We start from the raw sequence: 55,435 nt of genomic DNA, 5'->3' as shown, positions 1-55,435 counted from the left end.
TCGCCAATCCCGATGCGCCGCGCTCGGCCGTCGGCCTGATCGTCGCTAGCCTCGCCGCGCGCAAGGCCGCCGGGCTCGGCCCCTTCACCGCCCTCTGCTGCGACAACCTACCGTCCAACGGCCATGTCCTCGCCGGTCTCGTCCGCGACTTCGTCGCGCTGCGCGACGATCAGCTCGCGGCCTGGATCGAAGCCAACGGCGCCTTCCCCTCGACCATGGTCGACCGGATCGTGCCCGCCACGACCGAAGCCGATATCGCCGAGGTCGCCGGCCTGCTCGGCCTCGACGATGCCGCCCCGGTGATCGGCGAGCCTTTCCGGCAATGGGCGGTCGAGGATGTCTTCGCCGCCGGCCGCCCGCGCTGGGACGCGGTCGGCGCGCAGATGGTCTCGGAGGTCGCGCCCTTCGAGTTCATGAAGCTGCGCATGCTCAACGGCGCCCACTCCTCCTTGGCCTATCTCGGCTATCTCGCCGGGCACGAGACGGTCGCGGCGGCGAGCGGCGATCCCGTCTTCGCCCGCTTCCTGCAAGGCCTCTGGAGCGAGATCATCCCAACCGTGCCGGCCCCGCAGGGCGTCGACCTCAAGACCTATGCCGGCGACCTGCTCGCCCGCTTCCAAAACCCGGCGATCAAGCATCGGACCTGGCAGATCGCCATGGACGGCTCGCAGAAGCTGCCGCAGCGCCTGCTCGGCACAATCCGTGAGCGATTGAAGGCCGGCGCGCCGATCGATCATCTCGCCCTCGGCGTCGCCGCCTGGATGGCCTATGTCACCGGCACCGACGAGACGGGCGCCGCAATCGACGTGCGCGATCCTTTGGCGGCCGAATTCGCGACCCGCGCCAAGACTGCCGGCCGCAATGCCGGGGCGCTGAGCGAGGCTCTGTTCGGCATCGGCGCGATCTTCGGCGACGACCTGCCGCGCGAGCGGCGCTTCACGCAGGCGGTGGCCGGGCATCTCGACAGCTTGTTCCAGAAGGGTGCGAAGGCGACGGCCGCGGCGTTGGGTTGAAATACTCAACGCTGCCTCGCCAAGCGCGGGGAACCCTCTCCTGGAAGGAGAGGGCAGGGTGAGGTGTAGACGGTTGGACCAGTTCCGCGAGCGCTGACCGCGGCTGCGTTGCGGCCAACGTTTCCGCTTCGAACACCTCACCCCTACCCCTCTCCTTCCAGGAGAGGGGATCCCGCGGCAAGACGACAGTGGCGAAGAACTCTTGATCCCTGCCCCGCCCTGGCGCCAGATACAGGCGATGTTCGCCCTCATCGCGAAAGCCCTGACGACCAGCGCCCTCGCCGCGCTGCTGCTCCTGCCCTCAGGTGGAGCGAAGGCCCAGGCGCAGCCGGCCGCGACCTATGTCGTGCCAAACTACTGGGACCCGAATGTCAGGATCGAGCGGCCGGATCCCGGCCCGCCGCGGGTGATCCGCTTCCTGACCGACGATGACTTCCCGCCGATGCATTTCGCCACGCCCGAAGGCGGCGTCACCGGCTTTTCGGTCGAGCTCGCCCGCGCAGTCTGCGAAAAGCTGGTGCTGAGCTGCACCATCCAGGCGCGCCGCTTCGACACCTTGCTTGATTCGCTCGCCGAGGGGCGCGGCGATGTCCTCGCCGCCGCCATTCCCGTCACGAGCGAATTGCGCTCACGCTTCACCGCCAGCCAAATCTACCATCGCTCGCCGGCTCGGCTGCTGACGACGCGCGGCAATGCCCGCACCGATCTCGAGCTGGTCGGCTTGCGCGGCACGCGTGTCGCCGTGGTCGCAGGCACCGCGCATGAGGCTTTCCTCGAACGCCTCGCGCCGTTCATCCAGCGCCGCACAGCGCCAGACCTCCAGGCGGCCCTTGCCCTGCTGCGCAGCGGCGATGCCGAATATGTCTTCGGGGACGGGGTCGCACTTTCGCTGACCATCGCCGGGCGCGGCGGCAGTGAATTCGCCTTCGCCGGCGGCCCTTATCTCGAAGCGCGCTATTTCGGCGAAGGCGTCGGCTTCCTGCTGCGCAAGGACGATCTCGCCTTGAAGCGGGCGATCGATTACGCGCTGCAGGGCCTGTGGGACGATGGCACCTATGCCAGGCTGTTCATCCGGTTCTTCCCGGTCAGCCCGTTCTGAGCCTCATCCCTGGCAGGCTGGCTCGGCTTCGCCAGCCGCCCTTCCTCGGCCTTGTAGAAGAACTGCGAGGCGACGAGCCAGCCCTTGAGTGGCCGCAAGGGCGGAATGCAGGTCAGCAGCACCAGCGGCAACGTCGTGACCAGATGCACCCAGGTCGGCGGGCTGTAGGTGAGCTCCAGCCAGAGCGGGAAGGCGACCGCCGGCACGCAGACGAACATCATCACGAAGAAGGCCGGGCCGTCCGCCGGATCGGCGAAGGAATAATCCAGCCCGCAAGCCTCGCAGCGCGGCTTCAGCGTCAGGAAGCCGTCGAAGAGCTGGCCCTCTCCGCAACGCGGGCAGCGGCCGCGCAGGCCGGTCTTGAGCGGAGACAGCGCCGGCCAATGTTGATGTGCCATGTCGTCCTCCAATCGGCGGATGCAACATGATTGACTGCATTCACCTGAGATTGAAAGCTACATAGCGCCGATATTGATTGCAGTCAATATTTGGCGACATGCAACACTGTCGCAGGCCATGCGCTTGGCCAGCGACCCCAGCGGCCAGCGCGCGCCGACTCGCCTCGGAACCCCCATCGTCATCCTGGTCAAGCCGCGAAGCGGCCCGGGACGAGCTTCGCTCGCCCAGGATGACGAGGGCGGCTCCGTCCGAAGTCACCACACTCTACAGCGCCCGAGCACTCACCTCCGGCGCCTGTTCCAGCGCATGCGCCATGAAGGCGAGTGCATCGCCGAGCGCCTTGCGGCTGATCGGCCCGCCCAGGCAGATGCGGGCGGCCTCCGGCGCCGGTCCCTTGGCGGCGAAGGCATCGCTGGCGACGATACCGATCCCGGTCGCCTGCATCTGCGCGACGAAGGCAGCGCGGGTCCAGGGCTGGGGCAGTTCCAGCCAGAGATTGAAGCTCAGCGGATCGGTGCGGTGGAGGCCCGCAGGCAGGATCTCGGCAGCGAGACGCTGCCGCGCCGCCGTCTCTGCCCTGATGAAGGCAAGCAGCGCGTCGGCGCTGCCATCCTCGATCCAGGCCGTCGCCAGCGCCGCGGTCAAGGGCGAAGCCATGATGCTGCTGGCGCGCAGGGCCGCAGCGAAAGGCCAGCCGGAACGGAGATCCGGCACCAGCACAAAAGCGAGCCGCAGGCCGGCGCCAAGGCATTTCGACAGGCCGGCAATATGCCATGTCAGCTCAGGCGCGAGCACAGCGAACGGAACGGGCGCTGTCATCGGCACGAAGCCATAGGCATCGTCCTCGATGATCGCGACGCCATGCCGGCGGGCGATTCCCGCGATCTCCTCGCGCCGCCGCTCCGGCATGGTGATCGTCGTCGGGTTCTGCAGGACGGGATTGAGATAGAGGGCTTTCGGCTTCAGCCTTGCGCAGGCCTCGGCGAAATCCTCGGGGTCGAGCCCATCGCCATCCATCGCCAGTCCAGTCAGCGACAGGCCGAGCTGCGCACAGATCGAGCGGATACCGGGATAGGTCAGCGCCTCGCACAGCACGCTATCGCCCGGCTTCGCAAGACTGCTCAGGATCGCCAGCAGAGCCGCATTCGCGCCCGGCACCACGAAGAGCTGCTCGGGTGCCGGCGAAAGCCCACGCCGGCTGAGCCAGAGCCCGGCCGCCGCCTTGTCGGCCGGGGCGCCGCCGAGCGGCTGGTAACGTAGCAGGCTGACCAGCCGCTCACCGACCTCGGCCATGCCTTGGCCCAATCGGACGACCAATGCCGGATCATCAGGCTCCGGCGGCAAAGTCATGGAAAGGTCGACAAGCTCCGGCGCGGGCACTCGCGGGATGGAGCCTCTGTCCGGCACCTTGACCGGCACAGCCTTGACGAAGGTCCCTTGCCCGACCCGCGACTCGACCAGGCCGCGGCGCTGCGCCTCGACATAGCCGCGCGCCACGGTGGTGAAATCGACCGCAAGCGCCTCGGCCAACTTGCGTTGCGGCGGCAGTCGCTCCCCAGCCGCCAGCAAGCCCGCCGCGACATCCGCGGCGATGCGGTCCGCGATGGCGAGATAGCGCGGCCTGTCGCTTTGGGTCAGGTCCGGGAGCCAATCCATCGATGCGATCCGTCAAAGCGCAACACTGAATGGATTGACTGTATATTGTTGCAAAGTCGTTCTGTCACCTGCCCCGGACATCATGGGCGTGACCGGCAGCCCCATTCTCGCCAGCCTCCCTTGCCAGAAGGGAACCACTGAGGCCGACCGAGCAGGGAACCCGCACGATGTTCAACTCCAAGGCCCAAAGCCTTGCGCTGGCGATGGCGCTCCTGCTTGCAGCCGGCGCGCAGAGGGCGAGCGCCGAAACCCGCCCTGCTACCGGAAATCTTCTGCCGAAACCGCTGCTGTCGATGACGCCGCTCGACCCTGCGGCGGCACGGGAACGCGGCCTTGAGCGTCGCGAGTTCAACTTCGGCGACAAGGCGCTGAGCTTCACCAGCTACCTTCCTGCCGCCGCCAAGATCGAGACCGCGACGATCGACACCTCGGAGCCGCTGACCGGGATCGGTCGCATCAGGATCGTCGGCAAGATCGCCTTCCCGGATACGCCGCAGGTCGAAGCGACGATCACCGCTTTCCAGCTCGCCTCCGTCGCCAATCCCGCCCGTATCTGCGCGCATCAGGCGGAGCAGATCGGCTATTCGGTCGCGGCGAGCGCGACGACGAGCGATCTGGCGCAGGCGCAGGTCCTGGCCTTCGCCACACGTGACGGAAGGCGCATGCAGGGCGCTTTCGGCCAATGCTACGCGCGGGGCGATCGCCTCCTCTCGGTCTATGTCCTGATCGACCTGCGCGACGCCAAGGACAACGACGCAGCCAGAACGATTCTCAACCGCGCCCGCGACCTCGCGAGCCCGATCGTCGCCAATCTCGCCTTCGCGGACGAGCAGCCGAGCGGTTTCCGCGACGGGCTGGGCGAAGCCAAGTTGCGTGACCTTGGCCGCGATCTCGTCCTCGCCTTTCCGAAGAGCTGGCAGGTTGCGATCAACGATTTCACCGGCCACCTGCCAGCCGAGCTTCACCTGACGCGCACCAGCGGCGACAAGAGCCGCGGAGCGCTTTGGCTGGCGGCTCAGGAGCGGGCCGAGCAGCCGGACCTCGACAAGCTCGGTCCAGCGTTGATCGCCGACTATTTCGCTCAGCAGAGCAAGGATGCGCAGGCTCCGGTGCTTCTGGTCGCGGCCGAAGACCCGCTCTTCGGCAATGCCGGGATCGCGGCCCGAAGCTTCCGCTTCTCGCTCAAGGACAAGGCCGGCAAGGATGCCGGCGACATCCTCGCCATCCTGCTCTGGCACAAGAACAGGCTCTATGCCGTCAGCCTGTGGTTACCCTGGCCCGCATCCGCCGACGCCAACATCTTCTACTCGCGCCTGCCCGGCCTGACCGCTTACGACATGATGGCGACGCGGCTGCGCGCGCACCTGCTGGAGTAGGCGTCAGACGCCACCATGCCGGAAGATCGCGACCTCGGCATCCTCCGCCTCCGCCTCGGCCAGGACCTCGCGCAGCCGCGTCAACAACGATACCAGATCCTCCGGGTCGCCATCCTTGAAGGCGTCGGGCTGGCGCGTCTCCAGCGCCGCGACGGCCGCCTTGATGTCGCCGATCGCATCGAGTTCGGTCAGCGCCGCCTGTCTCTTCGCCCCGTCGAAGAAATACTGGCCGGTGACATCGTCCCATTTCCGGATCGGCACCGGCAGCGCAACCTCCTGCCCATAGGCCAGCGCGGTCATCGCCCGCGCGAGGCCGACGAGCCTCAACGCTTCCAATGGCGCGATGAAATCCTCGGTGAAGCCGGCCAGCGTCAGCGTTGTGCCCTTCGCCGGAGGCCTGCCGAAGGTCGCGAACAGCATCTCGGTCGCGAGTGCGACATGCCAGTGATAGCGCTCGATCTCCCTGCTCGCGAGGATGCGGTCGAGCCCGTCGGCGACGCGATCGCGCCCCTGGTTTCCGCCGAACTGCGCGATCTGCCTGGCGGTGCGCGTCAGCACCTCCTGCTTCAGCGCGGCATCCTGCGAGCCGAAGGCCCCGGAGATCGCGAGCGTCCCGGCGACGAGATAAGATGTCAGCGTGATCTCGGTCATGGCGGCTCCTATCCCTTGCAGGATCTGAAATTTGCCGCCGATTCGGCGCTTTATGTGACGATCTCGCCCCTGAAGGCCCAGCGCGTCATCCGGCGCTCGACCAGCGCGCAGGCGGCGTACATCAGGATGCCCATGATCGCGATGGCGAAGAGGCCGGCGAAGGTCGTGGCTGAGTCGTTTCGTGCGCCGGCCGAGAGCATCAGGAAGCCGATGCCGCGATTGCCGCCGACCGTCTCGGAGATCACCGAGCCGATGAAGGCGAGCGTCACCGCGACTTTCAGGCTGGCGAAGAGATAGGGCATGGCGCGAGGGACGCCGACCTTGGTCAGGATCTCCCATTGGCTGGCGCCGAGCGAGCGCATCACGTCGCGCATTTCGGGCTCGATCGTGGCGAGGCCGGTCGCGACGTTCACCACGATCGGGAAGAAGGAGATGACGAAGGCGGTGATGATCGCCGGCAGCGCCCCGACGCCGAGCCAGATCATCAGGATCGGCACGATCGCGACCTTGGGCACGGCGTTGAAAGCGATCAGCAGCGGGTAGAGCCCGGAATAGACGAAGGGCGAGGCGCCGACGGCAAGGCCGAGCAGCACGCCGAAACCGATCGCCAGCACGAAGCCGATCGCCGTCGTCCACAAGGTCTCCAGGCAGTATCTCAGCAGGATGTCCCAGCGCTGGACCATCACCTCGAAGATACGCGTCGGCCGCGGCGCCAGGATTTCCGGCACATCAAAAATGATGCAGGCGAGCTCCCAGAGCAGCAGCAGCCCGGCCATGGCGAGCCAGGGCATGGCGACGAGCAGGACCTGTCTCTGGCGGTCAGTCATGATCTTGGTCCTGCCGGGGTCGCATCACGCATGCTCCATATGGATGCGCTCGCGCAGGTCGTGGACGATGTCGACGAATTCGGCGGTGAAGGTCGTCTCCAGCGTGCGCGGCCGCGGCAGATCGATCTTGCTGATCTTGACGATCTTCCCGGGCCGCCGGCTCATCACATAGACGGTGTCGGCGAGGTAGACCGCTTCGCGCAGGTCATGCGTCACCAGCACGGCGGTGAAGCGCTTCTCCAGCCAGAGCGCCTGCATCACGCCCCAGAGCTCCTCGCGCGTGAAGGCGTCGAGCGCGCCGAAGGGCTCGTCGAGCATCAGGATCTCGGGCTCGTGCACCAGCGCCCGGCACAGGCTCGAGCGCTGCTGCATGCCGCCGGAAAGCTGCCACGGGAACTTGTCGCCGAAACCACCCAGGCCGACCGAGGCGAGCAGCGTCTCGACCCGCTCGATGTACTCGGCTTTATTGGCCCGGAACCGACGCTTGTGCGGCTCGACCACTTCGAGCGGCAGCAGGATGTTGTCGCGCGTCGTGCGCCAGGGCATCAGCGTCGGCGCCTGGAAGGCCATGCCGACGCCGCGGATCGGGCCCTTGACCGGCTGGCCATGGACCCGGACCTCGCCACCGCTCGGCGGCAGCAGCCCGGTGACCAGCTTCATCAGCGTGGACTTGCCGCAGCCGGACGGGCCAACCACGGCGATGAACTCGCCCTTGGCGATGTCGAGCGTCGCATCCTCCAGCGCCAGCATGCGCGAGGGGCCGCTGCCATAAGCGAGGCTGACCTTGCGCAATTCGACGAGGGGGGTTCCGGCCCGCACCCGCGAGCCCTCATCCTGAGGAGCAGCCGCAGGCTGCGTCTCGAAGGATGGTCCAGATGTCACGGGAGCCTCCTGAAGCATCCTTCGAGACGCCGCCCCTGACGGGACGGCTCCTCAGGATGAGGGCTGGAGTGGATTGTCACGTCGGCTACGGCGCGACCATGCGCTCCGCCTTGGGCGGCAGGAACTTGTTCGAGAACACCTTGTCGGGCGCCGGCGCGGCCGGCAGGCCGAAGGCGTCCGCGACGTCGGTGACCGAGCGGGCGAAGCGGGCCGGATCGACATCGCCCATGCCGTTCTCCTTCACGAACGGCGTCAGCACGTTCATCTTCAGCGACAAATCGAGGCGCTCGGCCTCCAGCTTCTCGTCGATCAGCGGATCGCGCTTCTTCACCGCGGCGAGACCGACGGCCGGATTGGCGGCGACTTCCTTCCAGGCCTTGGCGGTGGCGCGCAGGAAGCCCTTCACCACCTCCGGCTTCTCGGCGAAGGCCGGCGAGACGATGATGCCGTTGCCGTACACGTCCATCTTGTAGTCGGAGTAGTTGAAGGAGACGATGTCCTCCTGCTTCACGCCGCGTGCCTTCAGGTCGAGCACCGACGAGAAATAGTGGCCGCTGATGAAGTCGACCGTGCCCTGCACCATCGACTGCTCGCGCAATTGTGGCGTCAGGTTGACGTGATTGACGCTCTTGGCGTCGATGCCGACCTTCTTGGCGAAAGCGGGAAAGAGCCGGAACGACGCATCGAACACCGGCGCGCCAAGCTTCTTGCCGGCGAGGTCGGCCGGCTTGCTGATCCCTGTCTTCTTCAGCGTGTGCACGCCGAAGGGCGGGAAGTCATAGGCCATGAAGACGCAGAGGATCTCCTTGCCGGCATTCTTGGCGTTGTACTCGATCAGCGAGTTCACATCGGAGAAGCCGATGTCATAGGCGCCGGTGGCGACACGCTGGACCGCGCCCGCCGAGCCCTGGCCGGGGTCCATGGTCACGTCGAGCCCTTCGGCCTTGTAATAGCCCTTCTCCAGCGCCACCAGGAAGGGTGAGGTCGGTCCCTGGAACACCCAGTCGAGCGTGAACTTGACTGCGGTCTGCGCCTGAGCCGGCGACATCGCGCCCAGCGCCAGTGCCGCTGCGCCCGCCAAGGCGATACGGCGGGTGAATGCCCACGCCAAACCTTCGCCGGCCGGCTGCGAGCCGGACTGCCCCCACTTCACCTCACGAACCATCGAAGCCGACCCCTGCTTATGTTGTACGACGACGCTAGCGGGGCCCGGTTCGGAGTCAATCGAGTGGCCGGGGTTGTCTGCCGCTTTTTTGGGCGCGCTCATTCGTGCCGCAGGCAGGGCGACACCTTCCTGCTCAAGGCGGGCTCGCGCTGATGATCTTCAGCTTGAAGACATGCGGCCGGTTCGGCCTGGTCATGAAGCCGTAGTCGACCAGATCGAGCTTGTCCTGCGGCTTGAACCACGGGCGGAACTGCGGCGGCCGCGGCCGGCCGATCCAGGCATCGTTGCCGAGGAAGAGCACGTCGCGCGACAGAGTCTCCTCGAGCAGCAGCGCCGGGTTCTCCTTGTCCCAGTGGCAAACGCCGTTCTTGGGCCCGATCGGCCCACCCCGCCAGTTCCAGGTGTAGGCCGGAGCCTTGTTGGGCTCGATCGTTTCGTGGACCTCCAATGTGCCGGCATGCTTGCCGTTCACGCTATGGAACACGCTCAGGCGATCGGTTTTGACGATGACCTCCGACATGGCAAACCCTCGCGAGCTGCCCCGTCCCGGTTCCGAGCATAGACCGATCCCCGGCGAGCGGCAGCAGCCGAGAGCGAAACATGAGCCCGACGCGCGGTCGCCAGACCGTCGGCCTCATTGACGCAGCCCCCGCATATCTGCGAAACCGCGCCCTTCCCTGTCCTATCCTGCGAGACCTGAAGCCAAAATGCCCGCTTTCGAACCCGCGCTGATCGAAGCCGCCCGCGTCTCGGCCGCCTGGCCGTTCGAGGAAGCCAAGAAGCTCGTGGCGCGGCTGCAGAAATCGGGCAAGCAGGAGGCTGTGTTCGAGACCGGCTATGGCCCGTCGGGCCTGCCGCATATCGGCACTTTCGGCGAGGTCGCGCGCACCTCGATGGTGCGTCACGCCTTTCAGGTACTGACCGATGGCGCCATCCCGACCCGGCTGATCGCCTTCTCGGACGACATGGACGGGCTGCGCAAGGTGCCCGACAACGTCCCGAACAAGGAGCTGCTGGCGCAGCATCTCGGCAAGCCGCTGACCGAGGTGCCGGACCCGTTCGGCACGCATGACTCGTTCGGCCGGCACAACAATGCCCGGCTCTGCGCCTTCCTCGATCAGTTCGGCTTCGACTACGAGTTCAAGTCCTCGACCGACGCCTATCGCGCCGGCGAGTTCGACGCGACCCTGCTCAAGATGCTGGCCCGCTTCGACAAGGTCATGTCGATCATGCTGGCGACCCTGCGCGAGGAGCGCGCCGCGACCTATTCGCCCTTCCTGCCGATCCATCCGAAGACCCGGATCGTCATGCAGGTGCCGATCGAGGCGCGCGATGTCGAAGCCGGCACCATCACCTGGACCGATCCGCAGAGCGGCGAGCGCTTCACCACGCCGGTCACCGGCGGCCATGCCAAGCTGCAATGGAAGCCCGACTGGGCGATGCGCTGGGTCGCGCTCGGCGTCGACTACGAGATGGCCGGCAAGGACCTGATCGACTCGGTCAAGGTCTCCTCGCAGATCGCCCGCGCCATCGACGGCACCCCGCCGGAAGGCTTCAACTACGAGCTCTTCCTCGACGAGCAGGGCCAGAAGATCTCGAAGTCGAAGGGCAACGGCCTGACCATCGAGGACTGGCTGAGCTACGGCCCGCCGGAGAGCCTGGCGCTGTTCATGTATGCGCGTCCGCGCGAGGCCAAGAAGCTGCATTTCGACGTGATCCCACGCGCGGTCGACGACTACCTGCAGTTCCTCGGCGGCTATGACCGGCAGGACTGGAAGAACCGGCTCGGCAACCCGGTCTGGCACATCCATGCCGGCACGCCGCCGCAGCCGGAGGTCGTCGCCACCGGCGCGGGCGACAACGCGGTACGCACGCAGATCTCGTTCTCGCTTTTGATGAACCTCGTCGCCGTCGCGAACTCCGAGGACAAGGCGGTGCTCTGGGGCTTCCTGCAGCGCTATGCGCCCGGCATCTCGCCGCAGACGCATCCGCGGCTCGACGCGCTGGTCGGCTATGCGCTCGCCTACTTCAGAGACTTCGTGAAGCCGGCAAAGCATTATCGCCCGGCCGACGAGACCGAGCGTGCCGCCTTCACTGCGCTCGACGCCGCACTCGACGCGCTGCCCGCCAATGCGAGCGCCGAAGAGGTTCAGGATGCAGCCCTCGACGTCGCTCGCGCCATCCCGCGCTACCAGAACCTCACTGCCAAGAACGCGACTCCCGAGCGGCCCGGCGTCTCCGGCGACTGGTGGAAGGCGATCTACCAGGTGATGTTCGGCGAGGATCAGGGCCCGCGCTTCGGTTCCTTTGCCGCGATCTACGGGCTCGACAACACCCGCAAGCTGATTGCCAAGGCGCTCGACGGCGGGCTGATCCGCGAGCACGAGGCGTTCCTGGCGGCGCGCCAGCCGCTCAGCGCATGAGTGCAGCGGCGGCTGAGGCGGTCGAGAAGGCCATCGCCAGCCGCCGCGCCGTGCGCGCCTTCCTGCCCGACCCCGTCGATCCGGCATTGGTGCGCCGCCTGATCGAGCTGGCCGCGCAGGCGCCGAGCGGCACCAATATGCAGCCCTGGCGGCTGCGCGTGCTCGGCCCCCGGACCCGCGCCAAACTGGAAACGGCGCTGGTCGCGGCACTCGACGATCCTTCCCCCCGCCAGGAGGAGTATCGCTACTACCCCGCGACCTTCCGCGAGCCCTATCTCTCGCGCCGCCGCAAGGTCGGCTGGGATCTCTACGGCCTGCTCGGCGTCGCCAAGGGCGACCACGTCGGCATGCGGCGCCAGACCGCGGCGAATCTGCGCTTCTTCGGCGCGCCGGTCGCGCTGATGCTGACGGTCGACCGCGATCTCGAGATCGGCTCCTGGCTCGATCTCGGAGGCTTCGTCCAGACCCTGTTGATCGCGGCGCAGGGCCACGGGCTCGAGTCCTGCCCGCAGGCGATCTTCGCCAGCTTCCACGGGATCGTGCGGCGCGAGCTCGCCATCCCAGAGAGCGAGATCGTGGTGTGCGGCATCGCGCTCGGCAAGGCCGATCCGGAAGCGCCGGCAAACCGGCTCGTGCCGGAGCGCGAGCCGGTCGAGGGCTTCACCAGCTGGCTGGATTAGCCCGAGCCCGCTGGCTTCAGTACATGAAGTCCGAGGCCGTGAGATCGACCTCGCCGACGAGCTCTATCTCGAAATCAGCCAGGCTATCGCCGTTCACATCGCCGGTGACGAAGGTGCTGCCGTTCGAGGCTTCATAGCGCAGCTCACCAGCCTCGCCACTGAACGCATCCGTGCCGATGAAGACGAAATCTTCCTGCTCGGCCGTATTGGCGTCTGCATCCATGGCGAGCTGGATATCGTCCGCGCCTTGCGTGAAGTTGTAGATGACGTCGCGTGCGGCCGCCCCGGGAGCGCTGTCGCTGACACCCCAATAGACGAAGACGTCGCGGCCCAGATCGCCGTGGAGGAAGTCCTTGCCGCCGTCGCCTTGCAGCTCGTCCGTGTAGAAGAAGTTGCCGGAGTTGTCGCCGCCGCTATGGATCGTGTCGGAGCCGGCGCCTCCCATCAGGAAATCGGCGCCATTGCCGCCATTGAGCGTATCGTTGCCGTCGCCGCCGGACATGATGTCCCGCTCGTCGCTACCATGGAGCCTGTCATTCCCGGCCTCGCCATAGGCGATGCCGCCGCCGATCACCACGTCGTTGCCGTTGCCGGCATAGATCAGGTCGTACTGGCCGCCGCCCTCGATCAGGTCATTGCCGTCTCCGCCATAGAGCTGGTCGACGCCTTCGCCTCCATAGAGACGGTCACTCCCGCCGCCACCATGAATGACGTCGAAACCGTCGCCGCCGGACAGCATGTCGGCGAGCGGGCTGCCGGTGATGTGGTCGTCGCCGCCGCGACCATAGGCGGTCCAACCCTTTGTGCTGTTCTCGGCCACCCAGGAATCGTTGCCCTCGGTGCCATCCCAACGGTTCTGCAGAACGTTCAGGCTCATGCCTCAAGTCTCCTTGACAGCTGGCCCACCCGTTTTGATCGTCAATGATCTCCCCGCCGGCAGAGTTGATGCGGGTTGCGACATCATGATGGCAAAAGGGCTCGGTCGGGGAACTCCCGACCGCACCCCATCAATTCTGCCGGTGCGCTCTCTGACGCGGGATCTGGCAGCGATGTTCAGCCAGCCACGGCCGTGTACTCGGTCTCGACCGAGGAATCCTGGAGATGGTGATCGTAGCCGTAGATGTGGATCGAGATCGCATCGCCGACACCGCGGTTCTGCATGCGGTGGATGTTCGGCCCCGTCGGCAGCATGCAGGCGACATAGCCGGCCTGGCGGTCGTGTTCCTCGGTCGCCACGGCGCGGCTCGCATCGATGGCGCGATACCAGGTTTCCGTCAGGGCGCCCGTGACCATGCCGAAGCAGCATGAGCAGTGATGGTCGTGGATGCAGGTCGTGGACCCCTCGGCCCAGACCATCGCCCAGACGCTGACGGCGTCGTTGCCGGCAAGCAGGTTACGGGCATAGCTGCCGGGCTTGCGCAGCAGCGGCAGGCGCTGGATCAGATCGGGGACAGCTACGAGCTCGTTCAGAACCGCGCGCGCTGCAGCAAGGTAATCGCGCGAGCAGGTTCCCTCATGGGTCCGAAGGGCATTCAGCACCGCGCCGCGCCGCTCTTCGCCGAGAAAGCCCTGCATGTCCCTCATCTCCCGTCACATCGAATGACCGGAGAATGATAGGGCGGATCCGGTGGGAATAGTTTGCGATCCGTCGCTTGAAACAGGGAAAGATTGGAAACTGATACCAATTTTATTCCAAACATGAGAAATTGATTTCAGAACCCGTATAGCGGGCGATATTCCTTTCCGGGGGAATCCACAGCCGTGGTCAAGCTCGACGCCTTCGATCTGCGTATCCTCGCGCTGCTGCAGGAGGATGCCAGCAAACCACTGGCCGAGATCGCTGATGCGGTCGGGCTGTCGCCGACGCCGTGCTGGCGGCGCATCCAGAAGCTCGAGGCGGAAGGTCATATCAGGCGGCGGGTCGCGCTGCTCGACCGCACCAGGCTCAAGGCCGGCGTCACCGTCTTCATCGCGGTGAAGACGGCGCGCCATACGATGGAGTGGCTGGAGCGCTTCCACGCGGCGGTGCACGACCTGCCCGAGATCGTCGACTTCTACCGGATGAGCGGCGACATCGACTATCTGCTCAAGGCCTATGTCTCGGATATCGCCGCCTATGACGCCCTCTACAAGAAGCTGATCTCGCGCATCGAGCTCAGCGACGTCACCTCCATGTTCGCCATGGAGGAGCTCAAATCGACCACCGCGATTCCCCTCGGCTTCGCAGCCGAGGAGCAATAAGTCTCAAGCGCGGAGCGAGCCGAAACCCTTGCCCTCAGTCGCAAGCTTGCGCAGCAGTGGCGCCGGTTCGAGCGAGGCATCGCCGCTCTCCGCCGCCTGTTGCTCCAGCCGCTCGACGATGGCGCCCAGCCCGACGCTGTCGGCCCAGTGCATCGGACCACCGCGCCAGGCCGGCCAGTTGTAGCCGTTGAGCCAGACCGTATCGATGTCGCCGGCGCGGGTCGCGATGCCCTCGTCGAGGATACGCGCGCCCTCGTTGACCATCGGATCGAGCAGCCGCGCCAGGATCTCCTCGGCTGTGAAGCTGCGCCGCGTCACGCCCTTGCTGGCCGAGACTTCGGCGATCAGCGCCTCGACCTCGGGATCACGCTCGCCGGCGCGGGCGCCTTCCGGATAGCGATAATAGCCGCGCCCGGTCTTCTGCCCGAACCAGCCGCGCTCGCAGATCGCATCCGCCACCGCAGCGCTCTTGCCGCGCGCCTTGCGGCTGCGCCAGCTGATGTCGTTGCCGGCGAGGTCCGACATGGCGAACGGCCCCATCTTGAAGCCGAAGCCGGTCAGCGCCGCATCGACCTCGTGTGGCAGGGCGCCAGCGACGAGCAGGCGCTCGGCGGCGCGAGTACGCGCCTCCAGCATGCGGTTGCCGACGAAGCCGAAGCAGTTGCCGACCACGACCGGCACCTTGCCGAGCTTGCGCCCGAGCGCAATCGCAGTCGCAACCGCATCGTTGGCGACGCTGGCCGGGCGGACGATCTCCAGCAGCTTCATCACATTCGCCGGGCTGAAGAAGTGCATGCCGAGCACATCGGCCGGCCTGCTCGTCACCGCCGCGATCTCGGCGAGGTCGAGATAGGAGGTGTTGCTGGCGAGAATCGCGCCCGGCTTGGCGATCGTGTCGAGCGCGCCGAAGATCTCACGCTTGACGCCCATCTCCTCGAACGCGGCCTCGATCACGATGTCGGCCTCGGCGGCAGCGGCAAGCCCGACCGCCGGTGTGATCAGCGCCATGCGCTGCTCACGCAACGCCTCGGTCATCGAGCCGCGCTTGACCGAGAAGCCATAGGTGTCGCGCACCCGGGCATGGCCCTTGTCTATCTGCTCCTGCGTGGTCTCGATCAGCGTCACCGGGATGCCGGCATTGGCGAAGCACATGGCGATGCCGCCGCCCATGGTGCCGGCGCCGATCACGGCAGCCCGCGCGATCGGGCGCGGCTTCACGCTGTCGTCGATGCCCGGAACCTTCGCCGCCTCGCGCTCGGCGAAGAACACATGGCGCAGCGCCTTGGAGCGCTCGTCGCCAAGGAGCTTCACGAACAGCGCCCGCTCGGTGGCAAGCCCTTCCGCCAGCGACAGCGTCAGCGCTGCGCGCACCGCCTCGACCAGCGCCGCGACGTTCGGCATCTCGCCCGACTTTGCCAGCGCCTCCTTCGCCAGCGCCTCGAAGGTCTCGCGCTCGGCCGGCGTCAGCTTGTCGCTGCGCGCGCTGGTCTTCACCGGCGCGCCCTCGCCCGCCAGCTCCTGCGCCAGCCCGATCGCTGCACCGACGGCATCAGCCTCGACGAGCTTGTCGACCAGACCGAGCGCCAGCGCCTTCTGCGCCGGAATCGGCTCGCCCGAGAGCATCATCGGGAAGGCGGCGGCCGCCCCGATCAGCCGCGGCAGGCGCTGTGTGCCGCCGGCTCCCGGAATCAGGCCGAGCTTGATCTCCGGCAGGCCGAGCCTGGCGGCTGGGCTCGCGACGCGGCCATGGCAGGCGAGCGCGACCTCGAGCCCGCCACCCAATGCAACGCCTTCGATCGCCGCGACCACCGGTTTCGGCGCATTCTCGATCGCCGCCAGCAGGTCGGGCAGGATCGGCGGCAACGGCGGCTTGCCGAATTCGCTGATATCGGCGCCAGCGATGAAGGCACGACCCTTGGCAGCGATGACCAGCGCCGTCACGTCCGGATCGGCCATCGCCTGCGCGAGCGCGGCGCCGAGATCGGCCCGCAGCGCGGCCGAAAGGGCATTCACCGGCGGGTTGTCGAGCGTCGCGACGGCGATCCCGCCCTGGCGGGTCAATGTGACGGTAGGCATGCGATCTCCACCCTGTCCTGCCGGCGACGCAGCCGCGCCGCTGAATTATTTGAAGCTTAAAATAATGACGGAGCTCCCGCAACGCCTGAGCCTAAGGGCTTCCTTGACCGGCACAAGCGGCTCCCTCATCGTCTGCCGCACGCTTCCGGCGGAAGGGATAATGAGAAGGCTTGCATGACCGAGACCGTTCTGAGCGAGACCCCGGCCGAGGGCGTCAGGCAGATCACCATGAACCGGCCCGATCGGCGCAATGCGCTCGACCGCGCCACCTATCAGGGGCTGATCGACGCGCTCGCCGCGGCCGATGCGGACGAGACGGTGCGGGCGGTCGTGCTGACCGGAGCCGGCGGTTGCTTCACCAGCGGCAACGACATCAAGGATTTCGCCGCCGGCGGTATGGACGGCCCGCGCGTCGCCATCGACTTCCTGACCGCGATCTCGACAGCGAAGAAGCCGATCGTCGCAGCGGTCGAGGGCTTCGCCGTCGGCATCGGCACCACCATGCTGCTGCACTGCGATCTCGCCTTCGCCGGCAGCGGTGCCAGCTTCCGCATGCCCTTCGTCACGCTCGGCCTCTGTCCGGAAGGCGGCTCGAGCTATCTCCTGCCGCTGATCGCCGGCAGCAAGCGCGCCGCCGAGCTGCTGATGCTGGGCGAGGCCTTCGGCCCCGAGCTGGCGCAGGAAGCCGGTCTGATCAACGCCGTCACCGACGAAGGTAGCGCGCTCGCTGCCGCGCTCGACAAGGCCAAGGCGCTCGCGGCGCTGCCGCCGCAATCGGTCGCGCTGACCAAGGCACTACTCAAGCGCGGCAATGCCGTCGCCGTCGCCGAGACGATCGCGACAGAGGCGCGCCATTTCGGCGAGCGGCTGCAATCGGCCGAAGCGCAAGCCGCCTTCATGGCGTTCCTGACCAAGCGCTGACGGCGCCGGCGCGCGTCCGTCGCGCCTCTGTCGCGGGAATCGCGGAACATCCTGCTCTTCGCCACGTTGACGCGCGTCAGCGATTATAGGGAGCAGGATGTGAAGTTGAAGGTCGTCGCCACCCTCGTCTACCGCTTCGACCATGACACGCCGGTGATCGTCGCGATCGAACCGGCGCGATCCTCGGACCAGACCATCATCTCCGACCGCCTATTGGTCGATCAGGGCGCCGAGCTGATCCGCGATCTCGACGCGGAGACCGGCATGCGCCGCTTCCGCGCCGTGCTGTCGGGCCAGGTTTCGATCCAGTACCAGGGCACGATCGACAACGGCACGCGGCGATTGCTGCATGCCGATGCGCAGCAGCACGCCTGGGCCGAACTGCCGGCCGAGGTCCTGCCCTATCTGCTGCCGAGCCGATTCTGCCCCTCGGACAATCTGATGCGTTTCGCCCAGCGCGAGTTCAGCGACATCGAAGCCGGCGGAGCCAAGGTCCTCGCTGTCGTCGACTGGCTGCAGGAACACGTCGACTATGTGCACGGCGTCAGCAATGCGCAGACCACGGCCGAGCAGACCTTCATCGACCGCGCTGGCGTCTGCCGCGACTTCAGCCATCTCGGCATCGCGCTCTGCCGCGCGCTGAACCTGCCGGCGCGTGCCGTCAGCGTCTATGCCGCCGATCTCGATCCGCCGGATTTCCATGCCGTCTTCGAGGTCTTCCTCGACGGGCGCTGGTGGCTGGTCGACCCGACCCGGCTGGCGCCGATCGAGGGCATGGTCCGCATCGCCGCCGGACGCGACGCGGCCGACATCGCCTTCCTGACCAGCGGCAGCCTGTGCCACTGCCTGAAGCAATGGGTCGAGGTCAGCCGCATCGAGGACAGCGAGCCGGCGCGGGCCGCCTGATCCTAGCCTCAGCCACAACGATCAATCATCGTCGTCATCGTCACGACGACGCCTGCGCCGCCGCCAGCGATAATAGTCGTCATCGCGCCAACGCCGCCGATAGCCATCGTCGTCATAGCGGCGGCGATACCAGCGACGGCGGCGGCGATCATCATCGTCATCATCATCGTCGGCCCGCGCTGCTGTCGCGGTCAGCGCTGAGCCGGCGATCACCATGGGCAAGGCGAACAGCGCCAGCCGCAACAGCGTTCGTCGCCCTTTGTCGGTCTCGCTCATCCTCATCTCCTCCATCTCGGCCATGCCCCATCGCAGCGGGACAACTGGGCGGATTTGGGAAGAACGAATGGTGGGCGGCCTTATTCCGGAGCGAGCTCATTTTTCGCAGTGCGGTTCAGGCCGGGCGTAGTGCGGCCAATCTCCGGGCCCTGAGCAGGCTACCCACTAGTGCAGCCAGGAACAGCACTGCCTGCGCCACGACGATGCAAGGTCCGGTCGCGACGTCGAGATGGAAGCTCAGGATCGTGCCGAGGACGCTTGACGTCACCGCCGCCGCGACCGCGACCAGCAGCATCAGGTCGAAGCGGCGCGTCGTCAGATAGCCGATTGCACCGGGCGCGATCAGCATGGCGACGACGAGGATGATGCCGACCGCCTTCAGCGCGGCGACGATGGTCAGCGCCAGCATGGCGAGCAAGCCGAAATGCAGCGCCCTGACCGGCAGGCCGATCGCCCGTGCATGCGCGGGGTCGAAGGCGTGCAACAGGAAGTCGCGCCGTTTGACCAGCATGAAGCCGGCGACCGGCAGGGCGATCAGCGCCGTCTCGGCGATGTCGGACCAGGTCACGCCGAGCATGTTGCCGAACAGGATGTGCAGGAGGTGCTGATCGCTGTCGACCTTGACGAAGAGCACGAGGCCGAGCGCGAACATGCCGGAGAAGACGATACCCATCACCGTGTCCTCCTTCACCCGGCTGTTCTCCTTGAGATAGCCGATGCCGAAGGCGCAGGTCAGGCCGGCGACGAAGGCGCCGATGGCGAGCGGCAGGCTGGCGATATGGGCGAGCACGATGCCGGGCAGCACCGCATGCGAGACCGCGTCGCCCATCAGCGACCAGCCCTTGAGCACGAGGAAACAGGACAGAACCGCGCAGACGAGCCCGACCATCACCGCGACGGCAAGGCCGCGCAGCATGAACTCATGCGCGAAGGGCGCGAGCAGCCAAGTCTGGATCAGGCTCATGCCGGGCCTCCGACGCTGGCCGCCCGGCGCGCGCCGAGGCGGCCGTGCTTGGGCGCGAACAGGAAGGCGGCCAGGAACAGCAGCGTCTGGAACACGACGATGAGACCGCCGGTCGAGCCGTCGAGGAAGTAACTGGCATAGGCGCCGACCGCCGACGTCACGACGCCCATCGTCACCGCGATCGCGATCAGCCGGCCGAAGCGGTCGGTCAACAGATAGGCGGTCGCGCCGGGCGTCACCACCATGGCGATGACGAGGCAGGCGCCGACCGTCTGCAGCGCCGCGACGGTGCAGGCCGAGAGCAGCACGAAGAACAGGATCTTGAGCCGCGTCGGCGACAGGCCGACGGCGCGCGCCTGGTTCTCGTCGAAGAAGACCAGCATCAGATCCTTCCAGCGCAGCAGCAGGATGGCGAGCGAGATGAAGGCGATGATCGCGACCTGGATCACGTCCTCGTCGGAGATGCCGAGGATATTGCCGAGCACGATCGACTGGACATTGACCGAGGTCGGGTTGATCGAGACGATCATCAGTCCGACAGCGAAGAAGCTGGTAAAGACGATGCCGATCACGGCATCCTCGCGCAGTTGCGTGCGCACCCGGACCAGCGCCATGGCGAGCGCCGCCAGCAGGCCGGAGAAGAAAGCGCCGGCGGCATAGGGAACCTTCAGGAGATAGGCGAGCGCGACGCCGGGCACGATCGCATGCGCCAGCGCATCGCCCATCAGCGACCAGCCCTTGAGCATCAGATAGCAGGACAGGACGGCGCAGACGCCGCCGACCAGCGCCGAGACCCAGATCGCCTTGACCATGTACTGGTAGCCGAAGGGTTCGAGCAGGAGCTCCATCACGGCTGCCCGTCCTTCCTGCCGGCGGCAGGCTTCTCGTGATCGCGATCGCCATAGAAGACGAGCGGGCGCTCGTCATCGGTGATCACGGTCACACGCCGCTCGTCGGCATCGGCGTGCAGGCTCGCGCCTTCCAGGCGGAAATGCCGAAGCGCGCCGCCGAAGGCCCGCTGCAGATTGTCCTGGGTGAAGGTGGTCTCGGTCGGCCCTGCGGCGAGGACGGTCTTGTTGACGATCACGACCTGGTCGCAGAAATCCGGGATCGAGCCGAGATTATGGGTCGAGACCAGCATCAGGCGCCCTTCCGCCCGCAGCTCACGCATCAGCTGGACGATCTGGTCTTCGGTCTTGACGTCGACGCCGGTGAAGGGCTCGTCGAGCAGGATCACCTGCCCGCCTTGCGCCAGCGCGCGTGCCAGGAAGACGCGCTTGCGCTGGCCGCCGGAGAGCTCGCCGATCTGGCGGCGGCGGAATTCCAGCATGTTGACGCGATCGAGCGCCTGCTCGGCCGCCTCGCGATCGGCCTTCCGCGGCAGGCGCATGAAGCCCATATGGCCGTAGCGCCCCATCATCACGACGTCGTCCACCAGCACGGGAAAGGTCCAGTCGACCTCCTCGGCCTGCGGCACATAGGCGACGAGCCCACGCTTCAGCGCCTGGCGCACCTCCATTCCGGCGATGCTGACCAGCCCCTGTGCCGGCTTCAGGAAGCCCATCAGGGTCTTGAAGATCGTCGACTTGCCGGAGCCGTTGACGCCGACCAGCGCGCAGATCGTGCCCGGTCCGAGCGCGAAGGAAGCGTCGTTCACGGCGGTGACACCGTTGGCGTAGCGGACAGTGACGCCGCTGACCACGATCGACGGCGTCGGCCCCTGCCCCGGGCGGATTTCAGCGGCCTCCCGGTTCACTGGCCGAACCCCTTGGCAATCGTGTCGACGGTGACTTCGAGCAGCTTGAGATAAGTCGGCACCACTCCGCGCGCATCCGACAGCGAGTCGACATAGAGCACGCCGCCATACTTGGCGCCGGTCTCACGCGCCACCTGTCTGGCGGCCTTGTCCGAGATCGTGCTCTCGCTGAACACGGCCGGAATCTTGTTCTTGCGGACGAGATCGATCAGCCGGCGCACCTGCTGCGGCGTGCCCTGCTCGTCGGCATTGATCGGCCAGAGATAGGCTTCGCGCCAGCCATAGTCGCGGGTCAGATAGCTGAAGGCGCCCTCGCTGGAGACGAGCCAGCGCTTCTCGGCCGGCACCTTGTCGAGCCGGGCGCGCAAGGGCGCGTCCATCGCCTTGATCTGGGCGGAGTAATCCGCGGCGTTTTTCGCGTAGGTCGCGGCATTGGCCGGATCGGCCTCGGCCAGCGCTTTGCGGATGTTCTCGACATAGATCAGCGCGCTCGCGGTCGACATCCAGGCATGCGGGTTGGGCTTGCCCTCATAGGGCCCTTCCTTGATGCCCATCGGCTCGATGCCGTCGGTCACCACCGCACTGCGGACGTTCTTCACATTGTCGAAGAACTTCTCGAACCAGCGCTCCAGGTTCATCCCGTTCCAGAGCACGAGATCGGCCGACTGCGCCTTCACCACATCGAGCGGGGTCGGCTGGTAGTCATGGATCTCGGCGCCCGGCTTGGTGATCGACTCGACGATAGCAGCCGTACCGGCGACGTTCTGGGCGATGTCCTGGATCACCGTGAAGGTCGTTACGACGCGCAAGGGCTTGCCCGGCGCGGTCTGTGCGAAGGCGCTCGCGATGGAACCGGGAAGACCGGCCACCAGCGTCATGGCAGCGGCAAGGGCAAGGGCATAGCGGCGCGACGGCATGATCTCTCCAATGGCGGAACGGGGAATATCTCACGCTATTGCAACCCAATTGCATTTGTCAACGCAATTGCAAACGAATTGCGATAAGGCTTTTTTGCAAATGCCTCTCAGGGTTGCTACCTCTCGCGCATGAAAGGAATCGACCAGCGCGTGACGGAGTTCGAGCACCAGCTCCGCAAGGCGGGCCTGCGCATGACCCAGCAGCGCCGGCTGATCCTGAGGGTCCTGGCCGAGGCCGACGACCATCCCGATGCCAAGGGCATATTCACGCGCGCCTTCGTGCACGACCCGACGCTCTCGCTCTCGACCGTCTATCGCACCATGAAGCTCTTGGAGACGCAGGGCGCGATCGAGCGCCACGCCTTCGAGGACGGCGTCTCGCGCTACGAGCATGCCGACCAGCAGCACCATGATCACCTGATCGATGTCGAGACCGGCCAGGTCGTCGAGTTCTCCTCACCCGAGATCGAGGCACTCCAGGCCAAGATCGCAGCCGAGCTTGGCTATGAGATCGTCCGGCACAAGCTCGAACTCTACGGCAGGAAGCTCGGCCGGAAGACGCGCCGCAAGCCGGCGGAGAGCTGACACATCGTCCTTTTGGCGGCATCGGGTTTACCGAATCTCAAGAGCCGCCCTTCGATAGCTCACGCAACGGCAACTCGTCCTTCTGCGAAGCAGCCCTCTTGAGCGATCGATCCTCAAAGCCTGTCGCCGCCCTTACGCGACGCGGCGCCAGCCTCGATACAAAGCTCGTCCTGGGCTGCATGATCTTGCTCGCGCTGTCGCTTGCGCTGGCGCTCGGCCTGATCAGCATTCTGGGCGGCGACCATCTCCGCGCCAACCGCAACCTCGAGGCCCTCACGCTTTACCGCAAGGTTCTGACCGCGGCGAACCGGCTCTCCGCCGAACGTGGCCCGATGAACAGCGTGCTCGGCGAGGAGCCTGCGCCCGACACGCCGGCACGGCGCAAGCTCGCCGAGTTCCGCGCGCTGAGCGATCGCGCTTTGGCCGAGATCGACCCGGATGCCGATAATGGGCTCGCACCGCATCTTGTCACGCGCGGCAGGCTGGATGCCGTCCATGCGCGTCTCGCCGAGGCGCGCCGCGCGGCCGATCGGATGAGCGCCCTGCCCCTGGCCGATCGTAGCGGCGCCGATATCCAAGGCGTCATCGCCGGCATGTTTGACGTCGTCGAGACGACGCGGCCAGTGGTGAGCGCAGCCATGGCCGAACTGGTCGAGCACGACAGCAGCCTAGCCGGACACGCCTTGACCGGACAGATGCTCGGCGATCTGCGTGAATATGCCGGGCGGATGGGCTCCTTCCTCGCCCCGTCGATCGCTGCACACGAGCCGCTTTCCGCCACTGCCGACGGCGAGCTCGCCCTCACCCGCGGCCGCATCTTGCAGATCTGGCAGTCGCTCGAGCACCAGCTCGCCGTCCATGGCGACGCGCCCGAGCTGGTCGCCGCCGTGCACGAAGCGAACAGGCTCTATTTTGGCACCGGCCTCGGACTGATCACGCGATTGGCGGCAGAGGGCCGCTCGAACCGCTATTCGGTCACGACCGAAGAAATGACCTTGCAGTATGTGCCGTCGATGGCGCCGCTGGAGCAGTTGCGCGAGCGCTTCCTCGACGACATGCTGAAGCACGCTCAAGCGGCCCGCATGACCAGCGCCTGGTGGCTGCAGGCCGTCGCCGCCTTCACCGTGCTGATCGTCCTGATCAATCTGTCCCTGCTTCTGGCGGCGCGCCGCCGGATATTCAGGCCGCTGCTCCAGGCCCGCGACCATATCGTCGCGCTCGCGGAGGAACGCGGCCTCGATCGGCCGGCACGGACCGGCAGGCATGGCGGCGAGGTCCATGAGGTGTTCGCTGCGCTCGAGATCCTGCGCCTCAAGCTGCGCGAACGCCTGCGCCTGACCGAGCGCTTGAAGGTGCAGGCCGATACCGATGCGCTCACAGGCCTGCTGAACCGCCGCACCTTCGACCGTCTCGGCCAGGGCGATCCCGATTTCGACTATCTGCCCAACGAGACCGGGCTGATCCTGATGGATATCGACCGGTTCAAGCCGATCAACGACACCTATGGCCATGTCGCCGGCGATGCCGTCCTGCGCGCTGTCGCGACGCTGGTGACAGAGATGGTCCGCAAGAACGATCTCGTCATGCGCTATGGCGGCGAGGAATTCGCCATCGTCCTACCGAACACCGGCATCCGCACGCTCGCACGGATCGCGGATACGCTGCGCGCTGCGATCGCCGAGCAGGCGATCACGCTCGCTGACGGTGCGGAGCTGCGCGTCACCGCGAGCTTCGGCGTCGCCACCGGACGCCGCGGCGGGGCGGATTGGGAAGCCCTGATCGAGGCCGCGGACCAGGCGCTTTACGCAGCCAAAGCCGAAGGTCGGAATCGGATCAGCATCGCCGGCGAGCCATCCCTCGCCGGTGCTATCGTGACCGCGCCGACCCGAGTGGCCTGAAGGCCAGCGGGCCTCAGCCCGCCTTGCGCTTGTTCTGCCGGTTGGCGATCAGATCGTCGACGACGGCCGGATCGGCCAGCGTCGAGGTGTCGCCGAGCGCGCCGAACTCGTCCTCGGCGATCTTGCGCAGGATGCGGCGCATGATCTTGCCGGAGCGGGTCTTGGGCAGGCCGGGCGCGAACTGGATCAGGTCCGGCGAGGCGATCGGGCCGATCTCGTTGCGGACATAGGCGACCAGCTCCTTCTTGAGATCGGCCGAAGCCTTCTCGCCCGCCATCAGCGTGACATAGGCGTAGATGCCCTGCCCCTTGATGTCGTGCGGATAACCGACCACAGCCGCCTCCGAGACCTTGGGATGGGCGACGAGCGCCGATTCGACCTCGGCCGTGCCCATCCGGTGGCCGGAGACGTTGATCACGTCGTCGACGCGGCCGGTGATCCAGTAATAGCCGTCGGCATCGCGCCGGCAGCCGTCGCCGGTGAAGTACTTGTTCGGATAGGTCGCGAAATAGGTTTCCTCGAAGCGCTTATGGTCGCCATAGACCGTGCGCATCTGGCCGGGCCAGCTCTCGGCGATGACGAGATTGCCCTCGGCGGCGCCCTGGAGCACCTTGCCTTCGGCATCGACCAGCTCGGGTCTCACCCCGAAGAAGGGCCGCGTCGCCGAGCCGGGCTTGAGCTTGGTCGCCCCCGGCAGTGGCGAGATCAGGATGCCGCCGGTCTCGGTCTGCCACCAGGTATCGACGATCGGGCAGCGGCGCTCGCCGACGACGCGGTGATACCACTCCCAGGCTTCCGGATTGATCGGCTCGCCGACCGAGCCGAGCAGGCGCAGCGACTTGCGCTTGGTCTTCTTCACCGGCTCCTCGCCGGCGCCCATCAGCGAGCGGATCGCGGTCGGGGCGGTGTAGAAGATGTTGACCTTGTGCTTGTCGACCACATCCCAGAAGCGCGAGATCGTCGGATAGGTCGGGATGCCCTCGAACATCAGCGTCGTCGCGCCATTGGCGAGCGGCCCATAGAGGATGTAGCTGTGGCCGGTGACCCAGCCGACGTCGGCGGTGCACCAGTAGACGTCGCCGTCATGGTAGTCGAAGACGTATTGATGCGTCATCGCGGCGTAGACGAGGTAGCCGCCGCTGGTATGCAGCACGCCCTTGGGCTTGCCGGTCGACCCTGAGGTGTAGAGCAGGAACAGCGGGTCCTCGGCCTTGACCTCGACCGGCGGGCAATGGCCCGAGACCTTCGCCGCCTCGTCATGATACCAGACGTCGCGGCCGTCCTTCATGGTGACGTTGCCGCCGGTGCGCCTGACCACGATCACCGTGCCGATGCCGCCCTTCACCTTGTCGTCGGCGGCGTCGACATTCTTCTTGAGCGGCACGGCGCGACCGCCGCGCAGGCCCTCATCGGCGGTGATCACGATCTTTGAATCGGAGTCCTCGATGCGGCTCGCCAGCGAATCCGGCGAGAAGCCGCCGAACACCACCGAATGCATCGCCCCGATCCGGGCGCAGGCGAGCATGGCGTAGGCCGCCTCGGGAATCATCGGCAGATAGATCGTGACCCGGTCGCCCTTCTTGACGCCCTTGGCCTTCAGCACGTTCGCGAACTTGCAGACCTCGGTATAGAGCTGGCCGTAGCTGATCTTCTTCGATTCGCTGGGGTCATCGCCCTCCCAGATGATCGCCGTCTGCTTGGCCCGCGTCGGCAGATGCCTGTCGATGCAGTTGAAGGCGACATTGGTGGTGCCGTCCTCAAACCATTTGATCGAGACCTTGCCGGGCTTGTAGCTGACGTTGCGGACCTTGCTGTAGGGCTTGAACCAGTCGATCCGCTTGCCGTGCTCCGCCCAGAACTTGTCCGGGTCTTTGATCGAGGCCGCATACATCTTCTTGTACTTGGCGTCGTTCAGCCAGGCCTTCTTGGCCCAGGAAGCTGGCACGTCGTAGATCATCTCGGTCATAACAGGCGTCTCCCCAGACTTGGGCCGTCGTCGGGGCCGGTTTTGTCGGCCCGCAGCGACACGCCACGACAATCCGACCGGCCTTATTCGAGTTCGTCGCATCATAGGCAGCAAGCCCGCGCCGACAAGCGCCGTGGGCTCGCACTTTCGTTGCTTCGACTTTCGGCGAGGCTAGCGGTCGAATCCGACCGACAACTCAATCCCCGCTGAGCGAACTCGTGTTAAAAAAGCCTTGCGGCAAGAGGGGAGGCAGGCGTGGCGAACAGGACGCTATGTGTCTTTTCGGACGGAACGGGCCAGCGCGGCGTGCGGGTCGACGACGGTGCCACCAACATCTTCAAGATGTACGAGTGGGCGAGATCGGCTCCGAGCCAGCTCTGCTTCTATGATGCCGGCGTCGGAACCGAACCTGGAAAGATCGTGAGCTGGTCGCGTTGGGCGCAAAACCTGGTCGGCAAGGCGACCGGGTCGGGCATCACCCAGAATATCCACGACTGTTACGAGTTCCTGCTCCTCAATTGGGACGGGCCGGCTGGGACCGAGGTCGCCGATAATCGCGTTGCCGTTTTCGGCTTCAGCCGCGGCGCCTACACCGCGCGCAGCCTGGCCTCCGTCGTCCTGCTCTGCGGCATTCCGGCACGGCTGCAGAATGGGGCCGACATCACCGCCGAGGGCGCCGACGCCAAGAAAGAACGGGACAGGATCCTCGCGGAGGCGATCGGCATCTACCAGACACAATACGGGCCGCGTGGCGCGGAAGAACGGCGCGCCAAGGCCGCCATCTTTCGCAAGACCTATGCCTGCCGCGACGCTCCGGTCCATCTCGTCGCAGTCTTCGACACGGTGGCGGCGCTCGGACTGCCGGGCATCATGAATCTGGTGAATCCGTTCCGGCACCGCTTCCACGACGCCAAGCTGAGCAGCCGCGTGCCCTTCGGCTTCCAGGCCCTCGCCATCGACGAGAATCGGAAGGTCTTCGCGCCGGTGCCATGGGACGAGACCGAGGCTCATCCCAGCCAGCGCATCGATCAGGTCTGGTTCCCGGGTGTCCACTCCGACATCGGCGGCGGCTATCCGGATCGCGGCCTCTCCGACATGGCGCTCGCCTGGATGATCGCGCAGTGCTCGCAACCGGGTGTCGGCATCCGTTTCCAGCCCGGCGGCTACAGCTTCGCAGGCTCGCTCACGGCTCGGCAGCACGACGAGCGCACCGGCTTCGGCATGTTCTGGCGCGAGGGCGACAGGTCGGACTTCATCCTGAAGCACGACCCGAACCGCGACAGGCTCTGCGACCAGATCGAGGACCGCTTCAACGACGCGACGATGAACTACCGCCCGAAGGCGTTGGGCAGGCCTTCGGTCCACCCGCGTGTGAAGGATTTTTACGCCCCTAAGCGGCTATAGCCCGCCCATCTTGCAGACGAGAGCCCATTCCTCGTCCGTCACCGGTTGGACCGAAAGGCGGAAGGAGGTGACGAGCGACATCTTGGCGAGCTTCGGCTCGGCCTTGACCGCGGCGAGCGAGACCGGCTTCGGCAACGGTTTCATCGCCTTGAAGTCGACCAACACCCAGGGCGGGCCGGCCTCGACCCAGGGATAATGCTCCTTGATCACCTCGGCGATGCCGACGACCTCGAGCCCCTCGTTCGAATGATAGAAGAAGACCTGGTCGCCTTTCGTCATCGCCATCAGGTTGAGCTTGGCGGTGTGGTTCTTCACCCCGTCCCAATGCGTGCCCTTGGCCCCGGCCTTGACCAGGTCGTCCCAGGAATAGACCGAGGGTTCCGATTTGATCAGCCAGTGCGCCATCAGCCTTCGTCCTCTTCCTTCAAGGGCACCGGCGTCCGCGACGCCGCCTCGCCGTTTTCGTTCCAGAACCTGACCATCTCGCGCGTCAGCGCGGCGTAATCCTGGGGAGAAAGCTCGATGCGGGTCTCGCCCTCGCCGAACGGCAGGATCAGCACGAAGCGATGCGTGTCCTCGGCCCGGCGGCGGCGCAATTCGATCACCCGCCCGGCGATGCGCCCCGCCAGCGGCACCGGCAGGCTCTCGGCGATCAGCTCCGAACCGGTCGTCTTGCGGACCTCGGCGATGCCGCGCGCCACCCGCTTCGTCAGATCGGACCAGTCGTTGGCCATGCGCCCTCTCCGTTCAGTTTTCTGCCCGCACCGGCCGCGCCAGCAACTCGGCGACGGCCTCGCGCACACCGACCGACCCGGCGATGACGCTCGCCACAGCCTCGGCAATCGGCATGTCGATCTCCTGCGACCGCGCCATCTGCACCAGCACCACCGCCGTGAAAGCCCCCTCGGCGAGCTTGCCGCCCGAGGCTTCGGCCGGCGGCTTGCCTTGCCCCAATGCCTGACCATAGGCGAAGTTGCGCGACTGCGCCGTGGCGCAGGAGAGCACGACGTCGCCCAGTCCCGAAAGCCCCATCAGAGTCTCGGCCTGGGCGCCGTGCGCCTCGCCGAAGCGACGCAATTCGGCAAACCCGCGCGCCACCAGCGCGGCGCGGGCGCTCTCGCCGAGGCCGAGGCCGACGGCGATACCCGCGGCGATGGCGAGCACGTTCTTCGCGGCGCCGCCGATCTCGACCCCGCGCGGATCATTGCTGTGATAGATGCGCAGCGCCGACGAATTCAGCGCCTCGGCCAGCGCCTTGGCCAAAGCGGCATCGTGACAAGCCAGCGTTAGCGCCGTCGGCAGGCCGCGCGCGATGTCGGCGGCGAAGCTCGGGCCGGACAGCACGGCAGGCACCGCCTGCGGCAATGCCTCCGCGACGATCTGCGTGGTGAAGCGACCACTGCCCTGCTCGATGCCCTTGGCCGCCGAGATCACTGGCAGCCCATGTGGCAATGCCTGAGCCAGCAGCGTCGAGGCCGAGCGCAGGGCCTGCGTCGGCACGGCCAGGATCAGCGCCTCGGCCTTGCCCAGCGCCGCGATATCCGAAACCGCTTCGATCGCCTCGGGCAGCCTCGCGCCTGGCAGCCGCGGCGCCTCGCGTCTCTCGCGCAGGCTCGCCACCGTCTCTTCATCGCGGGCCCAGAGCAGCACGCGCCGCCCGGCCCGCGCGGCAGCGAGCGCCAAGGCCGTACCGAAGGCGCCGGCACCGGCGACGCCGACCGTCTGGTAGCGGGCTTTTGCGCTCACGCCTGCGCCCTGAGCTCGTCGAGCGGCCAGCGTGGCCGCGCCACAGCGGTCATGTCGTCGACGAGGCCCAGCCGCAGCCGTTCCAGCCCGGCCCAGGCGATCATCGCGCCATTGTCGCCGCAGAGCGCGACCGGCGGCGCGACCATCGGCAATCCGGCCTCGGTGGCGAGCCGCATCAGGCCATTGCGGATCTGCTGGTTGGCCGCGACACCGCCGGCGACGACCAGCGAAGACGGCTTGATCCCGGCCTCGCGGCAGGCGCGCAGGCCGGCGCGCGTACGGTCGACGAGGACGTCGACGACAGCAGCCTGGAAGGAGGCGCAGAGATCGGCAACGTCGCGATCGGACAGGGGCGCGATCCGCTCGGCGACCAGGCGAACGGCCGTCTTCAGCCCCGACAGCGAGAAATCCGGATTGGGCCGCCCGCTCATCGGCCGCGGGAACTCGAAGCGCTCGGGATCGCCATTGCGCGCCTCGCGCTCGACCGAGGGCCCACCCGGATAGGGCAGGCCGAGCATCTTGGCGATCTTGTCGAAAGCCTCGCCGACCGCATCGTCAATGGTGGTGCCAAGCCTGAGATAGTCGCCGACGCCGCGCACGGCGAGGAGTTGTGTATGCCCGCCCGAGACCAGCAGCAGCAGATAAGGGAAGGCGAGGTCGTCAGTCAGCCGCGCCGTCAGCGCATGGCCTTCGAGATGGTTGATCGCGATGAAGGGCCGGCCGGTCACCAGCGCGATCGCCTTGGCAGTGGTGAGGCCGACCATGACGCCGCCGACCAGCCCCGGTCCTGCCGCCGCGGCGACGCCGTCGATCTCGGAAGGCTTCATGCCGGCGCTTTCGAAGGCGCGCGCCACGATACGATCGATCGCCTCGACATGGGCGCGCGCCGCAATCTCGGGCACGACGCCGCCATAAGCGGCATGCGCCGCGATCTGGCTGAGGACCTCGTTCGAGAGGATCTTCGCTTCGCCGGACCGTTCGACGCAGACGATCGCCGCAGCCGTCTCGTCGCAGGTCGTCTCTATGCCCAGAACTCGCATGCTCATCGTGACGTTGGGCGGGCAGCGGCGGGGATGGCCGGGCTGCCGCCGGGGTGCGCGGTTTCGCGCGGGGATTTCCTCCGTATAGTGCTGCATGAAGGAGAAGGCCAATGGCCAGCGCCGGCTGATGGCGCGGAATTCGGAGACCTCACAGAGAATGACCGACATGCCGACCCCGCCACGCGAAAGCCGGCTCCCTGGCCGCTTCATCCTCGGCACGCGTGGCAGCCCGCTTGCTCTGGCGCAGGCACACGAACTTGCCCGCCGGCTCGGCGTCGCCCATGGCTGGGCCAGCGAAGAGCTGCCGCTCGACGTGATCCGCACCACCGGCGACGCGATCCAGAACCGGGCGCTGTCGGAGGCCGGTGGCAAGGGGCTCTTCACCAAGGAGATCGACGCCGCCCAGCTCGCCGGCACCATCGACTTCGCCGTCCATTCGGCCAAGGATCTGCCGACCGCTTTGCCCGACGGTCTCGTCATCGGCGGCTACCTGCCGCGCGAGGATGTCCGCGACGCGCTGATCGCCCGCGGCATCGCCCGCCTCGCCGACTTGCCGCAGGGCGCGGTCGTCGGCTCGGCCTCGTTGCGCCGCCAGGCTATCCTCAAGCGGGCGCGGCCCGACCTCGAGGTCACGCTGCTGCGCGGCAATGTCGGCCGGCGGCTCGAGAAGGTCGCGAATGGCGAGCTCGACGCCACCTTGCTCGCGCTCGCGGGCCTGCGCCGCCTCGGCCTCGCCGACAAGGCAAGCGGCATCCTCTCGCTCGATGAATGCCTGCCGGCGGTCGGCCAGGGCGCCATCGCCGTCGTGATTCGCGCCGGAGACGCGGCCGCCGCCGCAGCGCTCGGCCCCATCATCTGCCGCGACACCGGCCATGCCCTCGCGGCGGAGCGCGCCTATCTGACCGAGCTCGACGGCTCCTGCCGCACCCCGATCGCCGGCCACGCCACCGTCGACGGCGAACGCCTGCACCTGCGCGGCCTGATCCTCTCGCCCGATGGCACGGCGAGCGCCGAGGGCGAACGCCTTGGTTCCGTCACGGAGGCCGCGCAACTGGGAGCCGATCTCGGGCGCGAATTGCGTGCCCGAGCTCCGGCCGGCATCTACGATCCGGCCTGAGCGACGGCCGCACGAGGAGGCGATATGCGTGTTTTGGTGTTCAGACCGCTAGAGGATGCCGAGCGCAGCGCGCAGACCCTGCGCGAGCGCGGCAAGGATCCAGTGGTCGCGCCGCTGTTTCAGATCCTGCCAACAGGCGAAAAGCCACCCAAGGGGCCGTTCGACGCGCTGGTGCTGACCAGCGCCAATGCCGTGCCGGCGCTGGAAAGCCTGCCGAAGAGTTGCCGCAACACCCTGCCGGCCTTCTGCGTCGGCACGCGCACCGCAGAGGCCGTCGCCAAGCTCGGCTTCATTGCAGACAGCGCCCGTGGCGGCCGCGCCGAATTGCTCGCCTTGATCCAGGAGCGCCTGCCGAAGAACCGAAAGCTGCTCTTCATCGCCGGCCGCGACCGCCACGAGGACCTGCCGCAGCAATTGCGCGATGCCGGGCACGAGGTGACGATCTGGACGGCCTACGAGGCCAAGGCGGTCGATGCCCTGCCCGCTTCAGCCGCGGAAGCCTTGCGCGACGGCTCGGCCGATGCCGCCCTGCATTATTCTCCGCGCAGCGCCCAGGTTTTCTTCGATCTCGCCGGCAAGGCCGGCCTGACAGAGCAGGCCCAGGCCCTGCCGCAGCTCGCACTCTCGGCCGAGATCGCCGCTCCGCTGATCTCGGCCGGCTCCGACACCGTGCTCGTCGCCGAACATCCCGAGGAAGCCGCGCTCTTCGCTGCACTCGACCAGCTTCCCGCTCGCACTTTGCTGAGCAGCGGTGTTAAGGAGCCGGCAGCGGCGGACGACAAGGCAGGCAAGGACGGCATGACGGCGGAGCCGAGCAGCGAACAGGGCCAGACGGGCAAGCGCCGCAACCGCTCGGGCCGGACACCGCCGACCATCGAGCTCGCCGCCACGGAAACCGTCGAGACATTGCCGCCGGAAGCCGCAACGCCGGCCACCAGCGCAGCCGAAGCCGAGCGCGTCGAGACCGCCGCCGAAGCGGTTCTACCGACCGAGGCGCTCCCCGAGGAGTTCACCCCGCCGCCGGTGCCCGAGCATCAGCGACGCTACAGCCTGCCGGCCGTCGCGCTCGCCGGCCTCGCCGGCGGCGTGATCGGCGCCGGCCTGGTGCTGCTGGCTTTACGTCTCTCCGCTCCCAATGACGGCGCCCGCCTCGCCGAGCTGGCCAAGCGCGTCGAGACCTTGCAGGCGCAGAACGCCGCTTTGCCAAACCGCGCCGCGCTCGACGCCGTCGATCGCAAGGCCGCAGCCGCGGCTGAGAGCGCCGCCAAGGCGAGCGGCGAAGCCCAGGCCAATGCCAGCCGTCTCGCCGAACTGGCCAGGGCCGCTCCGGCAGCGGATGCGAACCTCGCCGCCGGACTCAACCAGAAGCTCGACCTTGCCGAGAGCAACGCGGCCGCCGCCCGCGACGCGGCCGCGACGCTGGGTCAACGCCTCGCCGGCGTCGAGGCCGCGGCCAGGAATGCAGCGCAGCCGAGCCGGCAGGCGGTGGCGGCGGCGCGCGTCGTCCTTGCCGAGCGCATCCGCGATGCGATCGGCTCAGGCCGCCCCTTCCAGGCCGACCTCGCCGCGCTCGGCGACATTCCGGCTGAGCAGAAGACGGCGCTCGCAGCCGTGGCCGGCACCGGCGCCGCGACGCGCGACAAGCTGCTGGCGCAGTTCAAGAGCCATCACGCTTTGTTCGTGCGCGAGACCACTCCGGCGGCGAATAGCTGGGAAGACAAGCTGCTCGGCCTCGCCAGCCGCATCGTCACCATCCGCCCCGTCGGCGACTCGGGCTCCAGCGATCCCGCGACATTGCCGATCAGGCTGGAGGGCGCCCTCGCCCAGAACGACGTGATCAAGGCGGCAGAGATCTGGACGCAGATGCCCGAGCCGGCGCGGCGCGGCAGCGAAGCCTTCGGCTTGGCGTTGAGGCTGCGCGCAATCGCGGAATCGACGATCAACCGCATCGCGCAGGATGCGGTCGCGGCACTGGGTACGGCAGGCTGAGAGGATAGATCCCGATGGTTCGCGTACTGGTCTATCTCCTCGTCATCGCCGCCCTCGCCGCCGGCGCCGTCTGGCTCGCCGACCGGCCGGGCGAGGTCTCCATCCTCTGGCAGGGCTACCGCATCGAGACCAGCGTCGCGATCGCGGCGATCGGCGTCGTCGTGCTCGCCTTCCTCGCTCTGGTCGCCTGGGCGGTGATGCGTTTCGTCTTCGGCCTGCCCTCCGCTTTCGGCTTCGCCTCGCGGGCCCGGCGCCGGGCCCGCGGCTTCGAGGCGATTTCGCGTGGCATGGTTGCGATCGGCGCCGGCGACCCGGTCGCTGCCGGACGCTACGCGGTCGATGCCCGCAAATTCGCGGCCAGCGAGCCGCTGACCCTGCTGCTCGAAGCGCAATCGGCCCAGCTCTCCGGCGATCGTGGCCAGGCCGAGGCCGCCTTCAAGGCGATGCTCGACAAGCCGGAGACTCGCGTGCTCGGCCTGCGCGGCCTCTTCGTCGAGGCGCGCAGGCGCGGCGACATGGCCGCCGCCCGCGCCTTCGCCGACGACGCCGTGCGCCGCTCGCCCTCGCTCGCCTGGGCCAATGACGCCCTGCTCGACTTCCACACCGCCGCCGGCGACTGGCAGGCGGCTCGCACCGCGGTCGAGCGCCGCGCCGCTTTGCGCCTCGCCGACAAGGGCGAGGCCAAGCGCCAGCGCGCCGTACTGCTCGCCGCCGAGGCGCTCGAGGCCAAGGATCGCGAGCCCGAGAAGGCGCTCGCCGCCGCGCTCGAAGCGGTCAAGCTTGCGCCCGGCCTCACCCCTGCAGCCGCCCTCGCCGGCCGGATGCTGTCGGAACGCGGCGACATCAAGAAGGCGGCGCGACTGCTGGAGGCGGCCTGGAAACAGGTCTCGCATCCCGACATCGCCAGCGCCTATCTCGACGTCCGTCCCGGCGACAGCGCCCGCGATCGCCTCGCCCGCGCCGAGACGCTGACCAAGCTCCGGCCTGCCGATCCCGAGGGCGTGCTGGCGCTCGCCGGCGCGGCCATCCATGCCCAGGACTTCGCCCGTGCCCGCGCCACGCTGAAGCCGCTGCTCGCCGGCGGCGCGTCGGTCCGCGCCTGCCTGCTGATGGCCGAACTGGAAGAGGCCGAACACGGCGCCACCGGCCGCGTCCGCGAATGGCTGGCCCGCGCCACCCGCGCCCCGCGCGACGCCGCCTGGGTCGCCGACGGGCTCGTCTCCGACCAGTGGCTGCCGGTCTCGCCGATCTCGGGCCGGCTCGACGCCTTTGTCTGGACGGTCCCGCCGGCGACGCTGGGCAGCCAGGGCGCCCATCTCGACGACGACGTCCTCGCCGATCTCGACGAGCCTTCGGCGCCGCTGCTGGAAGGCAAGGCCGAGGTCGCGGAGGCGGAGCCCCTGTCCGCTCCGGCCGGGCTCGCTCCGCCTGCCGCGCCCGAACCGCCGAAGCCGGAAGCCAAGGTCGAGGCCAGGCCTGAGCCAGTCGCTGCAACCGCCCCTCCCCCGGCCGAGCCGGTCGTCGAGATCGCTCCGGCAACGACGAAGCCGGCGCCGCAGCAGGCCAAGCCTGCCCCGGTCGTCTTCCCGGTCGCGCATGCGCCCGACGATCCCGGCCCGGAGCAGCAGACGCCCGGTGAGACCAAGGGCCGCTTTCGGATCTTCAGCTGATAGACAGGTCATTCTCGGACGGAGCGAAGCGAAGATCCGAGAATCTCATGACGAGAAGGCACCGGTCTGCGTCTTCTCCGACCTGAGATGCTCAGGCCGAGCCCGAGCATGACGCGTGATCTTTGCTCTCCGGACGCCTATAGACGGCGCATGACCACCTCTGAGATCACCTCTTCCACCGCCACCGAGCTCGTCATCGCACCCGAGCAGGCTGGGCTGCGCCTCGACAAGGCGCTCGCTCTGCTCGGCGGCGAGGTTTCGCGCGCCCGCCTGCAGCAGGTGATCAAGGAGGGCGGCGTCAGCATCGACGGGTTGGTGGTCGTCGATTCCAGCCGCAAAGTCGCAGCCGGACAGCGCCTCTCCCTCGTCATGCCCGAGGCCAAGCCGGCCGCACCGGTCGGCCAGGACATCCCGCTCACTGTCGTCTTCGAGGACGAGCACCTGATCGTGATCGACAAGCCGGCCGGGCTTGTCGTCCACCCCGCCGGCGGCCATGAGGATGGCACGCTGGTCAACGCGCTGATCGCCCATTGCGGCGAGAGCCTTTCGGGCATCGGCGGCGTGCGCCGGCCCGGCATCGTCCACCGGCTCGACAAGGACACCAGCGGCCTGCTCGTCGTCGCCAAGAACGACAAGGCCCATCGCGGCCTTGCCAAGCAGTTCGCCGACCATGGCCGCACCGGCCCGCTGGAACGGGCCTATCTCGCCCTGGCCTGGGGGTCACCCCGTCGGCAGACCGGCACGATCGACGCCCCGATCGAGCGCTCCAACCGCAATCGCGAGAAGATGATGGTCGTCGGCGAGGGCCGCGGCCGCGAGGCGATCACCCATATCGAGCTGATCGAACGCTACCCGCCTCTGCTGCGCGGCCATGAGGAGGTCGAGGCGTTGGCCAGCCTGGTCGAATGCCAGCTCGAGACCGGGCGCACCCACCAGATCCGCGTCCATATGAGCCATATCGGCCACCCGCTGCTCGGCGACCAGCTCTACGGCTCCGGCTTCATGACCAAGGCGAGCCGTTTGCCCGAAAAAGCCCGCGCCGCGCTCGTCGATCTCGGCCGCCAGGCGCTGCATGCGCGCCTGCTCGGTTTCGAGCATCCGGTCACCGGCGAGGAATTGCGCTTCGAGTCGGAACCGCCCGCCGACTTTGCACGTTTGCAAGCAGAACTCTCGATCCTGTGACCGATTTTTGCTGCGCCGCCCACTTTCCGCCACCCTCGCATCGTCTATACTGCGCTGCGAAAGCGGATGGCTAAAGGGGCGCCGCTTGAGCATGTTCCGCAAAAGTGGGGACCACTTTTGCGATGAGAACATGCTCCACATGAGAGTTGGCGCGAATCTCGTCGTTCAGCCGGGTCCGGCTGAACGGAAAGCGCGCCAGGCGCGCAGCAGGCGACTGGACGATAGCCGTCGCCGGGGCAGCGCGCCGGACGATCCTGCCCGATGGAACATCGGGTGGTTGGCTCGCCGCGGAGCGGGAGCCGGAAAGGAGTACGAGCATGGCGACTGCGTCGTTGCCCGTCATGTCCGCGGAGGGCGGACTTTCACGTTATCTGGACGAGATCCGTCGGTTCCCGATGCTGGAGCCGAACCAGGAATTCATGCTGGCCAAGCGCTGGCGCGAGCATGGCGACCGCGATGCGGCCCATAAGCTCGTGACCTCGCACCTGCGCCTCGTCGCCAAGATCGCCATGGGCTATCGCGGCTACGGCCTGCCGATGGGCGAAGTGGTGTCGGAGGGCAATGTCGGCCTGATGCAGGCGGTCAAGCGCTTCGAGCCGGACAAGGGCTTCCGGCTCGCGACCTATGCGATGTGGTGGATCAAGGCCTCGATCCAGGAATACATCCTGCGCTCCTGGTCGCTGGTGAAGATGGGCACCACCGCCAACCAGAAGAAGCTGTTCTTCAACCTGCGCAAGGCCAAGAGCAAGATCTCGGCGCTCGGCGAGGGCGATCTCAAGCCCGACCAGGTCAAGAGCATCGCGACCAAGCTCGGCGTCAACGAGCAGGACGTGATCGACATGAACCGCCGCCTCGGCGGCGACGCCTCGCTGAACACGCCGCTGCGCGAGGATGGCGAGGGCGAATGGCAGGACTGGCTCGTCGACGACAGCGACAGCCAGGAGAATCGTCTCGCCGCCTCCGAGGAGAGCGACAACCGCCATCTGGCGCTGCGTGAGGCGCTCGGCGTGCTCAACGACCGCGAGCGGCGCATCTTCGAGGCGCGTCGCCTCGCCGAGGACCCGATCACCCTGGAGGAGCTCTCCGAGGAGTTCGGCGTCTCGCGCGAGCGCGTCCGCCAGATCGAGGTCCGCGCCTTCGAGAAGGTGCAGGACGCGGTCAAGAAGGCGCTGGTGAAGATCGAGGCGCCGCGGGCGGCCCTGCCCGCGGCCTGACCCCTGATCAGTAGAGCGGCGGCAATGGCTGCAGAGGCAGCCTGAGCGGTCCGAGGAAGACCCTGCCTTCGCGCAGGACCAGCGGCGGCAGCGGCGAAAGCCCTGCCGCCGTATTGCTTTGCCCGCCATCCCCCGTGCGCCCACCGAGGAGCGCGCCGAGACCCGCGGTCAGGCCGCCGACCTTGATGCCGGCGATGCGGTCGACACCGGCGACCGCCGCCGAGACCTTGCCGGCCGGCCGATGCGCCTCGTCGAGCGCCACGAGGCCGCTGGCCTCGAGCCGCGTCGGCCCCTTGGTCAGGACGAGCTTGGTCACGTCGAGTGCGCCGCCGGCGGCACGCCAGGCTTCGAGCGCATCGGGATTGAAGCCGCGCCGGAAGGACAGCGCGCGCGAGACGCTGGCCTGCAGGTCGAGATCGGCGAGCTGGCCATTGCCGACCAGCACTTCCAGCGCCGGCAGCACGCCACCCTTGGCGCTGACGGCGAGATCGACCGTGCCTTCGCTGGCGAAGCGCTGCGGATTGGGCCGCAGATGTGCTTCCGCAGCAGCGGCACGCCACGTCTCGGCTGCGCCTTGTCCGGGTTCGGTGACGGTCAGGACCGGCTCGCCCAGCACCAGCGAGAAACGCTCGAAGGCGAGGCCGGTGAGATGCAGGCTCGCGGCCAGTGCCTTCCAGTCGAGCGCGGCCTTGCGCCCCTGCGGAAGGTTCGCCAGCATCGGCCCCGTCATCTGCAGGATGATGTGGCCAGGGGTCCAGACCTGCGCGACCGCGACAGCCGGGCCGGCGTCGACCTTGACCTCGTCGCCCCAGCGCGAGGAGGTCAGCGTCAGGCTGGCGCAGCGCACCTCGATGCGAAACGGGTAGCCGCCGACGCTGCGATCGCGACAGGTCCAGTTGCGCCCGGCTCTCGCCTCGCGGGCGATGCCGGCATCGAGTTCCTGGTCGACCTTGCTGCGCGCGAAGCCCCAGATGCCGGACCAGCCGGCGGCGAGCAGCGCCAGCAGCACGAAGGGCGCGTAGAGCCAGAAGCGGCCATGCCGGCGCACGGGCGTGGTATCGGACATGCGCGGGCGCTCCATTGCGAAAATCTCGGCAGGTTGATAGCGACCGGGGCCGCAACGCGCCAGCGCTGTCGGAGAATGCCCGCCAGCCGGTCGCGAATGCCTCTCTGGCGAGGCAAGCGGGCTAAATTGTGAGGATCGGATGACAGCGCCGCTTCCGCCGGAAGATCTCTGGGTGTTCGGCTACGGCTCGCTGATCTGGCGTCCCGGCTTTGCCTTCGTCGAGCGCGCCGGTGCGCGCCTGCACGGCTACCACCGCGCGCTCTGCATCTATTCGCATGTCCATCGCGGCACGCCCGAGGTGCCCGGCCTCGTGCTCGGTCTCGACCGCGGCGGCATCTGCCGCGGCGTCGCCTTCCGCGTCGCTGCCGAACAGGCCGAGGAGACGACCGACTATCTGCGCGCCCGCGAGCAGGCGACCGCGGTCTATCTCGAACGGCGACTGGCGCTGCGGCTCGACGATGGCCGGCGCCTCAATGCGCTCACCTACATCGCCGACCGCAATCATGATCAGTATGCCGGGCGCCTGCCGGAGGAGGCGGTGCTCGCCCTCGTGCGTCAGGGCAAGGGCGTCTCGGGCGAGAATCCGGACTATGTCCGGCGCACCCATGAGCACCTGCACGAGATGGGCATCCACGACCCGCTGCTGGCCCATCTCGTGGCCGAGCTCGACAGGACGAGCCCGGCCAAGCCCCTCTAAGGCTTCACGCCTCCGGCATCAGGTCGCAGAGGGCAGCGCGGCGGCCGGCGCTGTCTTCCGCCAGCAAATGGACATGGATCTCGCTGGCGCCGGCCATGGCCGCGGCATCACGCCAACGCGTCAGCGCTGCATCGATGCCGAACGGCCCGCTGTCGCGCGCAGCGACGATCTTGCGCTCAGGCGAGACCGCCAGCAGCACCGCATCGCTGAAGCCGAGCGCATGGCCGTCCTGGACGGCGAAAACCGAGGCGACATAGCGCCGGCCGGAGCGGCCGCGCCAGGCGGTAAAGCGGCGCTCGGCGAGATGGGCGGTCGCGCGCAACGGCATCTCGCGCACCTGCCCCGCAACCACAGCGTCGTCGCTGAACAGCGGAGCGGCACGCTCCGCCTTGGCAGGCTGGAGTGCCTCCAGCAGGTTGAGCTGGCGCGGCATCTTGTCGATCGACCGGCTACGGTCGAATGGGAAACGGGCTCGGGCCAAAGCAGCCATGTCGTTCCTCCTTTGTTCTAGAACAAAATCGGAACACAGAAGCCCATTGTCAAGGCCGATCAGGCGCTGGGCTGCGCCTCCTGACGTATGCTGACAGGGGCGGGTACGCCGAGCCGGTCAAGTTCGGCAAGACCGTCGGCCAGCAGCCGGTTGCTCGCGGTCTCGATCTGCTCCTGCAGCAAGGCGTGGAACGCCACCTTGTCCATCCCTGGCGGAATCGCCGGCAGGATCTCGACGCGGATCGTTCCCGGCCGCTTGATCAGGCTGCGGCGCGGCCAGTACAGCCCGGCATTGAGCGCCACAGGCACGCAAGGCACGCCGAGCTCGGCATAGAGATGGGTGACCCCGTATTTATAGGCCGGCTCGGCGCCGGCGGGGCGCCGCGTCCCTTCCGGGAAGATCATCAGCTGGCGCCCCTTCTCGCCGAGCTCGACCCTGGCGCGCCTCGTCACCTCCTGCAGCGCCCGGCTGCGGGCGCCGCGATCGACCGGGATCATCCGCAGCTTGATCAGGCACCAGCCGAAGAAGGGCAGCCAGGTCAATTCGCGCTTGAGAATGTAGACGGGATTGCGGAACACCGTCACCAGCGCGAAGGTCTCCCAGGTCGACTGGTGCTTGGCCGCCATGATGATCCCGCCGGGCGGGATGTTCTCGACACCGGTGATCTCGTAGCGCGTCCCGACGATCACCCGCATCCACCAGAGCGAAGTCTCGGCCCAGCACAGCGCGACCTTCAGCAGGAAGCGCGGCGGCAGCACCATCGTCACCATGGCCGCGAGCAGCCAGAATGCGAGGTTCAGATAGAAGGCAACGTTGAACAGGAGCGAGCGGATCAGCAGCATGGTCCGCAAGAACCCCGGCAGCCGGGGCGCGTCAAGAGCCAGCCGCGCGGATCAGGCCCCGCGCAGCGGCGTCGCCGCCCGCGAGCGCTTGTCGTGCTCCGGCCCCATCAGGTCGCCCGGCTTGGGCGAGATCGGCTTGCGCCCGCCGATGATCACCGAGAGCCGCGACGTCTCGGGGTCGGACTCGAGCCTGCTGCGCACGGCGGCGACCAGATATTTGAGGTATTCCGGAACCAGCAACCGGATCGTGTGCCAGTCACGCCACCAGCCGGCGACGTCGACCTGGTCGGTCACCACCGGATGCGGCACGAAGCGCACGCCCGGCATCGCATGGCCGAGCTCGAGCAGCGTGCGCGGCATGTGATAGTTCGACGTCACCACCAGCAGCGAGCGGAAATCATGGCGGCGCAGCCAGCGCCGTGTCTCGATGGCGTTACCGATGGTGTTGCGGGCGCGATAATCGAGATCGACGCAGCAGGCGAGAGCCTCGCGTCCGCTCGGGTTGAGCTTGGCCAGTTCCTCGCGGCTCGTCTTCTCGTTGACGCCGCTGATCAGGAGGCGCCGCCCGCGCTCGGCGTTGAGCAGGCTGACGGCATCGCCGATCCGCTGCGCTCCGCCGGTGACCACCACGATCGCATCCGTTCGCGGCGGCGAGCGCGACTCGGTCACCGACAGCCCCGTGGCGAAGCTGACATAGCCGGCAGCGACGGCGAACCCGCCGATGAGACATGACCAGAGCAGGAAACGACGGAGCCATCGGCGCCGCGGCGAGGCGGGCGTCGTCATCTGTCGCAGGGCAGCCAGGCTGTCCTCAACACGGGGAAGATGGCCTTGCCGGGTTCCAAGCAGCACCATGAGATCGGGAAACTAGCTGCCCAATCGGGCACAATGACGGCATCCTCACAACCCCACCGCGAAGCGATTCAGCTCATTGCCCGAAGATAATGCCGCACCGTCAGGCGCGAGACGAGTCCCGCGATCGCCGCGACCACCGCCGCGACGAGGATGACGACGGCATAGCCCGACCAGCCGATCTCGAAGGCGCCGAACAGCGCCTGCAGCTGGTCGGCCTCAGGGGTCGCGCTCCAGGCCGAGGACAGGAAGCCGAGCAGGGCGATCGCGATGATCGCCGCGAGCCCGCCAGCCGCCCCGCCGCGCAGGCCGAGCGCGACGAAGCGGGTCTGGAACTCGCGCGCGATGAACTCGTCGGTCGCGCCGACGAAATGCAGCACCTCGACCGAATCGCGGCTGCCCGCCATAGCGCCGCGCGTCGCGAAGGCGACGGCGAGCCCGGCCGCCACCAGCACGAGCAGCACCACCGCGACGCCGGCCAGGATGATCGTACTCGCCATGGTCGAGAGCCGGCGCACCCAGAGCCGGTGATCGTCGAGCGTCGCGCTCGGCACCTCGCGCCGTAATGTCTGGCTGAAGGCGACGAGATCATTGGCGACGGTCGAGGACAACCGCAGCACGATCAGCCGCGGCACCGGCAATTCGACGAGGTCGAGCCCGGCGCCGAGCCAGGGCTCGAGCAGTTTGTCGGATTCGGCCCGTGGCATCGGCTTGACCTCGGCGACACTCGGCACCGCCCGGGCGAGCTCGACGGCGCGGGCGATATCCTGCTCGATGTTGCGGCGTGGATCTGGCCTGACCTGGATTGTCATCTCGTTGGCGACCGCCCCGCGCCATTGCTCCGAGGCGCGTGCGGCGAGCAGCGCCGCCCCGGCGCTCAATGCCGCCAGGAAGGTCAGGATGGCGATGACGACGACGAGCGCTCGGCCCGCCACCGAATCGACCGGCACCAGCGGCTGATCGCGGCGCAGGCTCGCCGGGAGGCGCTGCCCGCTGCGCGGCCGCTCCTCCTCGGCCTCATCCATGTCGAGATGGTCAGGCATCGACATGCAGATGCCCATCCGCCAGCACGAGACGCGGCGCGTCGTAGAGTTCCATCAGGCCGATATCGTGTGTCGCGATCACCACCGCCGTCCCGAGCGACTGCAATTCCATGAACAGCCTCAGCAGGCGCCGTCCGAGGCCGGGGTCGACATTGCCGGTCGGCTCGTCGGCCAGCAGCAATTGCGGCCGGCTGATCAAAGCGCGCGCGATCGCTGCGCGTTGCTTCTCGCCGCCGGAGAGGACGGCCGGCACCGCATGCATGCGCTCGCCGAGCCCGACCCAGCGCAGGAGCTCGACCACCTCGGCGCGATAGCTCGCCTCCTCCTTGCCGAGGACGCGCAGCGGCAACGCCACGTTCTCATAGACCGTCAGGTGGTCGAGCAGCCGGAAATCCTGGAAGACCACGCCCATGCGGCGGCGGAAATCGGTGAGCGTCGCGGCATCGAGGCGTGAGACGTCCTGGCCGAACAGGTTGACCAGCCCCCGCGTCGGCTTGAGCGCCATCAGGACGAGCCGGATCAGCGTGGTCTTGCCGGCTCCCGACGGCCCGGTCAGATACTGGAAAGAGCGCGGCGCGATGCTGAAGTTGATGTCCTTCAGCACCTCCGGCCCCATCCCGTATCGCAAACCGACATTCTCGAACCGAACCAACGCAGTTCCTCTCGCTGAACTTTCCGAATCGTACCGGACGGCCGCCGAGCCGGCACGACCTTACACCGAGACCACGCCCCGGCGGGAAGCACCGCGCGTTTTCCTCAGCCCTGCATGGCGCAGGCTTTACGCGACGTTAACCATAAATCGACCCTATGGGAGGCGGAGCCATCAACCGCCCCCGCTTGCACTTGCGCGCAGCAACGGGAGGATCAGGCTCCAGACCGATACTCGCGGGCATGCAGCGCGGAGCGAGCGTTTTTAAGGCCATGCTGATCGTCTGCCCCAACTGCGCCAGCCGGTACGAGATCGCCGAGGCCAAGATCGGGACCGGCGGCCGCAAGGTGCGCTGCGCCAGCTGCCAGACGACCTGGCAGATCGAGGCGCCGCAGGCGGTAGACGCGCCCCAGGCAGTAGGGGCACAGCCGGCCGGCGAAGTCCTGCAATCCGATCTGGATGCCGCAATGCCGGAGCTTCCGGGCGCCCCCAGCCCCGAGCAGACCGCTGCGGAGCTGGAGGAGGAGCTGCGCCGCGCCGCCGAGATCGATGCCGACATCTCGGCGCTCACCGCCGAGCGGGGGGAGCCGTCCCAGGCGAATATCGCGCAGCCCATACCGCCCAAGCGCAAGCGAAACCGGGTCGGCGCCGAGGGCCTCGGGACCCGCCTGCCGCCGGCAGCGGCCGGCATCCTCGTGGCCGCCGGCCTTGCCACGCTCGGGCTCGGCCTCTGGCAGCGCGAGCGCGTCGTTCGGGTTATCCCGCAATTCGCCGGGCTCTACGCGTCGATCGGCCTGCCTGTGAATGTGCGCGGCCTCGCCTTCAGCGCCGTCGAGAGCGAGCTGGTCCAGGATCCGCAGGGGCGCTTCCTCGTCGTCTCCGGCGATGTCACCAACGTCGCCAAGGGCACGACCAAGGTGCCGCCGATCACTGTCATGGTGCAAAGCGAGGACGGCAAGGTGCTCTACAGCTGGACGACCGAACCGCCACGCCCGTCGCTCGAACCGGCGGAGCTGATGCATTTCCGGGCCCGCCTCGCCTCGCCGCCTGAGAATGGCCGCTCGGTCCAATTGCGTTTCGGCGCCGGCAGCACCGAAGGCCTCGCCAGCCTGCACTGATCTCCCACAGCTGGTTTCCACCCGGCCGGCTCCCGCCGCTTCAATTGTCCGCGCATGGACGCTATGACTGAGACCTGAAGAGTTTAGCCCGCGATCACGGGGCTGCGCGGGCATGAGCCCGCGCCGAAAGGAACGGTCGTCGAGATGTCCCAGCCCAAGCGTATCCGCGTTCTCTATGATGAGGTGGCGATCGCCGAGCGCAATGCCGAAATGGCCGCAGAGATCGCGGCCAGTGCCGGCGAGAACCTGCTCGTCGTCGCCGTGCTGAAAGGCAGCTTCATGTTCGTCGCCGACCTGATCCGCGCCATGCATCGGGCCGGCATGACGCCGCAGGTCGAGTTCGTTCATTTGTCGAGCTATCGCGCCGCCACCGTTTCCTCCGGCCAGGTCGAGATCCTGCGGGATGTGCAGAGCGATGTCCGAGGCCGGCATGTGCTGCTCGTCGACGACATCCTCGAATCCGGCCGCACCCTCGCCTTCGCCAAGGATCTGCTCGCTGCGCGTGGCGCTGCCCGGGTCTCGACCGCCGTCCTGCTCGAGAAGCCGGCCAAGCGCGCCGTCAATATCGAAGCGGACTATGTCGGCTTCGAATGCCCCGACTATTTCGTCGTCGGCTACGGCATGGACGTCGCCCATTCCTATCGCCAGTTGCCCTATGTCGGCGTGATTGAGACCGCCGACCAGGCCGGTCTCCCGGGGATCTGAAGCGATGTCGCGCATTCTCGTGGTCGATGACGAGGAGAGCCTGCGCTCGCTGGTGGCGCGCGGCCTCGCCATGGACGGGCACGATTGCCTGACCGCCGGCGACGGCGCCGAAGCGCTCGACATCCTGATGGCCGAGCAAGGCCGTTTCGATCTCCTGCTCACCGATATCCGCATGCCGCTGATGGACGGGATCGCGCTGGCGCTCGCCGCCAAGCAGCACTTCCCAGACCTCACCATCATGCTGATGACCGGCTATGCCGAGCAGCGCGAACGGGCCAAGAGCCTCGAGACCATCGTCGAGGAGGTGATGACCAAGCCCTTCACCATCGCCGAATTGCGCGAGACGGTGCTGCGCGTGATCGAGCGCTCGATCGGGTGAGAGCTCGCCGGCTCAGCGGTTCAGCCACCAGATCGAAGCGTTGAGCAGGCACGCGAACGAAACCCAGGCGAGATAGGGCACGAACAGCCCGACCGACAACCTGTCGCCCAACGCTGCGAAGCACCGCATCGTCCAGATCATCGCCGCCAGCAGCAGCGCGATCACGACGAGGCCGCTCGCCGGGCTGTTCAGGCCAAAGAACGCGCAGGACCAGAGCATGTTGAGCGCGAGCTGGACGTGGTAGGCAAGCAGCGCCTGTGCCCTGCCCGGTGTGTCGACCGGCCGGCGTAGGCAGCGAAATGCGGCGAGGGCCATCAGCGCGAACAGCATCGTCCAGACCGGCGCGAACAGCCAGTTCGGCGGATTGAAGGGCGGTTTGGCGAGGCCGGCATACCAGCCGGGAATCTGCGGCACCGTCACGGCGCTGCCGATCAGCGAGGCCGCGACCACCGGCAGGATCGCGAGGGCAGCGGCAAGCCATAGGGTGGGCTGACGATCGGCCCGGTCTGTCGATATGCTCATGCGGCGAGGATGGGGCTTCCCTGCGCTCCGGGCAAGGCGGGCCTCTTGCACTGCAGCAATCTCAGTGAGATGAATCGTCTCACATAGTGGAAATCGGATCAGCCATGACCAAGCGCCCGCTGCACCCCCGTTCGCTCGCCGCCCAGGCAATGGGCAAGATCGACCCGCTGACCAAGGCCGTGGTGCCGCCGATCCACGTCTCCACCACCTATATCCGCGACGAGGACAATGCCTATTCCTCCGGCTTCATCTATGGCCGACCGGACAATGAGACGGTGCACGAGGCACAGGCTGTGCTCGCCATGCTGGAGGAGGCCAAGGCCGGTGCCCTCCTGTTCGGCTCCGGCATGGCCGCTGCGACCGCCGTGTTCCAGGCGCTCTCGCCCGGCGATCATGTCGTCGCCTCCAAGGTGATGTACTGGGCGCTGCGCGCCTGGCTGCTGACCGAGGCGACCCGCTGGGGGCTGAAGATCGACTTCGTCGAGACCGACGATCTCGCCAAGCTCAAGCAGGCGGTGAAGCCCGGCGTCACCAAGCTGGTCTGGGCGGAGACGCCGTCCAACCCGCTCTGGACCATCACCGACATCGCCGCCGCTGCTGAGATCGCCCATGCAGCCGCCGCGAAGCTCGCTGTCGATTCGACCTGCGCCTCGCCAGTGCATACCCGTCCGCTGACGCTCGGCGCCGACATCGTCATGCATGCCGCGACCAAGGTGCTGAACGGCCATTCCGACGTTGTCGCCGGCGCGCTCTGCGCCCGCGAAGACGATGAATTCTGGAACCGGATCAAGACGGTCCGCAAGGGCCAGGGCGGTATTCTCGGCCCGTTCGAGGCCTACCTCCTGATGCGCGGCATGCGCACGCTCCATGTCCGGCAGGAGCGCCAGTCGGCCTCGGCCCTGGCATTGGCGCAGAAGCTCTCGGCTCACCCGCTGGTTTCGCGCGTGCTCTATCCCGGCCTGCCTCAGCATCCTGGCCACGATATCGCCGCCAGGCAGATGGAAGGCGGCTTCGGCTTCATGCTCTCGGTCCAGGTGACTGGCGGTGAGGCCGCGGCGGTCAGGTCGGCCGCCCATGTCGAACTGTACAAGCGCGCGACCTCACTGGGTGGCGTCGAGAGCCTGATCGAGCACCGCGCCTCGATCGAGGGCGCCGGCTCGCCCTGCCCGCCCGACCTGCTGCGCCTCTCGACCGGCATTGAAGATGTCGAGGACCTCTACGCCGATCTCGACCAGGCCCTGAAGGCCGGACATCGCTGACCAGCGCGGCTGGCGCATATCAGCTTCTCGAAAGCCGCATTCGGCGTTCGTGCCGATGTGCCAGAGCATTTCCGCGTTTCTCAGAAGCGCGGGAATGCTCTAGCCGGCCTTGAGGCGGACGAGGTCGGCAGCATCGCGCCGCCCATCCGTCGACGACCAGCTCTGGGCGAGGAGTTCCGTGTCGTCCGCACTGACCGCCACCTGGTCTCGGCCATTCCGCTTGGCTGCATAAAGCGCCTTGTCGGCGTCGCGCAGAAGCGTGTCGAAATCGATGACGACGTCCTCGGAATAGGCGACACCGGCGCTGGTCGTGCTTGTGAACGCGCCGCCATCCCCGCTGAAATGGCGCTTGGCCAGGCGCCTGCGCACGCCATCGGCGAGTTTCGCAGCCGTGATGAGCGAGGCTCCCGGCAGCAGCAGCGCGAATTCCTCGCCGCCAAGCCGAGCGGCAAGTCCCTGCGATCGACAAGACAGCGCCAGGATCTTCCCGAAGCTTCGCAGCACGTCGTCGCCTGCCGGATGACCATGGACATCGTTGGTCGTCTTGAAGTGATCCATGTCGAACACGATGAGCGCGGCAGGGCCTTTGATGTCGCCCGCGATCCGGTTGAGCAGCGCCCGCCGGTTGAGCAGGCCGGTCAGCGGATCGGTCTCTGCCTCGCGCTTGTGGCTGCGTGCCAGCCGCGCCTGGTTGAGCGCCAGGGAAAGCGCGCCGATGCCGGACAGGGTGATCAGGCAGACGACGATATTGAGATCCTCGGCCCAATTCGACGGAGCTTGCGACAGGCGCCATTCGCCATCCTGCAGCAGCAGGATGGCGCAGGGGACGAAGGAGAGCCCCGTCACGACATAGAGAACCGTCAGCAGCGGGATGGCCAACCGGGCTTCGGCGCGTCCGAGCCAATAGTCCCAGGCTGTGACGAGAAGGATGATCGTCGCCGCCGCATTGAGCATGACGATGGCGACGCCATTGTAGCCGGCCAGCATCGGAACGGCCATGGCGACGGACGATGCGGCCGCCATGACGGCCATGCTGCGCCAGGGCAGGATGCCGGTGCGGAACTCCCGACCGGCGCCGAACACGAAGGCGAGGCCGGCCAACAGGATCGTGTATCCGGCGGCGCCCACAGCCGGCGACATGGTCTGGGCATACCAGCTGTAGATCAGCACGCCGAGCGCCATGAACGCCACGCCGAAAGTCCAGGCTATCAGGAAGCGTTCCGTCCTGGAGGCAAGCCAGCTGACAAAGAAGGTGATCGCCAATCCGCAACCGGAAAGAGCAAAGGCTGTCAGCAGCGAATGGTAGTCCAGCGGCAAGGCAGACTCAGCGGCAGTTGGCGAGAGGCGCGCAGGTTATGGACCGGCTGCCGTTGCGAAAAATTTAAACCGATCGCGTGGATTTCGAGCTATCGCGCGAGACCGTCTGGATCGGCTTCGGCGCCAGGCTTCCTGGCTTGGACTAGAACCAGATCCCCTTCGCCATCGTCAGCAACTGCCGGCGATCGGCGAGGCCGTTGACGCCGCCATTGATCAATTGGGTGACGCGAGCCGCGTCGTCGCGGTCGGCGGCGGCGTTGATCTTGCGGTCACGCCAATAGGCGAACGCGACCTGGACCGAGATGCGCGGATCGAGCGCCAGCTCCGGCCGCCCCTCCAGATCGATACTCAGCATCCGGCCGATGCGCTTGTAATTGGCCCGGCCGGTGAGCTGGAAGATGCCGCGCCCGTGATAGCGCGCGCCGTCGCCGGGCTCGGTGTTGCCGAGATCGGCGCGCCCCTCGTATTTGGCGAACTGCTTCTTGCCGCCCTTCTCCTCGAGCGTGCGGAAGCGGTCGGTCTCATGCGCCGCCTGCGCCAGGAAATGGCAGACGCGCAACGGCGTCGTCAGGTCCGCCTCGGCGGCGAGCCGATCGAAATGCAGGGCGATATTGTTCATGATCTCGGCCTTGCCGATCGGCGCGAGCCGGGCGAGCCGGGAGACGGTAACAATGAGGTCCGGCTGGCGCGGAGCCTGCGGCTCCTCGACCGGTATTTCCTCGGCTGACGATCCCTGCATCGACATGGCGGCACTCCCGGTTACGCATTGCGCCAGTATGCACCCGTTTCGCGGGGCGGGGATAAGTTCCCTGACAGGACCGTCATGGGGCTGAAACAGCGCGCGTCTAGCGAGGGCGCCCGCCCCAAGGAAAGCCCGCCATGACCGACCACACCGCTCTCAATCGTCGCACATTGCTCGCCGGTCTCGGCACTGCAGCCCTCGCCGCTGCAGCCGCTCCCGCCCTCGCCCGCTCGCTTCCAGCCCTGCCAACCGGCAATCTCGGCACCGACGCCGGCTATTGGGATGCGGTCCGGCGCCTCTACAGCGTCACTCCCGACATGGTGAACCTGGAGAACGGCTATTGGGGCATCATGGCCGAGCCGGTGAAGGCCGAATACAAGCGCCTGACCGACGTCGTGAATTTCGAGAACACCGTCTACGCCCGCACCAAGATCGGCCAGGACCTCGACAATGTCCGCACGCCGCTGGCCGATTTCCTCGGCGTCGCCCGCGAGGAGATCGCGCTGACCCGCGGCGCCACCGAGGCGCTGCAGACGCTGATCGCCGGCTACAACAAGCTCAAAGCCGGCGACGGCGTGCTCTATGCCGATCTCGACTATGATTCGATGCAGTACGCGATGAACTGGTTGAAGGGCCGGCGCGGCGTCGAGGTCGCCAGGTTCGACATCCCCGAGCCGGCGACCAAGGCCAATGTGCTCGCGGCCTATGAGGCTGCACTCAAGGCCAACCCGAAGACCAAGCTCCTGCTGCTCACCCATGTCAGCCACCGCACCGGCCTGATGATGCCGGTCAGGGAGCTAGCCGCCATGGCCAAGGCGCGCGGCATCGACGTCATCCTCGACGCCGCCCATAGCTGGGGCCAGGTCGACTTCAAGGCGAGGGATCTCGGCGTCGACTTCATCGGCTTCAACCTGCACAAATGGATCGGCGCGCCGCTCGGCGTCGGCGTCATGTACATCGCTCGCGAGCGATTGGCCGATATCGACACCCATTATGGCGACGAGGACTTCAAGGCGGACGATGTCCGCTCGCGCATCCATACCGGCACGCCGAACTTCGCCGCCCAGCTCGCCGTCCCCGCTGCGCTCGCCCTCCATCAGGAAGTGGGGCCGCAGGCCAAGGAGGCGCGCTACCGCCATTTGCGCAACTACTGGGTCAGCAGAGCGCGCGAATTGAAGGGCGTCGAGATCCAGACGCCGGACGATCCAGAGATGGTCGCCGGCATCACCTCCTTCGCGCTCACCGGCAAGCGCTCGGCTGCAGATTGCAACGCGATCGTCGCGGCGCTGCGCGACCAGCACAAGGTGATGACGGTACGCCGCGGCGGCGTCGCCAAGGGCAACACCATCCGCATCTCGCCAGCGCCTTATCTGACGGAAGCGGACCTCGATCGCTTCATCGCGGCGCTCGCAGTCGTCTCGGGCAATCGGGCGGGGTGAGCAAGTAGGCCGTCATTCTCGGGCGGAGCGAAGCGCAGACCCGAGAAGCTCATGACGAGAAGGCGCTGTCACGCGCCTCCTCTTGCCTGAGATGCTCGGGTCAAGTCCGAGCATGACGCGGGACCGGCAGATCAATTCCGCCGCAGCAGGCGCTCGAGATAGTCGAGCTCCTCGGTCGGACGCATCGGATCGCCGAGGCGCCGGCGCAGCTCCTCGAGGATGCGACGTGCCCGCTGCGTCGCGCTCTCGTCGGCGCCTGGCACCCGCACGCGGCCATCGGCCCAGTCGCGCTGGCGCTGCGGTCGCCCGAGCGGGTCGTTGTTGTCGCGCTGCTGGGCCGAGGGCCGCCCCGCCGGACGCCCATCCGGATCGCCATAGGCGTTGTCATTGCCTTCGCCCTCACCGGGCTCGCCCTGCATCTGCTGGGCAAGATTCTGGCCGCCCTTGCGCAGGGCTTCCAGCGCCCGGCCCTGCGAGTCGACCGCCTGCCCGTCCTGGCCCTGGCCGAGCTGGCCTTCCGCCTCGCGCATCGCGTCCTCGGCCTCGCCGAGCTCACCGGGATCGGCGCCCATGCCGCGCATCCGCCGCTGCAAATCTTGCAGGCGCTCGCGCAAAGCCTGCTGCCGCTGCGACAGGCCCTGACCCTGGCCCTGCCCGCCCTCGGCGTTCTGGCCGTCCTCGCCTTCACCCTCTTCGCCGCTCTCGCCCGGCTGTTGCCCCGGCTGCTGGCCACGTTGCCCGCGCTGGCCCTGCTGCCCTTGCTGGCGCTGGCCCTGCTGGCCCGGGCGGGCCTGCTGCTGCCCGGGCCGCTGACCGCGCTGGGCGCGGTTCTGGCGCTGCTGGTCCTGCTGATAGGTCTCATCGCGCAATTGCTGCTGCTCGCGCGTCATCTTGTCGAGATCGCCGAGCGCCTGGTTCATCTCGCGCTGACGCGGATCCTGCTGGCCCGGGCGTGCCGTCTTGAGATTGTTGAGGAGATTGTTGAGCTCCTCCATCAGGCGCTGCGCTTCGGCCATGTCGCCGCGCTTGGTCAGCTCCTCGATGCGGTTGAGCATGTTCTGCAGGTCGCGCGGGGTGACGGTCCGGAAATTCTCCGGCATCTGCGCCTGGTTCTGCTCGCCGTTCTGCTGCTGGCGCTGCCATTGCTGGGCGAGCTCGCGCATGTACTGATCCATGGCGCGGCGTAAATCCTCGGTGAGCTTCTTCATCTCCTCTTCGGAGGCGCCGCGCTCCAGCGCCTGCGCCAGGTTCTCCTGCGCAGCCCGCAGCGCCCGTTCGGCGTCGGAGAGATCGCCATCCTCGAGCTGCAGCGCGAAGGCCCACATCATTTCGGCCGTGTCGCGCAACTGGTCGTCGCTGGCGGCACGGCGCAGCCGCTCGCCGATCATGCGCATGCCCAGATAGACACCGGTCTCCTTCATGAAGCGGTCGGGCTCGATCATCAGCGCATCGAGCGCGAGCTGGACCTTCCTGCGGCTATCGACGTCCATGACCAGCTTGCGCCGCTGCTCGACCAGCGCCTTGGCCAGCGGCTTGGTGAAGGTCCGTTGCGGCAGCGTGACCTCGACGGTCTCGCTGCGCCCTTCCTGCCCGGTCTCGTCCCGCGCCAGCAGGCTCATATTGACCTTGGCGCCGGCCCAGGGATGAGCCGAGAAATCGACCGTGCTCTTCATCTCGTCTTCGCCGGAGCCGGAAGACGGCACCGGCAGCACCTGCTTCGGCGCCTCGACCAGTGAGCGGCCACCCGTGAGCGGAGCGACGCGCGAAACCAGGACCTCGGCCGAAGCGATGCCGTAATCGTCCTTGGCGCGGTAGCTGATGCCGAGCCCGCCCTGAATGCCGCTGACTGCCTTCGGCGGCTCGGCGAAGGCGATCTCCGGCTTCTGGTCGATGATCGCATGCAGGCTCAGCGTCTGTGCCGGGGCGCCCGAGCCGGTGATGCGCAAGGTGCCGTCGCCGGCGACGAGATAGCGTTTCTCGGTCACCGCGACCGTGTTCATAGGCGCGGTCTTGGCCGCAACCGGCTTGGCGTCAGCGGATTTGGCCTCGCCGGGCTTGCTCTCGACCGGCACGGCGTCGAGCCGCCCGGTCGTCGCGACATCCATGCCGCTCTTGCCGGCGATGCGGACCACCACCGTCGACTTCTCGGGCACGTTGAAGTTCGGGCTGGCGAGCCTGGCGAAGTCGATCAGGATCGGCGGCATCCGCGTATAGGATGGCGGGTCGATCCAGGCGTCGATCCGGACCGCGGCTGCAGCCGCTGCCGGGCCACGCCAGTCGAAGGCAGCGGCGAGTCGCGGCAGGGCCTCATGCCCGGCGACGAAGAAGCCGGCAACAGCCGCGACGAGCGGCGCGGCGCGCAAGGCGCGCTTGTCGCGCCCCGCCATGTGCGGCTGCGGCGGCGCGACCTTCAATGCCGCGACATGGGCGCTCTGGCGCTGCAGATGCAGCGTCCACAGCGCCTGCGAGACCGGATCCTTGCCGCCGACCGCGAGCGTGTCCTCGAGCGCGGTCGCCGGGCGATGCGCCCCGTCCATCGAATGGTCGAGCCGGGACAGCGCCTCGCGGCGGCTCGGCCAGCGGCCGGTCACAGCCGGCCAGAAGCTTGCGAGCAGAAGCAGGGCGAAGATGGCCGAGCCCGCGGCCCGGCCCCACCAGGGCAGGTGCAGCCAGAGCCCGAACCAGGACACGGCAAGAAAGGCGAGGACGACACAGAGCGGCCCCCACAGCTTCGGCCACAGGCGCTCCCAGGCCAGCGACAGCCGCGATGCCGCGGTGAGGCGTTCCAGCCGCCTGCGGATCGTCGAGACCGGGTCTAGCGCCGTCCGGCGCGGTGTTTCGCTCATCCGATGCTCCGGGCCGCCCCCCGCGGCGCCTCTCTTGGCTTCATCGATCGAGCAGAGAGGCTAGCACGGGATTGTGGCGTGACCAGCGCCGAAGCGCTGGACCCACAGCTCGCTCCGGGGATTGTGAAGCGTCGTCAGGGCAGCCAGGGCGGCGCACGATCCGTGCCGATCAGCTCCTCATAGGTCTGGCGCGGGCGCGTCACGGCGAATTTGTCGCCCTTCACCAGCACTTCGGCGACAAGCGGGCGCTGGTTATAGGTCGAAGACATGCTGGCACCATAGGCGCCGGCGGTCATGAAGGCGATGAGGTCGCCCGGCTTCAGCGCGGACAATTCGCGCCCGGTGGTGAAGGTGTCGCCCGATTCGCAGATCGGCCCGACCACGTCATAGGCGATCGTCTTGGCATGATCAGCCGGCTCCGCCACTGGCCAGATCTCGTGATAGGCCTCATACATCGCGGGCCGCATCAGATCGTTCATCGCCGCATCGACGACGAGGAATTCCTTGGTCGGGCGCGGATTGAGATGGAGCACCCTCGTCAGCAGGATGCCGGCATTGCCGACGATCAGGCGGCCTGGCTCGAAGCCGAGTTCGGCATCGAGCCCCTTCGTCACCCTGGCGACCATCGCGGCATAGGCCTCGATCAGGCCGGGACCGTGGTCGAAATCCCGGGGCACTTCGTAGGGAATGCCGAGCCCGCCGCCGAGGTCGAGTCGGTCCACGCGGTGCCCTTCGGCCCGCAGCGCCTGCACGAGGTCGCGCATCTTCACATAAGCCGCCTCGAAGGCGTCGACCTCGCGGATCTGGCTGCCGATATGGACGGCGAGGCCCATGATGCGTACGCCCGCCATGTTCGCGGCGCGAGCATAGAGCCGGTGCACCTCCTCGAAGGAGACGCCGAACTTGTTGGCCGAGGAGCCTGTGGTGATCTTGGCATGGCCGCCGGCGCCGATGTCGGGATTGACCCGGAACACCGCCTCCTGGCGCTTGCCCAGGCGTTGCGCCACCTTCGACAACAGGTCGAGCTCGCCCTCGGTCTCGATATTGACCTGGTAGATGCCGGCCTCGACGGCGAAGGCAAGCTCGCTTTCAGCTTTGCCGACGCCCGAGAAGACGATCTTGCTGGCCGGGAAGCCGGCAGCGAGCGCCTTGCGGATCTCGCCTTCGGAGACGGTGTCCGCGCCGGCGCCGAGTGCGGCAAGGGTCTTCAGCACGCCGAGATTGCTGTTCGCCTTCATGGCGTAGAAGACATGCGCCGGCTTGCCCGGCGTGGTCGACGCCATCGCCGTCTCATAGAGGCGGTAATGCCGCTCGATCGTCGCCGAGGAATAGACATAGACCGGCGTTCCGACGTCTGCCGCGATCTCGCGCAGGTCGACATCCTCGGCGAAGAGCGCGCCGTCGCGATAGGCGAAATGATGCATGTCAGC

Annotated in this window: 53 protein-coding genes (1 of these 53 cut by a window edge); 22 read left to right on the top strand and 31 right to left on the bottom strand. The window is 67.5% G+C overall.

Going from position 1 to position 55,435, the window contains the following annotated elements:
• A protein-coding gene (locus ACQKLX_RS18320) for a mannitol dehydrogenase family protein (RefSeq protein ID WP_427362982.1) crosses the window boundary here: on the top strand, positions 1–1,013 show its 3' portion. 457 nt of this gene lie to the left of the window's left edge; the window shows 1,013 of its 1,470 coding nt (coding positions 458–1,470); its start codon lies beyond the left edge, outside the window; it ends in the stop codon at positions 1,011–1,013.
• A 238-nt stretch (positions 1,014–1,251) separates the two neighbouring features.
• A complete protein-coding gene (locus ACQKLX_RS18315) occupies positions 1,252–2,112 on the top strand; it encodes a transporter substrate-binding domain-containing protein (protein ID WP_427362981.1) in 861 nt (286 codons plus the stop codon).
• Here the strand turns inward: ACQKLX_RS18315 and ACQKLX_RS18310 are convergent.
• Positions 2,067–2,510, bottom strand: coding sequence for a DUF983 domain-containing protein (locus ACQKLX_RS18310; RefSeq protein ID WP_427362980.1), 444 nt, complete (start codon positions 2,508–2,510; stop codon positions 2,067–2,069). The genes ACQKLX_RS18315 and ACQKLX_RS18310 overlap by 46 nt on opposite strands.
• Before the next feature lie 265 nt (positions 2,511–2,775).
• Complete coding sequence (locus tag ACQKLX_RS18305) at positions 2,776–4,167, bottom strand: aminotransferase-like domain-containing protein (protein ID WP_427362979.1); 1,392 nt, start codon at positions 4,165–4,167, stop codon at positions 2,776–2,778.
• Positions 4,168–4,334: 167 nt separating this feature from the next.
• On the opposite strand from ACQKLX_RS18305, the gene ACQKLX_RS18300 reads away from it, so the two are divergent.
• On the top strand, positions 4,335–5,543 hold the full coding sequence (locus tag ACQKLX_RS18300) for a hypothetical protein (protein WP_427362978.1): 1,209 nt from the start codon (positions 4,335–4,337) through the stop codon (positions 5,541–5,543).
• A gap of 3 nt (positions 5,544–5,546) precedes the next feature.
• On the opposite strand, the gene ACQKLX_RS18295 is transcribed toward ACQKLX_RS18300, so the two are convergent.
• The 5 genes from ACQKLX_RS18295 to ACQKLX_RS18275 all read right to left on the bottom strand — a co-directional run bounded on the left by ACQKLX_RS18295 (position 5,547) and on the right by ACQKLX_RS18275 (position 9,588).
• Positions 5,547–6,194 carry a hypothetical protein gene (locus tag ACQKLX_RS18295; RefSeq protein WP_427362977.1) on the bottom strand — a complete coding sequence of 216 codons (648 nt, stop codon included), beginning with the start codon at positions 6,192–6,194 and terminating at the stop codon, positions 5,547–5,549.
• A 50-nt stretch (positions 6,195–6,244) separates the two neighbouring features.
• The gene (locus tag ACQKLX_RS18290; RefSeq protein ID WP_427362976.1) at positions 6,245–7,021 is read right to left on the bottom strand and encodes an ABC transporter permease; all 777 of its coding nucleotides are present in this window, start codon (positions 7,019–7,021) and stop codon (positions 6,245–6,247) included.
• 24 nt (positions 7,022–7,045) lie between these two features.
• The gene (locus ACQKLX_RS18285) at positions 7,046–7,771 is read right to left on the bottom strand and encodes an ABC transporter ATP-binding protein (protein ID WP_427363050.1); all 726 of its coding nucleotides are present in this window, start codon (positions 7,769–7,771) and stop codon (positions 7,046–7,048) included.
• A gap of 217 nt (positions 7,772–7,988) precedes the next feature.
• Positions 7,989–9,068, bottom strand: a complete 1,080-nt coding sequence (locus tag ACQKLX_RS18280) for an ABC transporter substrate-binding protein (RefSeq protein WP_427362975.1) — start codon at positions 9,066–9,068, stop codon at positions 7,989–7,991.
• Between the two features lie 133 nt (positions 9,069–9,201).
• Positions 9,202–9,588: a hypothetical protein gene (locus ACQKLX_RS18275; protein WP_427362974.1), complete on the bottom strand. Its 387-nt coding sequence runs from the start codon at positions 9,586–9,588 to the stop codon at positions 9,202–9,204.
• A gap of 187 nt (positions 9,589–9,775) precedes the next feature.
• Here ACQKLX_RS18275 and ACQKLX_RS18270 point away from each other — a divergent pair, with 187 nt between their 5' ends.
• Positions 9,776–11,491, top strand: a complete 1,716-nt coding sequence (locus tag ACQKLX_RS18270; protein ID WP_427362973.1) for a lysine--tRNA ligase — start codon at positions 9,776–9,778, stop codon at positions 11,489–11,491.
• Positions 11,488–12,171 carry a nitroreductase gene (locus ACQKLX_RS18265; protein WP_427362972.1) on the top strand — a complete coding sequence of 228 codons (684 nt, stop codon included), beginning with the start codon at positions 11,488–11,490 and terminating at the stop codon, positions 12,169–12,171. The genes ACQKLX_RS18270 and ACQKLX_RS18265 overlap by 4 nt, the downstream gene beginning before the upstream one ends.
• A 16-nt stretch (positions 12,172–12,187) precedes the next feature.
• On the opposite strand, the gene ACQKLX_RS18260 is transcribed toward ACQKLX_RS18265, so the two are convergent.
• Positions 12,188–13,048, bottom strand: coding sequence for a calcium-binding protein (locus ACQKLX_RS18260; protein ID WP_427362971.1), 861 nt, complete (start codon positions 13,046–13,048; stop codon positions 12,188–12,190).
• Positions 13,049–13,224: 176 nt separating this feature from the next.
• Positions 13,225–13,746: a cysteine dioxygenase gene (locus ACQKLX_RS18255; protein ID WP_427362970.1), complete on the bottom strand. Its 522-nt coding sequence runs from the start codon at positions 13,744–13,746 to the stop codon at positions 13,225–13,227.
• 186 nt (positions 13,747–13,932) lie between these two features.
• Here ACQKLX_RS18255 and ACQKLX_RS18250 point away from each other — a divergent pair, with 186 nt between their 5' ends.
• Positions 13,933–14,412 carry an Lrp/AsnC family transcriptional regulator gene (locus ACQKLX_RS18250; RefSeq protein WP_427362969.1) on the top strand — a complete coding sequence of 160 codons (480 nt, stop codon included), beginning with the start codon at positions 13,933–13,935 and terminating at the stop codon, positions 14,410–14,412.
• 3 nt (positions 14,413–14,415) lie between these two features.
• Here the strand turns inward: ACQKLX_RS18250 and ACQKLX_RS18245 are convergent, their stop codons facing one another.
• Positions 14,416–16,488 (bottom strand): 3-hydroxyacyl-CoA dehydrogenase NAD-binding domain-containing protein, encoded by a 2,073-nt coding sequence (locus ACQKLX_RS18245; RefSeq protein ID WP_427362968.1) that lies wholly within the window; start codon positions 16,486–16,488, stop codon positions 14,416–14,418.
• A gap of 174 nt (positions 16,489–16,662) precedes the next feature.
• Between ACQKLX_RS18245 and ACQKLX_RS18240 the strand changes: the two genes are divergently transcribed.
• Positions 16,663–17,409 carry an enoyl-CoA hydratase-related protein gene (locus tag ACQKLX_RS18240; RefSeq protein WP_427362967.1) on the top strand — a complete coding sequence of 249 codons (747 nt, stop codon included), beginning with the start codon at positions 16,663–16,665 and terminating at the stop codon, positions 17,407–17,409.
• Between the two features lie 99 nt (positions 17,410–17,508).
• A complete protein-coding gene (locus ACQKLX_RS18235) occupies positions 17,509–18,315 on the top strand; it encodes a transglutaminase-like domain-containing protein (RefSeq protein WP_427362966.1) in 807 nt (268 codons plus the stop codon).
• Positions 18,316–18,336: 21 nt separating this feature from the next.
• Here ACQKLX_RS18235 and ACQKLX_RS18230 read toward each other — a convergent pair whose 3' ends face one another.
• The 5 genes from ACQKLX_RS18230 to ACQKLX_RS18210 all read right to left on the bottom strand — a co-directional run bounded on the left by ACQKLX_RS18230 (position 18,337) and on the right by ACQKLX_RS18210 (position 22,189).
• A complete protein-coding gene (locus tag ACQKLX_RS18230) occupies positions 18,337–18,591 on the bottom strand; it encodes a hypothetical protein (RefSeq protein WP_427362965.1) in 255 nt (84 codons plus the stop codon).
• Positions 18,592–18,706: 115 nt separating this feature from the next.
• Positions 18,707–19,555 carry a metal ABC transporter permease gene (locus ACQKLX_RS18225; RefSeq protein WP_427362964.1) on the bottom strand — a complete coding sequence of 283 codons (849 nt, stop codon included), beginning with the start codon at positions 19,553–19,555 and terminating at the stop codon, positions 18,707–18,709.
• Complete coding sequence (locus ACQKLX_RS18220; RefSeq protein WP_427363049.1) at positions 19,552–20,403, bottom strand: metal ABC transporter permease; 852 nt, start codon at positions 20,401–20,403, stop codon at positions 19,552–19,554. The genes ACQKLX_RS18225 and ACQKLX_RS18220 overlap by 4 nt, the downstream gene beginning before the upstream one ends.
• Complete coding sequence (locus ACQKLX_RS18215) at positions 20,403–21,311, bottom strand: manganese/iron ABC transporter ATP-binding protein (protein ID WP_427362963.1); 909 nt, start codon at positions 21,309–21,311, stop codon at positions 20,403–20,405. Before ACQKLX_RS18215 ends, ACQKLX_RS18220 begins: the two co-directional genes overlap by 1 nt.
• The gene (locus tag ACQKLX_RS18210; RefSeq protein ID WP_427363048.1) at positions 21,308–22,189 is read right to left on the bottom strand and encodes a metal ABC transporter substrate-binding protein; all 882 of its coding nucleotides are present in this window, start codon (positions 22,187–22,189) and stop codon (positions 21,308–21,310) included. Before ACQKLX_RS18210 ends, ACQKLX_RS18215 begins: the two co-directional genes overlap by 4 nt.
• A 168-nt stretch (positions 22,190–22,357) precedes the next feature.
• On the opposite strand from ACQKLX_RS18210, the gene ACQKLX_RS18205 reads away from it, so the two are divergent.
• Positions 22,358–22,813: a Fur family transcriptional regulator gene (locus tag ACQKLX_RS18205; protein ID WP_427362962.1), complete on the top strand. Its 456-nt coding sequence runs from the start codon at positions 22,358–22,360 to the stop codon at positions 22,811–22,813.
• A gap of 179 nt (positions 22,814–22,992) precedes the next feature.
• The gene (locus tag ACQKLX_RS18200) at positions 22,993–24,711 is read left to right on the top strand and encodes a GGDEF domain-containing protein (protein ID WP_427362961.1); all 1,719 of its coding nucleotides are present in this window, start codon (positions 22,993–22,995) and stop codon (positions 24,709–24,711) included.
• Positions 24,712–24,724: 13 nt separating this feature from the next.
• Here the strand turns inward: ACQKLX_RS18200 and acs are convergent, their stop codons facing one another.
• Positions 24,725–26,677, bottom strand: a complete 1,953-nt coding sequence (gene acs, locus ACQKLX_RS18195) for an acetate--CoA ligase (protein WP_427362960.1) — start codon at positions 26,675–26,677, stop codon at positions 24,725–24,727.
• Between the two features lie 255 nt (positions 26,678–26,932).
• On the opposite strand from acs, the gene ACQKLX_RS18190 reads away from it, so the two are divergent.
• Positions 26,933–28,081 (top strand): DUF2235 domain-containing protein, encoded by a 1,149-nt coding sequence (locus ACQKLX_RS18190; protein WP_427362959.1) that lies wholly within the window; start codon positions 26,933–26,935, stop codon positions 28,079–28,081.
• Here ACQKLX_RS18190 and ACQKLX_RS18185 read toward each other — a convergent pair.
• From ACQKLX_RS18185 to tsaD, 4 genes are read right to left on the bottom strand one after another with little or no spacing between them, the layout of a single operon-like run.
• The gene (locus ACQKLX_RS18185) at positions 28,076–28,486 is read right to left on the bottom strand and encodes an EVE domain-containing protein (protein ID WP_427362958.1); all 411 of its coding nucleotides are present in this window, start codon (positions 28,484–28,486) and stop codon (positions 28,076–28,078) included. The genes ACQKLX_RS18190 and ACQKLX_RS18185 overlap by 6 nt on opposite strands.
• Positions 28,486–28,815, bottom strand: a complete 330-nt coding sequence (locus tag ACQKLX_RS18180) for a hypothetical protein (protein ID WP_427362957.1) — start codon at positions 28,813–28,815, stop codon at positions 28,486–28,488. Before ACQKLX_RS18180 ends, ACQKLX_RS18185 begins: the two co-directional genes overlap by 1 nt.
• A gap of 13 nt (positions 28,816–28,828) precedes the next feature.
• Positions 28,829–29,827: an NAD(P)H-dependent glycerol-3-phosphate dehydrogenase gene (locus ACQKLX_RS18175; protein ID WP_427362956.1), complete on the bottom strand. Its 999-nt coding sequence runs from the start codon at positions 29,825–29,827 to the stop codon at positions 28,829–28,831.
• The gene (gene tsaD / locus ACQKLX_RS18170) at positions 29,824–30,867 is read right to left on the bottom strand and encodes a tRNA (adenosine(37)-N6)-threonylcarbamoyltransferase complex transferase subunit TsaD (protein ID WP_427363047.1); all 1,044 of its coding nucleotides are present in this window, start codon (positions 30,865–30,867) and stop codon (positions 29,824–29,826) included. Before tsaD ends, ACQKLX_RS18175 begins: the two co-directional genes overlap by 4 nt.
• A gap of 166 nt (positions 30,868–31,033) precedes the next feature.
• On the opposite strand from tsaD, the gene hemC reads away from it, so the two are divergent.
• The 5 genes from hemC (at position 31,034) to rpoH (ending at position 38,039) form a co-directional block, all read left to right on the top strand.
• Positions 31,034–31,984, top strand: coding sequence for a hydroxymethylbilane synthase (gene hemC, locus ACQKLX_RS18165; protein WP_427363046.1), 951 nt, complete (start codon positions 31,034–31,036; stop codon positions 31,982–31,984).
• Positions 31,985–32,020: 36 nt separating this feature from the next.
• Complete coding sequence (locus ACQKLX_RS18160; RefSeq protein ID WP_427362955.1) at positions 32,021–33,973, top strand: uroporphyrinogen-III synthase; 1,953 nt, start codon at positions 32,021–32,023, stop codon at positions 33,971–33,973.
• A gap of 14 nt (positions 33,974–33,987) precedes the next feature.
• On the top strand, positions 33,988–35,643 hold the full coding sequence (locus tag ACQKLX_RS18155; RefSeq protein WP_427362954.1) for a heme biosynthesis protein HemY: 1,656 nt from the start codon (positions 33,988–33,990) through the stop codon (positions 35,641–35,643).
• 150 nt (positions 35,644–35,793) lie between these two features.
• The gene (locus tag ACQKLX_RS18150; RefSeq protein ID WP_427362953.1) at positions 35,794–36,825 is read left to right on the top strand and encodes an RluA family pseudouridine synthase; all 1,032 of its coding nucleotides are present in this window, start codon (positions 35,794–35,796) and stop codon (positions 36,823–36,825) included.
• Between the two features lie 317 nt (positions 36,826–37,142).
• On the top strand, positions 37,143–38,039 hold the full coding sequence (rpoH, locus tag ACQKLX_RS18145; protein WP_427362952.1) for an RNA polymerase sigma factor RpoH: 897 nt from the start codon (positions 37,143–37,145) through the stop codon (positions 38,037–38,039).
• 7 nt (positions 38,040–38,046) lie between these two features.
• On the opposite strand, the gene ACQKLX_RS18140 is transcribed toward rpoH, so the two are convergent.
• Positions 38,047–39,105, bottom strand: a complete 1,059-nt coding sequence (locus ACQKLX_RS18140; protein ID WP_427362951.1) for a DUF2125 domain-containing protein — start codon at positions 39,103–39,105, stop codon at positions 38,047–38,049.
• A 139-nt stretch (positions 39,106–39,244) separates the two neighbouring features.
• On the opposite strand from ACQKLX_RS18140, the gene ACQKLX_RS18135 reads away from it, so the two are divergent.
• Positions 39,245–39,802 carry a gamma-glutamylcyclotransferase gene (locus ACQKLX_RS18135; RefSeq protein ID WP_427362950.1) on the top strand — a complete coding sequence of 186 codons (558 nt, stop codon included), beginning with the start codon at positions 39,245–39,247 and terminating at the stop codon, positions 39,800–39,802.
• A 4-nt stretch (positions 39,803–39,806) separates the two neighbouring features.
• Here ACQKLX_RS18135 and ACQKLX_RS18130 read toward each other — a convergent pair whose 3' ends face one another.
• The 5 genes from ACQKLX_RS18130 to ftsE form a co-directional block, all read right to left on the bottom strand.
• Positions 39,807–40,292: a hypothetical protein gene (locus ACQKLX_RS18130; protein ID WP_427362949.1), complete on the bottom strand. Its 486-nt coding sequence runs from the start codon at positions 40,290–40,292 to the stop codon at positions 39,807–39,809.
• 59 nt (positions 40,293–40,351) lie between these two features.
• Positions 40,352–41,134: a lysophospholipid acyltransferase family protein gene (locus ACQKLX_RS18125; protein WP_427362948.1), complete on the bottom strand. Its 783-nt coding sequence runs from the start codon at positions 41,132–41,134 to the stop codon at positions 40,352–40,354.
• A 51-nt stretch (positions 41,135–41,185) separates the two neighbouring features.
• Positions 41,186–41,920: a YdcF family protein gene (locus ACQKLX_RS18120; RefSeq protein ID WP_427362947.1), complete on the bottom strand. Its 735-nt coding sequence runs from the start codon at positions 41,918–41,920 to the stop codon at positions 41,186–41,188.
• Positions 41,921–42,057: 137 nt separating this feature from the next.
• On the bottom strand, positions 42,058–43,035 hold the full coding sequence (locus ACQKLX_RS18115; RefSeq protein WP_427362946.1) for a cell division protein FtsX: 978 nt from the start codon (positions 43,033–43,035) through the stop codon (positions 42,058–42,060).
• Positions 43,022–43,681, bottom strand: coding sequence for a cell division ATP-binding protein FtsE (gene ftsE, locus ACQKLX_RS18110; RefSeq protein WP_427362945.1), 660 nt, complete (start codon positions 43,679–43,681; stop codon positions 43,022–43,024). The genes ACQKLX_RS18115 and ftsE overlap by 14 nt, the downstream gene beginning before the upstream one ends.
• Before the next feature lie 269 nt (positions 43,682–43,950).
• Between ftsE and ACQKLX_RS18105 the strand changes: the two genes are divergently transcribed.
• The 3 genes from ACQKLX_RS18105 to ACQKLX_RS18095 all read left to right on the top strand — a co-directional run bounded on the left by ACQKLX_RS18105 (position 43,951) and on the right by ACQKLX_RS18095 (position 45,880).
• Positions 43,951–44,796 carry a zinc-ribbon domain-containing protein gene (locus tag ACQKLX_RS18105; RefSeq protein WP_427362944.1) on the top strand — a complete coding sequence of 282 codons (846 nt, stop codon included), beginning with the start codon at positions 43,951–43,953 and terminating at the stop codon, positions 44,794–44,796.
• A gap of 144 nt (positions 44,797–44,940) precedes the next feature.
• Entirely contained in the window at positions 44,941–45,501 is a 561-nt protein-coding gene (gene hpt / locus ACQKLX_RS18100; RefSeq protein ID WP_427362943.1) for a hypoxanthine phosphoribosyltransferase, read from the top strand.
• Positions 45,502–45,505: 4 nt separating this feature from the next.
• On the top strand, positions 45,506–45,880 hold the full coding sequence (locus tag ACQKLX_RS18095) for a response regulator (protein ID WP_427362942.1): 375 nt from the start codon (positions 45,506–45,508) through the stop codon (positions 45,878–45,880).
• Positions 45,881–45,892: 12 nt separating this feature from the next.
• On the opposite strand, the gene ACQKLX_RS18090 is transcribed toward ACQKLX_RS18095, so the two are convergent.
• Positions 45,893–46,402, bottom strand: a complete 510-nt coding sequence (locus ACQKLX_RS18090) for a TspO/MBR family protein (RefSeq protein ID WP_427362941.1) — start codon at positions 46,400–46,402, stop codon at positions 45,893–45,895.
• A 104-nt stretch (positions 46,403–46,506) separates the two neighbouring features.
• On the opposite strand from ACQKLX_RS18090, the gene ACQKLX_RS18085 reads away from it, so the two are divergent.
• Positions 46,507–47,661, top strand: a complete 1,155-nt coding sequence (locus ACQKLX_RS18085; protein WP_427362940.1) for a trans-sulfuration enzyme family protein — start codon at positions 46,507–46,509, stop codon at positions 47,659–47,661.
• Between the two features lie 99 nt (positions 47,662–47,760).
• Here ACQKLX_RS18085 and ACQKLX_RS18080 read toward each other — a convergent pair whose 3' ends face one another.
• Both ACQKLX_RS18080 and ACQKLX_RS18075 read right to left on the bottom strand, forming a co-directional pair.
• Complete coding sequence (locus ACQKLX_RS18080; protein WP_427362939.1) at positions 47,761–48,978, bottom strand: GGDEF domain-containing protein; 1,218 nt, start codon at positions 48,976–48,978, stop codon at positions 47,761–47,763.
• A gap of 142 nt (positions 48,979–49,120) precedes the next feature.
• Positions 49,121–49,723 carry a glycoside hydrolase family 19 protein gene (locus ACQKLX_RS18075; protein ID WP_427362938.1) on the bottom strand — a complete coding sequence of 201 codons (603 nt, stop codon included), beginning with the start codon at positions 49,721–49,723 and terminating at the stop codon, positions 49,121–49,123.
• Positions 49,724–49,857: 134 nt separating this feature from the next.
• Here ACQKLX_RS18075 and ACQKLX_RS18070 point away from each other — a divergent pair, with 134 nt between their 5' ends.
• Positions 49,858–51,159, top strand: coding sequence for an aminotransferase class V-fold PLP-dependent enzyme (locus ACQKLX_RS18070; protein ID WP_427362937.1), 1,302 nt, complete (start codon positions 49,858–49,860; stop codon positions 51,157–51,159).
• A 131-nt stretch (positions 51,160–51,290) separates the two neighbouring features.
• Here ACQKLX_RS18070 and ACQKLX_RS18065 read toward each other — a convergent pair whose 3' ends face one another.
• Both ACQKLX_RS18065 and lysA read right to left on the bottom strand, forming a co-directional pair.
• Entirely contained in the window at positions 51,291–54,005 is a 2,715-nt protein-coding gene (locus tag ACQKLX_RS18065) for a TIGR02302 family protein (protein WP_427362936.1), read from the bottom strand.
• A 134-nt stretch (positions 54,006–54,139) separates the two neighbouring features.
• The gene (lysA, locus tag ACQKLX_RS18060; RefSeq protein ID WP_427362935.1) at positions 54,140–55,429 is read right to left on the bottom strand and encodes a diaminopimelate decarboxylase; all 1,290 of its coding nucleotides are present in this window, start codon (positions 55,427–55,429) and stop codon (positions 54,140–54,142) included.
• Positions 55,430–55,435: the final 6 nt, after the last annotated feature.

The organism is Allobosea sp. NPDC003192 (assembly GCF_050275675.1).
In the GTDB taxonomy this organism is placed as follows: Bacteria; Pseudomonadota; Alphaproteobacteria; order Rhizobiales; family Beijerinckiaceae; genus Allobosea.
Note: the sequence above shows the minus strand (reverse complement) of the source record. Positions and strands in the feature narration are given on the sequence as shown.

Coding starts and splice junctions, on each gene's coding strand:
- ACQKLX_RS18155 (WP_427362954.1), top strand. CDS start 33,988: ATGGTTCGCGTACTGGTCTATCTCCTCGTCATCGCCGCCCTCGCCGCC.
- ACQKLX_RS18075 (WP_427362938.1), bottom strand. CDS start 49,723: ATGTCGATGCAGGGATCGTCAGCCGAGGAAATACCGGTCGAGGAGCCG.
- ACQKLX_RS18280 (WP_427362975.1), bottom strand. CDS start 9,068: ATGGTTCGTGAGGTGAAGTGGGGGCAGTCCGGCTCGCAGCCGGCCGGC.
- ACQKLX_RS18290 (WP_427362976.1), bottom strand. CDS start 7,021: ATGACTGACCGCCAGAGACAGGTCCTGCTCGTCGCCATGCCCTGGCTC.
- ACQKLX_RS18095 (WP_427362942.1), top strand. CDS start 45,506: ATGTCGCGCATTCTCGTGGTCGATGACGAGGAGAGCCTGCGCTCGCTG.
- ACQKLX_RS18115 (WP_427362946.1), bottom strand. CDS start 43,035: ATGTCGATGCCTGACCATCTCGACATGGATGAGGCCGAGGAGGAGCGG.
- ACQKLX_RS18065 (WP_427362936.1), bottom strand. CDS start 54,005: ATGAGCGAAACACCGCGCCGGACGGCGCTAGACCCGGTCTCGACGATC.
- ACQKLX_RS18205 (WP_427362962.1), top strand. CDS start 22,358: ATGAAAGGAATCGACCAGCGCGTGACGGAGTTCGAGCACCAGCTCCGC.
- ACQKLX_RS18120 (WP_427362947.1), bottom strand. CDS start 41,920: ATGACGACGCCCGCCTCGCCGCGGCGCCGATGGCTCCGTCGTTTCCTG.
- ACQKLX_RS18295 (WP_427362977.1), bottom strand. CDS start 6,194: ATGACCGAGATCACGCTGACATCTTATCTCGTCGCCGGGACGCTCGCG.
- lysA (WP_427362935.1), bottom strand. CDS start 55,429: ATGCATCATTTCGCCTATCGCGACGGCGCGCTCTTCGCCGAGGATGTC.
- acs (WP_427362960.1), bottom strand. CDS start 26,677: ATGACCGAGATGATCTACGACGTGCCAGCTTCCTGGGCCAAGAAGGCC.
- ACQKLX_RS18260 (WP_427362971.1), bottom strand. CDS start 13,048: ATGAGCCTGAACGTTCTGCAGAACCGTTGGGATGGCACCGAGGGCAAC.
- ACQKLX_RS18225 (WP_427362964.1), bottom strand. CDS start 19,555: ATGAGCCTGATCCAGACTTGGCTGCTCGCGCCCTTCGCGCATGAGTTC.
- ACQKLX_RS18245 (WP_427362968.1), bottom strand. CDS start 16,488: ATGCCTACCGTCACATTGACCCGCCAGGGCGGGATCGCCGTCGCGACG.
- ACQKLX_RS18085 (WP_427362940.1), top strand. CDS start 46,507: ATGACCAAGCGCCCGCTGCACCCCCGTTCGCTCGCCGCCCAGGCAATG.
- tsaD (WP_427363047.1), bottom strand. CDS start 30,867: ATGCGAGTTCTGGGCATAGAGACGACCTGCGACGAGACGGCTGCGGCG.
- ACQKLX_RS18130 (WP_427362949.1), bottom strand. CDS start 40,292: ATGGCTGCTTTGGCCCGAGCCCGTTTCCCATTCGACCGTAGCCGGTCG.
- ACQKLX_RS18270 (WP_427362973.1), top strand. CDS start 9,776: ATGCCCGCTTTCGAACCCGCGCTGATCGAAGCCGCCCGCGTCTCGGCC.
- ACQKLX_RS18105 (WP_427362944.1), top strand. CDS start 43,951: ATGCTGATCGTCTGCCCCAACTGCGCCAGCCGGTACGAGATCGCCGAG.
- ACQKLX_RS18070 (WP_427362937.1), top strand. CDS start 49,858: ATGACCGACCACACCGCTCTCAATCGTCGCACATTGCTCGCCGGTCTC.
- ACQKLX_RS18180 (WP_427362957.1), bottom strand. CDS start 28,815: ATGGCCAACGACTGGTCCGATCTGACGAAGCGGGTGGCGCGCGGCATC.
- ACQKLX_RS18090 (WP_427362941.1), bottom strand. CDS start 46,402: ATGAGCATATCGACAGACCGGGCCGATCGTCAGCCCACCCTATGGCTT.
- ACQKLX_RS18210 (WP_427363048.1), bottom strand. CDS start 22,189: ATGACGCTGGTGGCCGGTCTTCCCGGTTCCATCGCGAGCGCCTTCGCA.
- hemC (WP_427363046.1), top strand. CDS start 31,034: ATGCCGACCCCGCCACGCGAAAGCCGGCTCCCTGGCCGCTTCATCCTC.
- ACQKLX_RS18135 (WP_427362950.1), top strand. CDS start 39,245: ATGACAGCGCCGCTTCCGCCGGAAGATCTCTGGGTGTTCGGCTACGGC.
- ACQKLX_RS18240 (WP_427362967.1), top strand. CDS start 16,663: ATGACCGAGACCGTTCTGAGCGAGACCCCGGCCGAGGGCGTCAGGCAG.
- ACQKLX_RS18265 (WP_427362972.1), top strand. CDS start 11,488: ATGAGTGCAGCGGCGGCTGAGGCGGTCGAGAAGGCCATCGCCAGCCGC.
- ACQKLX_RS18150 (WP_427362953.1), top strand. CDS start 35,794: ATGACCACCTCTGAGATCACCTCTTCCACCGCCACCGAGCTCGTCATC.
- ACQKLX_RS18185 (WP_427362958.1), bottom strand. CDS start 28,486: ATGGCGCACTGGCTGATCAAATCGGAACCCTCGGTCTATTCCTGGGAC.
- ACQKLX_RS18310 (WP_427362980.1), bottom strand. CDS start 2,510: ATGGCACATCAACATTGGCCGGCGCTGTCTCCGCTCAAGACCGGCCTG.
- ACQKLX_RS18315 (WP_427362981.1), top strand. CDS start 1,252: ATGTTCGCCCTCATCGCGAAAGCCCTGACGACCAGCGCCCTCGCCGCG.
- ACQKLX_RS18125 (WP_427362948.1), bottom strand. CDS start 41,134: ATGCTGCTGATCCGCTCGCTCCTGTTCAACGTTGCCTTCTATCTGAAC.
- ACQKLX_RS18200 (WP_427362961.1), top strand. CDS start 22,993: ATGATCTTGCTCGCGCTGTCGCTTGCGCTGGCGCTCGGCCTGATCAGC.
- ACQKLX_RS18220 (WP_427363049.1), bottom strand. CDS start 20,403: ATGGAGCTCCTGCTCGAACCCTTCGGCTACCAGTACATGGTCAAGGCG.
- ACQKLX_RS18255 (WP_427362970.1), bottom strand. CDS start 13,746: ATGCAGGGCTTTCTCGGCGAAGAGCGGCGCGGCGCGGTGCTGAATGCC.
- hpt (WP_427362943.1), top strand. CDS start 44,941: ATGTCCCAGCCCAAGCGTATCCGCGTTCTCTATGATGAGGTGGCGATC.
- ACQKLX_RS18275 (WP_427362974.1), bottom strand. CDS start 9,588: ATGTCGGAGGTCATCGTCAAAACCGATCGCCTGAGCGTGTTCCATAGC.
- ACQKLX_RS18230 (WP_427362965.1), bottom strand. CDS start 18,591: ATGAGCGAGACCGACAAAGGGCGACGAACGCTGTTGCGGCTGGCGCTG.
- ACQKLX_RS18300 (WP_427362978.1), top strand. CDS start 4,335: ATGTTCAACTCCAAGGCCCAAAGCCTTGCGCTGGCGATGGCGCTCCTG.
- ACQKLX_RS18140 (WP_427362951.1), bottom strand. CDS start 39,105: ATGTCCGATACCACGCCCGTGCGCCGGCATGGCCGCTTCTGGCTCTAC.
- rpoH (WP_427362952.1), top strand. CDS start 37,143: ATGGCGACTGCGTCGTTGCCCGTCATGTCCGCGGAGGGCGGACTTTCA.
- ACQKLX_RS18285 (WP_427363050.1), bottom strand. CDS start 7,771: ATGCTGGCGCTGGAGGATGCGACGCTCGACATCGCCAAGGGCGAGTTC.
- ACQKLX_RS18305 (WP_427362979.1), bottom strand. CDS start 4,167: ATGGATTGGCTCCCGGACCTGACCCAAAGCGACAGGCCGCGCTATCTC.